Origin of the sequence: gamma proteobacterium SS-5, from assembly GCA_009497875.2 — a bacterium.
GTDB lineage: Bacteria > Pseudomonadota > Gammaproteobacteria > Chromatiales > Chromatiaceae > Magnetovirga > Magnetovirga frankeli.
Genome location: CP032508.2, coordinates 1 through 57,671 on the forward strand (window position 1 = coordinate 1; position 57,671 = coordinate 57,671).

The 57,671-nt window shown below is 59.6% G+C and carries 52 protein-coding genes; 15 read left to right on the forward strand and 37 right to left on the reverse strand.

Going from position 1 to position 57,671, the window contains the following annotated elements:
• Both D5125_05355 and hda read left to right on the forward strand, forming a co-directional pair.
• On the forward strand, positions 1 to 363 hold the full coding sequence (locus D5125_05355) for a DUF2069 domain-containing protein (protein ID QFY88945.1): 363 nt from the start codon (positions 1 to 3) through the stop codon (positions 361 to 363).
• Complete coding sequence (hda, locus tag D5125_05360) at positions 360 to 1,073, forward strand: DnaA regulatory inactivator Hda (protein ID QFY88946.1); 714 nt, start codon at positions 360 to 362, stop codon at positions 1,071 to 1,073. Before D5125_05355 ends, hda begins: the two co-directional genes overlap by 4 nt.
• A gap of 451 nt (positions 1,074 to 1,524) precedes the next feature.
• Here the strand turns inward: hda and D5125_05365 are convergent, their stop codons facing one another.
• Positions 1,525 to 1,830: a putative addiction module antidote protein gene (locus tag D5125_05365; GenBank protein ID QFY88947.2), complete on the reverse strand. Its 306-nt coding sequence runs from the start codon at positions 1,828 to 1,830 to the stop codon at positions 1,525 to 1,527.
• Positions 1,808 to 1,978 (reverse strand): hypothetical protein, encoded by a 171-nt coding sequence (locus D5125_05370; GenBank protein ID QFY88948.1) that lies wholly within the window; start codon positions 1,976 to 1,978, stop codon positions 1,808 to 1,810. Before D5125_05370 ends, D5125_05365 begins: the two co-directional genes overlap by 23 nt.
• A 212-nt stretch (positions 1,979 to 2,190) precedes the next feature.
• Between D5125_05370 and D5125_05375 the strand changes: the two genes are divergently transcribed.
• A complete protein-coding gene (locus D5125_05375; protein QFY88949.1) occupies positions 2,191 to 3,138 on the forward strand; it encodes an IS1595 family transposase in 948 nt (315 codons plus the stop codon).
• Between the two features lie 74 nt (positions 3,139 to 3,212).
• Here the strand turns inward: D5125_05375 and D5125_05380 are convergent, their stop codons facing one another.
• From D5125_05380 to D5125_05520, 28 genes are all read right to left on the reverse strand, one after another.
• Positions 3,213 to 3,554 carry a type II toxin-antitoxin system HicB family antitoxin gene (locus D5125_05380; GenBank protein QFY88950.1) on the reverse strand — a complete coding sequence of 114 codons (342 nt, stop codon included), beginning with the start codon at positions 3,552 to 3,554 and terminating at the stop codon, positions 3,213 to 3,215.
• A complete protein-coding gene (locus tag D5125_05385; protein QFY91063.2) occupies positions 3,551 to 4,606 on the reverse strand; it encodes a hypothetical protein in 1,056 nt (351 codons plus the stop codon). The genes D5125_05380 and D5125_05385 overlap by 4 nt, the downstream gene beginning before the upstream one ends.
• Before the next feature lie 540 nt (positions 4,607 to 5,146).
• Positions 5,147 to 5,380 (reverse strand): toxin-antitoxin system HicB family antitoxin, encoded by a 234-nt coding sequence (locus D5125_05390; GenBank protein QFY88951.1) that lies wholly within the window; start codon positions 5,378 to 5,380, stop codon positions 5,147 to 5,149.
• Positions 5,377 to 5,802: a putative toxin-antitoxin system toxin component, PIN family gene (locus D5125_05395; GenBank protein ID QFY88952.1), complete on the reverse strand. Its 426-nt coding sequence runs from the start codon at positions 5,800 to 5,802 to the stop codon at positions 5,377 to 5,379. The genes D5125_05390 and D5125_05395 overlap by 4 nt, the downstream gene beginning before the upstream one ends.
• A 308-nt stretch (positions 5,803 to 6,110) precedes the next feature.
• The gene (locus D5125_05400; GenBank protein ID QFY88953.1) at positions 6,111 to 6,782 is read right to left on the reverse strand and encodes a DUF3782 domain-containing protein; all 672 of its coding nucleotides are present in this window, start codon (positions 6,780 to 6,782) and stop codon (positions 6,111 to 6,113) included.
• Between the two features lie 102 nt (positions 6,783 to 6,884).
• Positions 6,885 to 7,898: a sulfotransferase gene (locus D5125_05405; protein ID QFY88954.2), complete on the reverse strand. Its 1,014-nt coding sequence runs from the start codon at positions 7,896 to 7,898 to the stop codon at positions 6,885 to 6,887.
• A gap of 359 nt (positions 7,899 to 8,257) precedes the next feature.
• Positions 8,258 to 8,998: a tetratricopeptide repeat protein gene (locus D5125_05415; protein QFY88955.1), complete on the reverse strand. Its 741-nt coding sequence runs from the start codon at positions 8,996 to 8,998 to the stop codon at positions 8,258 to 8,260.
• Positions 8,999 to 9,191: 193 nt separating this feature from the next.
• Positions 9,192 to 10,622, reverse strand: coding sequence for a group II intron reverse transcriptase/maturase (gene ltrA / locus D5125_05420; protein ID QFY91065.1), 1,431 nt, complete (start codon positions 10,620 to 10,622; stop codon positions 9,192 to 9,194).
• A gap of 517 nt (positions 10,623 to 11,139) precedes the next feature.
• The gene (locus D5125_05425; GenBank protein ID QFY88956.1) at positions 11,140 to 11,949 is read right to left on the reverse strand and encodes a hypothetical protein; all 810 of its coding nucleotides are present in this window, start codon (positions 11,947 to 11,949) and stop codon (positions 11,140 to 11,142) included.
• Positions 11,950 to 12,082: 133 nt separating this feature from the next.
• A complete protein-coding gene (locus tag D5125_05430; GenBank protein ID QFY88957.1) occupies positions 12,083 to 12,367 on the reverse strand; it encodes a hypothetical protein in 285 nt (94 codons plus the stop codon).
• Positions 12,368 to 12,418: 51 nt separating this feature from the next.
• Positions 12,419 to 12,595, reverse strand: coding sequence for a hypothetical protein (locus tag D5125_16940; GenBank protein QPB72215.1), 177 nt, complete (start codon positions 12,593 to 12,595; stop codon positions 12,419 to 12,421).
• Positions 12,595 to 12,927 carry a type II toxin-antitoxin system RelE/ParE family toxin gene (locus D5125_05435; GenBank protein QFY88958.1) on the reverse strand — a complete coding sequence of 111 codons (333 nt, stop codon included), beginning with the start codon at positions 12,925 to 12,927 and terminating at the stop codon, positions 12,595 to 12,597. The genes D5125_16940 and D5125_05435 overlap by 1 nt, the downstream gene beginning before the upstream one ends.
• Complete coding sequence (locus D5125_05440; GenBank protein ID QFY88959.1) at positions 12,927 to 13,208, reverse strand: type II toxin-antitoxin system ParD family antitoxin; 282 nt, start codon at positions 13,206 to 13,208, stop codon at positions 12,927 to 12,929. Before D5125_05440 ends, D5125_05435 begins: the two co-directional genes overlap by 1 nt.
• Before the next feature lie 338 nt (positions 13,209 to 13,546).
• The gene (locus D5125_05445; GenBank protein QFY88960.1) at positions 13,547 to 14,971 is read right to left on the reverse strand and encodes an IS1380 family transposase; all 1,425 of its coding nucleotides are present in this window, start codon (positions 14,969 to 14,971) and stop codon (positions 13,547 to 13,549) included.
• A 408-nt stretch (positions 14,972 to 15,379) separates the two neighbouring features.
• Complete coding sequence (locus tag D5125_05450) at positions 15,380 to 16,180, reverse strand: hypothetical protein (protein ID QFY88961.1); 801 nt, start codon at positions 16,178 to 16,180, stop codon at positions 15,380 to 15,382.
• 1,524 nt (positions 16,181 to 17,704) lie between these two features.
• Positions 17,705 to 18,025, reverse strand: a complete 321-nt coding sequence (locus tag D5125_05460) for an XRE family transcriptional regulator (GenBank protein ID QFY88963.1) — start codon at positions 18,023 to 18,025, stop codon at positions 17,705 to 17,707.
• A complete protein-coding gene (locus tag D5125_05465) occupies positions 18,022 to 18,381 on the reverse strand; it encodes a type II toxin-antitoxin system RelE/ParE family toxin (protein ID QFY88964.1) in 360 nt (119 codons plus the stop codon). Before D5125_05465 ends, D5125_05460 begins: the two co-directional genes overlap by 4 nt.
• Positions 18,382 to 18,483: 102 nt before the next feature.
• Positions 18,484 to 18,669 (reverse strand): YgjV family protein, encoded by a 186-nt coding sequence (locus tag D5125_05470; protein ID QFY88965.1) that lies wholly within the window; start codon positions 18,667 to 18,669, stop codon positions 18,484 to 18,486.
• A 690-nt stretch (positions 18,670 to 19,359) separates the two neighbouring features.
• Positions 19,360 to 20,172: a hypothetical protein gene (locus D5125_05475; protein ID QFY88966.1), complete on the reverse strand. Its 813-nt coding sequence runs from the start codon at positions 20,170 to 20,172 to the stop codon at positions 19,360 to 19,362.
• Between the two features lie 40 nt (positions 20,173 to 20,212).
• Entirely contained in the window at positions 20,213 to 21,250 is a 1,038-nt protein-coding gene (locus D5125_05480; protein ID QFY88967.1) for a transposase, read from the reverse strand.
• 310 nt (positions 21,251 to 21,560) lie between these two features.
• A complete protein-coding gene (locus D5125_05485; GenBank protein QFY88968.1) occupies positions 21,561 to 22,373 on the reverse strand; it encodes a hypothetical protein in 813 nt (270 codons plus the stop codon).
• 150 nt (positions 22,374 to 22,523) lie between these two features.
• Entirely contained in the window at positions 22,524 to 22,775 is a 252-nt protein-coding gene (locus D5125_05490; protein QFY88969.1) for a hypothetical protein, read from the reverse strand.
• A 371-nt stretch (positions 22,776 to 23,146) separates the two neighbouring features.
• Complete coding sequence (locus D5125_05495; protein ID QFY88970.1) at positions 23,147 to 23,962, reverse strand: GNAT family N-acetyltransferase; 816 nt, start codon at positions 23,960 to 23,962, stop codon at positions 23,147 to 23,149.
• Between the two features lie 3 nt (positions 23,963 to 23,965).
• The gene (locus D5125_05500; protein QFY88971.2) at positions 23,966 to 26,095 is read right to left on the reverse strand and encodes a sulfotransferase; all 2,130 of its coding nucleotides are present in this window, start codon (positions 26,093 to 26,095) and stop codon (positions 23,966 to 23,968) included.
• Between the two features lie 952 nt (positions 26,096 to 27,047).
• Entirely contained in the window at positions 27,048 to 30,683 is a 3,636-nt protein-coding gene (locus D5125_05505; GenBank protein QFY88972.2) for a hypothetical protein, read from the reverse strand.
• A gap of 925 nt (positions 30,684 to 31,608) precedes the next feature.
• On the reverse strand, positions 31,609 to 32,052 hold the full coding sequence (locus D5125_05510) for a hypothetical protein (protein ID QFY88973.1): 444 nt from the start codon (positions 32,050 to 32,052) through the stop codon (positions 31,609 to 31,611).
• Positions 32,053 to 32,355: 303 nt separating this feature from the next.
• On the reverse strand, positions 32,356 to 32,874 hold the full coding sequence (locus tag D5125_05515; GenBank protein ID QFY88974.1) for a hypothetical protein: 519 nt from the start codon (positions 32,872 to 32,874) through the stop codon (positions 32,356 to 32,358).
• 211 nt (positions 32,875 to 33,085) lie between these two features.
• A complete protein-coding gene (locus tag D5125_05520; GenBank protein QFY88975.1) occupies positions 33,086 to 34,195 on the reverse strand; it encodes a hypothetical protein in 1,110 nt (369 codons plus the stop codon).
• Between the two features lie 210 nt (positions 34,196 to 34,405).
• Between D5125_05520 and D5125_05525 the strand changes: the two genes are divergently transcribed.
• From D5125_05525 to D5125_05565, 9 genes are all read left to right on the forward strand, one after another.
• Positions 34,406 to 36,004: a hypothetical protein gene (locus D5125_05525; GenBank protein ID QFY88976.1), complete on the forward strand. Its 1,599-nt coding sequence runs from the start codon at positions 34,406 to 34,408 to the stop codon at positions 36,002 to 36,004.
• A 278-nt stretch (positions 36,005 to 36,282) separates the two neighbouring features.
• Positions 36,283 to 37,110, forward strand: coding sequence for an ABC transporter permease (locus tag D5125_05530; GenBank protein ID QFY88977.1), 828 nt, complete (start codon positions 36,283 to 36,285; stop codon positions 37,108 to 37,110).
• Positions 37,100 to 38,335 carry an ABC transporter ATP-binding protein gene (locus tag D5125_05535; protein QFY88978.1) on the forward strand — a complete coding sequence of 412 codons (1,236 nt, stop codon included), beginning with the start codon at positions 37,100 to 37,102 and terminating at the stop codon, positions 38,333 to 38,335. Before D5125_05530 ends, D5125_05535 begins: the two co-directional genes overlap by 11 nt.
• A gap of 76 nt (positions 38,336 to 38,411) precedes the next feature.
• Positions 38,412 to 39,329, forward strand: a complete 918-nt coding sequence (locus tag D5125_05540; GenBank protein ID QFY88979.2) for a GNAT family N-acetyltransferase — start codon at positions 38,412 to 38,414, stop codon at positions 39,327 to 39,329.
• A gap of 529 nt (positions 39,330 to 39,858) precedes the next feature.
• Positions 39,859 to 40,734, forward strand: a complete 876-nt coding sequence (locus D5125_05545; GenBank protein ID QFY88980.1) for a hypothetical protein — start codon at positions 39,859 to 39,861, stop codon at positions 40,732 to 40,734.
• A gap of 178 nt (positions 40,735 to 40,912) precedes the next feature.
• A complete protein-coding gene (locus D5125_05550; protein QFY88981.2) occupies positions 40,913 to 42,064 on the forward strand; it encodes a class I SAM-dependent methyltransferase in 1,152 nt (383 codons plus the stop codon).
• Positions 42,065 to 42,101: 37 nt separating this feature from the next.
• A complete protein-coding gene (locus D5125_05555) occupies positions 42,102 to 43,184 on the forward strand; it encodes a glycosyltransferase family 2 protein (protein QFY88982.1) in 1,083 nt (360 codons plus the stop codon).
• 154 nt (positions 43,185 to 43,338) lie between these two features.
• Positions 43,339 to 43,806 carry a sulfotransferase family 2 domain-containing protein gene (locus D5125_05560; GenBank protein ID QFY88983.2) on the forward strand — a complete coding sequence of 156 codons (468 nt, stop codon included), beginning with the start codon at positions 43,339 to 43,341 and terminating at the stop codon, positions 43,804 to 43,806.
• A 112-nt stretch (positions 43,807 to 43,918) separates the two neighbouring features.
• The gene (locus tag D5125_05565) at positions 43,919 to 44,893 is read left to right on the forward strand and encodes a hypothetical protein (GenBank protein QFY88984.2); all 975 of its coding nucleotides are present in this window, start codon (positions 43,919 to 43,921) and stop codon (positions 44,891 to 44,893) included.
• Positions 44,894 to 45,435: 542 nt separating this feature from the next.
• Here the strand turns inward: D5125_05565 and D5125_05570 are convergent.
• Complete coding sequence (locus D5125_05570) at positions 45,436 to 46,302, reverse strand: PIG-L family deacetylase (protein QFY88985.2); 867 nt, start codon at positions 46,300 to 46,302, stop codon at positions 45,436 to 45,438.
• Positions 46,299 to 47,012, reverse strand: coding sequence for a Crp/Fnr family transcriptional regulator (locus tag D5125_05575; GenBank protein QFY88986.1), 714 nt, complete (start codon positions 47,010 to 47,012; stop codon positions 46,299 to 46,301). Before D5125_05575 ends, D5125_05570 begins: the two co-directional genes overlap by 4 nt.
• A gap of 381 nt (positions 47,013 to 47,393) precedes the next feature.
• Between D5125_05575 and D5125_05580 the strand changes: the two genes are divergently transcribed.
• Together D5125_05580 and D5125_05585 are read left to right on the forward strand one after the other, a co-directional pair.
• Positions 47,394 to 48,695: a FecR domain-containing protein gene (locus D5125_05580; GenBank protein ID QFY88987.2), complete on the forward strand. Its 1,302-nt coding sequence runs from the start codon at positions 47,394 to 47,396 to the stop codon at positions 48,693 to 48,695.
• A gap of 7 nt (positions 48,696 to 48,702) precedes the next feature.
• Positions 48,703 to 50,649, forward strand: a complete 1,947-nt coding sequence (locus D5125_05585) for an adenylate/guanylate cyclase domain-containing protein (protein QFY88988.2) — start codon at positions 48,703 to 48,705, stop codon at positions 50,647 to 50,649.
• Here D5125_05585 and D5125_05590 read toward each other — a convergent pair.
• The 3 genes from D5125_05590 to D5125_05600 form a co-directional block, all read right to left on the reverse strand.
• Entirely contained in the window at positions 50,646 to 52,001 is a 1,356-nt protein-coding gene (locus D5125_05590) for a hypothetical protein (GenBank protein QFY88989.1), read from the reverse strand. The two genes, D5125_05585 and D5125_05590, sit on opposite strands and share 4 nt — an antisense overlap.
• Before the next feature lie 175 nt (positions 52,002 to 52,176).
• A complete protein-coding gene (locus D5125_05595; GenBank protein QFY88990.1) occupies positions 52,177 to 53,139 on the reverse strand; it encodes a DUF4214 domain-containing protein in 963 nt (320 codons plus the stop codon).
• A gap of 59 nt (positions 53,140 to 53,198) precedes the next feature.
• On the reverse strand, positions 53,199 to 54,470 hold the full coding sequence (locus D5125_05600; protein ID QFY88991.2) for a hypothetical protein: 1,272 nt from the start codon (positions 54,468 to 54,470) through the stop codon (positions 53,199 to 53,201).
• A gap of 390 nt (positions 54,471 to 54,860) precedes the next feature.
• On the opposite strand from D5125_05600, the gene D5125_05605 reads away from it, so the two are divergent.
• Positions 54,861 to 55,778 (forward strand): glycosyltransferase, encoded by a 918-nt coding sequence (locus D5125_05605; GenBank protein ID QFY88992.1) that lies wholly within the window; start codon positions 54,861 to 54,863, stop codon positions 55,776 to 55,778.
• Here the strand turns inward: D5125_05605 and D5125_05610 are convergent.
• Both D5125_05610 and D5125_05615 read right to left on the reverse strand, forming a co-directional pair.
• The gene (locus D5125_05610) at positions 55,768 to 56,772 is read right to left on the reverse strand and encodes a glycosyltransferase family 2 protein (protein QFY88993.1); all 1,005 of its coding nucleotides are present in this window, start codon (positions 56,770 to 56,772) and stop codon (positions 55,768 to 55,770) included. The genes D5125_05605 and D5125_05610 overlap by 11 nt on opposite strands.
• Positions 56,769 to 57,605: a class I SAM-dependent methyltransferase gene (locus D5125_05615; GenBank protein QFY88994.2), complete on the reverse strand. Its 837-nt coding sequence runs from the start codon at positions 57,603 to 57,605 to the stop codon at positions 56,769 to 56,771. The genes D5125_05610 and D5125_05615 overlap by 4 nt, the downstream gene beginning before the upstream one ends.
• Positions 57,606 to 57,671: the final 66 nt, after the last annotated feature.

A 57,671-nucleotide genomic window follows, 5' to 3' on the forward strand; every position in this document is an offset into this window, starting at 1 on the left:
ATGAGCCGCCGTACCCGCATCAGCAATGTCCTCGCCATCCTCAGCCTGCTGTCGCTGCTGGGGCTGGTGCTGGGCTGGATCATCTGGTTCATCGAGCCGCCGCACTGGCCCCGGCCGCTGTTGATCGTGCTTGCCGCATTGCCCCTGGCCCTGCCCCTGCGCGGCATGCTCTATGGCCGTTACCGCAGCCACCTGCTGGCGGCCTATCTGAGCCTGCTCTATGCCCTGCACGGCGGCTCAGAGCTTTGGGTCAGCGAGCGCCTCTGGCTGCCCCTGCTGGAGGTGGTGCTGTCCCTGTGCCTGTTCTTCTGCTGTGCCCTGTTCGTGCGCTTCACCCGTAACGAAAACCCCGCTATTCGATGAGCCGACAGCCGCCCCTGGCTCTGGCCCTGGAGCCCTCGCCGGGGTTTGACAACTTTCTGGCCGCCGATAACCGGGAGCTGCTGCTACTGCTGCGGCAGCTGGCCGAGCAGCCCCAGCCGGGCATTACCGCCATCTGGGGCCCGCCCGCCAGCGGCAAGAGCCATCTGCTGCAAGCCCTGGCCAACCGTGCCGCCGAGGCTGGCCACGCGGCCCTCTATCTGCCCCTGGACCCGCTGTTGGAGCAGGACCCGGCCGGGCTTGAGCTGTTTGCCGAGCGCGAGCTGATCTGCCTGGATGGGTTGGAGCGGCTGCTGGGCAACCGCCCCTGGCAGGAGGCCCTGTATGGCCTGTATAACGCCGTGCAACAGCAGGGCGGCTGCCTGGTCAGCGCCTCCCGTCGGCCGCCACGGGAGCTGCCCCTGGAGCTGGCCGATCTGCAATCCCGCCTCAGCTGGGGCCCCTGCTATCAGCTCCAACCGCTGGACCATGGCCACAAGGCGCGGCTACTGCAACAGCGGGCCGGGGAGCTTGGCTTGCAGCTGCCGGAGGACGCGGCGCATTACCTGCTCAACCGCCAACAGCGCGACCTGGTCGGCCTGCTGGGGCTGTTGGAGCGGCTGGACCGGGCCTCGCTGGCGGCCCAGCGACGCCTGACAGTGCCCTTCATCCGCCAGCAGTTGGGCCGGGATGCAGCGGTCGAGGATGGGTAAAGGGCCTGGCTAAGACCTTGCGTAATCAGGTATAGGTAAGCCTGTGGGTATGTGCGGCACTACCCCGGATTCCGCTTTGCTCGATCCAGGCCAGAGGTCACCGAGTTAGAGTAGCTGGGAGCCTGTCGGATTTAGGATGCTCCTACTGCGCCGGTGGGAAGAACGGCCCAGAATTGTTTTGAACATTGGCCCCGATTTTTCGTTGCGTAGGGAAACTCAGCGCCTCAAAATCGTGAAAATTTGTTCTCGTTCTCCCACCTTGCTCGCTACGGGCACCTAAACCCGACAGGCTCCTAGGAGAATGATCTACAAGGAAAACTCGCAGATCAATCCCCCCGACACAGACCGGACGTGCGCTACTGAGCATCCGGCTCCTGTAGTTACCTACCCAACCCAGCTGTCCGTTTTCCCCGTCAACCGAGTTCCCACCCAGCGGGGTGATGGGTGTCGATCAGTGTGGCATTGGTTCTGCGGTGAGCCTAACCCCTAGAGCACCACACACACGCTGTATGGTGTCGAACCGGGGGTGGCTACCCGGACGCAATGCCTTGTATAGCGCCTCTCTGGTAATGCCGCTGGAGTTAGCAATCTCTGTCATGCCTCGCGCCCTTGCAATCTGGCCCAAAGCATCAATCAATTCGTTGCTGTCTCCTTCCTCCAGGATTTGACGCAAGTACTCCGCAATATCTGCATCCGTTTTCAAATACTCCGCCACATCAAATTCGGCCAGATCGTCAATGTTGATTTGCATGGTCATTGCCACTCCTTATCGATTCCGCCAATGCAATAGCCTGTTCGATATCCTTGGATTGGGTACTTTTATCACCACCTCCAAGCATAAGAATCACCGTATCGCCAGTCTGTAGGTAATACCTTCGCCAGCCAGGTCCGAAAAATTCTCGCATTTCGTAGATGCCGTGTAACTATTCAAGGGTCATCCCCATGAAGTCAGGCCACCGCCCCTCGTAGAGGAGCCGCAATGCCTGTTCGGAAGATACCCCATTTTTCTGGCAGGTGGACAGATAGCTGCGGATGCGGGCAAAGATTCTCCTGATTACCCACAAAGATCAGCCTCGTTCACACAGGGAGCTATACTTGGTGCAGGAGGTATAACGCCATGAAAAACCGAGTGCAATTCCAGAAAGGCTACAGTCTAGCTGAATTTCTGCGTGACTACGGCACGGAGGAACAGTGTCGCCAGGCCCTGTTTCGATGGCGCTGGCCAGAGGGCTATGTATGTCCCGAGTGTGGTGGCCGGAAGTACTGCACCCTGCCATCCCGGGGTGGACTGTTTCAGTGCAATCATTGCCATCACCAGCATTCATTGACCAGTCGCACGATCTTTGACTCCAGCAAGCTACCGCTGACGACCTGGTTTCTGGCCATGCACCTGCTGACGCAGGCGAAGACGGGGCTGTCCGCCTTGGCACTGCACCGGCAACTGGGCGTCGCCTACAACACTGCTTGGAGCATGAAGCACAAGCTGATGCAGGTGATGAAAGAACGGGATGACGGCTATACCCTATCCGGGACCATCCAGCTGGATGATGTTTACTGGGGTGGAGAGCATCGGGGTGGCAAGGTGGGTCGCGGCTCACCCAACAAGACCCCCTTTGTGGCGGCGGTTTCCACCACTGACGCAGGCCATCCGCTGTACATGAACCTGCAGGTAGTCAAGGGATTCCGCTCTGCCGAGATCCTGAAGTGGTCTCGCAACCAGTTGGCACCCGGCAGCACCGTCTACAGCGATGGTCTGGCCTGCTTTCGCGCCTTCACGGCTGCGGGTTGTCAGCACATCCCGATTGTCACCGGCGGCGGTCCCGATAGCGTAAAGCATGAGGAATTTACCTGGGTCAACACGATGATCGGCAACGTCAAGAATGCCGTCACGGGTGTTTACCATGCTATGCAGCATAAGCACCTGTCACGCTATCTGGCTGAATACTGCTACCGTTTCAACCGACGCTTTGCTCTGGAGACGCTCCTGCCCCGGCTGGGCTGGGCCGCTGCACGAACGCCACCGATGCCGTACCAGCTCCTGAAGATGGCTGAGGTTTATGGGTAATCAGGTGGACTTTTGTTATGGGGGATTAGGGGATGGACAATTTAATTGTGCCTGACCCCTTTGACACCAGCCATCTACACCGCGTGGTGCGTTTCATTCTTCAGGGCGGCAACGATCAGACTATTCAAACTCACGCCGCGCCGGGTTGCTTCAAGTGCAAGTTGGCGGTGCAGGTCACGGCCAACCCGCACGTTGAATGAACCCTTGAATGGTTGTTCCGGCGTGATGTTTTTTTCCTTGCACATCGATAGATAGTCATCCACGCCATCGTGGAAGTCCTGGCGCAACTCTTCTGCGTTGCTGCCTTCGTAGGCAATTAGCGCACGGACAAACTGCACCTTGCCGAAAAAAATTCCATCTTCATCACTATATTCAACTGACCCGGTATAACCCTTGTATTCCACAGTATTCTTCATAGCAAACCCTCCTGCATTAGTACATCCAGCACTTGGTCAATCTGATAAGGTTTCAGTGCGGGCGATGGGTGCGGCTTATGCATTAATACCGGCGCAAAACGCTCATGCTCGAACCTAACCCGCGATCCGCTGCCGCCCTGATTTAGTGCATAACCGAACCCTGCTAACTGGAACCCCAGCACCGCATCATCGGCATAGCGGACGATATACACTTCTCCCCGTGCCCTTCGTTTCCGCCAGGCCTCTACCCAGAGGTCGAGACTGTAGTGCAGGTAGATGTTGGCCAGCAGCGGCGAGAGGACGCCCCCTTGCGGGGTGCCCTGTTCACTGAGCTGCCATTCGCCTTCCTCCATGATGCCTGCCGTGAGCATCTGCTCGATCAGTCTCAGTACGCGGCGGTCCGCCACTCGGTGGGATACAAAGCGCATCAGCCAGTCGTGATCGACCGAGTCGAAAAAGGTGCTGATGTCGGTATCCAGAATCCAGCTGACCTTGCGTTGCGTGATGGCAACGTACAAGGCGTCCAGCGCATGGTGCTGGCTGCGTCCGGGCCGAAACCCGTAGCTGAATCCCTTGAAGTCCACTTCGTAGATCGTTTCCAGTACCCCTACCAGCGCTTGTTGGACTAGCTTGTCCTCTACAGCGGTGATGCCGAGGGGACGCTTGCGTCCGTCGGCTTTGGGTATCCAGACACGCTGCACCGGTTGCGGGCGGTAGCGTCCGCTGTGCAGGCGTGCATGGAGGTCGACCAGTCGCGCTTCTAGCCCTTCGCCATAAGCTTTCCAGCTGAGGCCATCGACGCCACGGGCCGCCTTGCGGTTGAGTGCAAGGTAGGCTTTCCTGAGCCGGTCGATCCCGATGTGGTGCATCAAGTTGTTGAACCGCAGCGTACGATCCCTTTGTGCTGCTGCACGTAGCCGTCCAAGCCCCGCTTCTGCTTGCCCCGAGCTCTGCGTCTCGGTCACAGGTGGCTCTTTCGGCTCTTCTTTCCGCCAAGGCCCTTCGCTCCACGCGCTCCGCGTCGTTGATCCCGTTCTATCCGCTGTTGGCATCGTTGAGTTGTTCGCTCGCTTCTTCACACTCAGGCCTTGTCCGACTCCTCGTTCCGCTCTCCTGGCTGTTCGGCTATTGACCTTTGAGCCAGGAGTGGCTTCTTGCCCCGCGGGCGAGGCCTCCCGGGTTCCGTACGAGAGACATCCACACATGCACCGGGTCTGCGACTCCGGGGAACCTGCCCACCACTCGCGTTTTACGTGGCTTGCAGTTTTGCCTTCCCGACCAGCCAACACGGTCAGCATTCCCAACCTTGATTTCGCAAGCTCAATACCGAGCCTGTGTGTTCCCCTGTCAACGCTTAACCCCTGCCCTCGCGAGCAGACGCCCTAGACTTAGGGTCCCGGCGGTTCGCTACACCTTACCGGGCAGAGGACTTGCACCTCCAATCTCTCGCCAGCTTGTCCCGGCGCACTGGCTGTCCTTTTGTTTCTTTTGTTTTAGCCGATGTCGGCGACGCACCGGCGGTCCAGTCGGTCATATGGTGTTCCTTGGTAAAGTCGGTAGTGGCGGGACGGCGGGTTGCAGAAAGAAACCTGTCAAAGTTTGTCTGCCTCATCCGGAACATCCGGTACGGCATTCAGATATCGCTCGAAATCTTCGCGTCGGCCCAGGGTTGCCTCCTGACGCAAATAGTCCAGGGTCAGCATGGATGCCAGCTTTTCTGCCGCAGCGCTGGCGATGAACTGGTTGACCGAGATTTCATCCCGCGCAGCCAGTTCGCGGATCTTGGCGTGCACCGAATTCGGCAAGCGTACAGTCAGGGCAGTCATGATGAACTCCTCAGCAAGGATAGAAAAGATGCAGGGGTAATTGGGGTAACCCCCAGTTCGCCGACCCGCTGAAAGTCGCGGATATTATGGGTAACCAGATACTGGCTATCCGAAGCCACCGCACACTCCAGCACCATGTCGTCATCCGGGTCGCGCAAAAATGGACGCCACAGGTAATACACATCCTGCAGATGGGCGATGGACGTCAGATAGCGCAGGTAAGCCAAGACATCCTCAACCCGCAGCCCCGGCGGAAGGTGCTCGGGCCGCGTCAGCACGGCCTGCCATTCGGTGTAGAGCGCCACCGACAGGGCAATCTCAAAATGCGGGTTGGGCAGACTGTTGACCAAGGCAAAGCTGGCACCTTGCCGTGATCGGGCAGCGGCAACCAAGACCGATGTGTCTAAAACAATTCTCATGATTACACCAGTATAACCATGCCGTCATCGTCCAGCAAACCTGCACTATTCATCAGCAACCTACCGCGCTGATCCTCGGCGCTTTGATATGCAACGGACTGGCCGCTTGTTTAGTGTCCTTTTGTTGGCTCTAACTGCCTGCAGGCTCTGCGGATACGTAGTGGAGGACCGTAGTAGAGACGAATCAAAAATGCCCAGGGCATCCAGGGACACCTTGAGCTTGGATTGGGGCAATAAAAAACCCGCCGGAGCGGGTCTTGGGGAGATTAGAGGGGATTTCTTAGTGGTGCTTGTGCAGCATCAGCCAAGCCTTACCAAGCCTTTGGATCAAACCCGTCTTCGTTGCGTATCTCTACGGCATCACCGGATTGGGCCAGCACAAACAGGCCCTTGTTGCGGGCGTAATGGCCTACATCATCCGGTAATACCATGGCTGCTACGGCACCAAACAGGATGTGGGCTGAGAACTGGGGGAAACAGGACTTGAACTTGGCCATTCGGGCCAGGTGTTCGTCCACGTCTTCATAGGTCAGGCGGGATTTGCATTCCACCACTACTGCGGTATCTGTGTTTACTACCAGTAGGTCAACCTCCATGATGAACTGGCGATTGTCGTCATAGGCGACAATATTGGGGTGGACTTGATGCACCGGAATCTTGCGATCTTGAAATAAATCCACCACGGCTGGGCGCACCATTTCCTGCACAAACTGACCCAAGCGATTGCCATGCTCGCCTAACTGCTTGGCTAATGCCCTGATTTGTTTGTCTGTTTTACTCATACGCCGGTCGGCTTCCTGCTGGCTCTCCTTCATCAGCCGCTCAGTCTCCCTTATGCGCTGATCGGCTTCTTGCTGGCGTCGGTCGGCCTCTTTCTGGCTTTCCTTCATCAGTCGCTCGGTTTCTTTTTGCGACAGAGCAAGCTCCTGGATCGTGCGCCAGACATCGTCAAAGCTGGGGGCTGGGGTGTTGAGACTGGGCATTCTTTGGTCCTGGACAAGGGGTATCTAAGTCCATTGTAGCGGCTATGGCCGGATTGGCGAAGTCTTTGAACGCCGGTGTGGCCCATGGGCAGAGTGGGTTAGCTAGCGCGACATCTCATCACCCATTGGTGAATACAGCTCCAGCAAGGGCAGCAATGGGCCGATCCACGGCTCGTAGTTACGCCAGCGATCCTTGCTGGTTTTATAGATGGGCTGGCGCACCTGCCAGTTACTGGCGGTACCAACGCGGCGTTCGGTCTGGTGGAAGTTGAGGCAGTTATCGTCCCACTCCAGGCCGATGAAGTCGATCAACCGTCGGCTCCAGGTCTCGGGGTCTTCCACCAGCTCTTCGTAGCGCACCTCCAGCATGGCATCCTCGGGCAAGACCTGGCGCCAGTGTTCCATCAGGCGGTGGTACTGGCGGTAGTAGTGGGCGATATCATCGAGGTCTTTGGCGTAAGTGTGGCCGGTGTTGAAGTTCTGAAAATAGATGGACAGGCAGGTGTCGAGGGGGTTGCGCAGGGTATGGATGAACTTGGCGTTGGGCAATACCGCGTGGATCAGGCCCAGGTTCTGATAATTGCCCGGCATCTTGTCGATGACACGCAAGGCCGTTTGGTCAAATTGATGCAGGGTATCCAGGTAGTGATCCGCCAGGGACTGCACTAAAGCGGGGTCGAGCTGGGCTCGCAACACGGCTTGCTTGTGCCGCTCTGCCAGTGTTGACCAGTCGCTTAGCTCCCCTGCCCCAACCACGTCGGGGTGCGATGCCAGTATTTGCTCAGTGAGCGAGGTTCCGGAGCGGGGCATGCCCACAATCAGCAGGGGACGTTTGGAATCGACACAGCCTGGCCAGCTCTGGTGACAGACAGCGCGAGTGTAGTGCGTTGTCAAAAATGCCAAGATTTTCTCTTGATTGGCCGGATCATAGGCTGGGGTAAATAGCTGCTTGGCCTGATTGGCTTGCTGGTAGTAGTGGAAGGCGTTGGCGTAATCCGCGATGTCTGTATGGTACTTACCCAAGGCGTAGCTGAGTTCTGCACGTTTCTTGACCGGCAGGGGCTGCTGCAAGCAGTGCCTGGCACGCTCCAGCCATTCGTGGTCATCCAGGGTCATTTTGCGCGTTTTAGCAAAGCCTGCCAGGGCTGCGCTGTCATGGGGATTGTGTTGAAGGAGTGTGTGATAAGCGCTTTGGGCGCGATCAAAATCGCCAAAATCCAAGGCAATTTCTGCCTCTGCAGTACGCGCCTCCGATTGATTTGGGGCCTGTACGATCAACTGATCAACCAAGCCTTTGGCCTCATCTAGCCGCCTCATCGCCCGTAAAGCCAAGACCTGTGTGGCCATAGCCAGTGGATGACGCACGCCCTCCTGATAGATCTACTCAAATATCTTCAGGGATTCTTCCGGCTGTAGCGCAGCGTACAAGGCTGTTGCCTTGTTGATACGTGCCCCCAGGTGATTGGGCTGGGATTTTAGGGCTTGATCGGCGTATGCAATGGCTTGGGTGTAGTCACCCGCCTCACTGCTGTTATCCGCCAGGTTGGCCAGGATATCCGCAGAATCCGGTACCCATTGCAGGGCCTGCCGGTAACAGCGCTCGGCCTCGGCAAACCGCCCCAGACGCTTAAGTGCCAGCCCCTGCTGGTTCCAGGCATTGTGACATGGGCTGGCGCACCTTCACAGGCTTGCTGCAACAAGGGCAGCGCCTCCTGATCGCGTCTCAATAAGAGCAATGCCTTCCCCAAGGCGTGGGCACGAGCCGGATTGGGGCCTTGCTGTTCCCAAGCGGTTCGCGCCAGTCGCTCCATCTGGTTGTAGTCCCCGCCCGTTTCCAAGGCGGCCATTTGCGCCGCATCCCTCTGGGCTTGGGCCAATCGGCTGGCCAGGTTATCCACAGTCGGACCTTGCAAGCCCTTCTGCCGACCATCGGTCAGCATTTGTTCCATCTGCGGCAACAGACCCGCATGGAGCAGATACTCCAGGCAACTGAGCCAGTATTGCCCCTCACCGGGCCGGATTTCCAACGCTTGCTTGAGCAATTCACCGGCCTGTCCCCAGTGGCCTTGTTGCATAAGCAGCACACCCAGGTTGTGCAGGACATCAGGCTGGCGGGGATTGGATTTCAGCAGTTTCTGATACGCCCGCTCGGCTTTCTCCAGCCTGCCCGCCTGATGGTGTTGAATTGCCTGCTGGAGTAAGCGGGGAGAGTCCATGTGTTATTGCTAATTGCACTTGGTAAAGTGGCAGTTTATCAGATTTATCAACCTTGAAACAAAGTAAACAAAGTTGGTTCTTCGTCAAACAAAGGTCGCCGTAGGAGACTGATCTACAAGGTAAAGTCGCAGACAAATCCCCCCGGCACAGATCCGGACGTGCGCTACTAACGCATCCGGCTCCTGCGTCAAGTCAGACGCGCAGTCGCTCATTGGGATATGGGTGGACGATACGCAGTGATGGCACCCATTGGTGTACGATTTTCTTCATCTTTTCCCAGTTCAGGCTAACCGCCTTTTGGCTTCTGCGCCGCAGCGCCCTGAACCAGATTTTGATTGCCAATCCTCGTACCGTGCTGAGTACCCCGGAGTTTCCCGGCACGCCGAAGTACAGCGCAAACCCCCGCAGCTTTTGACTGACCATTCGGCCCTGCTCCGCCACCGGTAGGTGACGGTTCTTCAGGAGCCAGTCTTTCAGTCGCTCTACGAAGCCACGCAGTTTCTTTGCCAGGGTCGTGCGCAGGATGGTGAATCCTCCGTCCGAACGCCGTTTGGCGCAGGCGTGCGTAAACCCAAGGAATGCAAAGGTCTCCGGCTTGCCTTGTCCTCGCTGTTTGCGGTTGGCTTCGGCAAATCGTCCGAATTCCACCAGGCGAGTCTTTTCCGGGTGCAGCTGCAAGTTGAACCGACGGAGTCGCTCCGTCAGGTCCTGGCGCAGCCTTTGCGCATCGTCGTGGTACTGGAACCCCAGCACCGCATCATCGGCATAGCGGACGATATACACTTCTCCCCGTGCCCTTCGTTTCCGCCAGGCCTCTACCCAGAGGTCGAGACTGTAGTGCAGGTAGATGTTGGCCAGCAGCGGCGAGAGGACGCCCCCTTGCGGGGTGCCCTGTTCACTGAGCTGCCATTCGCCTTCCTCCATGATGCCTGCCGTGAGCATCTGCTCGATCAGTCTCAGTACGCGGCGGTCCGCCACTCGGTGGGATACAAAGCGCATCAGCCAGTCGTGATCGACCGAGTCGAAAAAGGTGCTGATGTCGGTATCCAGAATCCAGCTGACCTTGCGTTGCGTGATGGCAACGTACAAGGCGTCCAGCGCATGGTGCTGGCTGCGTCCGGGCCGAAACCCGTAGCTGAATCCCTTGAAGTCCACTTCGTAGATCGTTTCCAGTACCCCTACCAGCGCTTGTTGGACTAGCTTGTCCTCTACAGCGGTGATGCCGAGGGGACGCTTGCGTCCGTCGGCTTTGGGTATCCAGACACGCTGCACCGGTTGCGGGCGGTAGCGTCCGCTGTGCAGGCGTGCATGGAGGTCGACCAGTCGCGCTTCTAGCCCTTCGCCATAAGCTTTCCAGCTGAGGCCATCGACGCCACGGGCCGCCTTGCGGTTGAGTGCAAGGTAGGCTTTCCTGAGCCGGTCGATCCCGATGTGGTGCATCAAGTTGTTGAACCGCAGCGTACGATCCCTTTGTGCTGCTGCACGTAGCCGTCCAAGCCCCGCTTCTGCTTGCCCCGAGCTCTGCGTCTCGGTCACAGGTGGCTCTTTCGGCTCTTCTTTCCGCCAAGGCCCTTCGCTCCACGCGCTCCGCGTCGTTGATCCCGTTCTGTCCGCTGTTGGCATCGTTGAGTTGTTCGCTCGCTTCATTACTACTATGGCCTTGTCCGACTCCTCGTTCCGCTCTCCCGGCTGTTCGGCTATTGACCTTTGAGCCAGGAGTGGCTTCTTGCCCCGCGGGCGAGGCCTCCCGGGTTCCGTACGAGAGACATCCACACATGCACCGGGTCTGCGACTCCGGGGAACCTGCCTGCTACTCGCGTCTAGCGTAGCCTGCAGTTTTGCCTTCCCGACCACTCAACACGGTCAGCATTCCCAACCTTGATTTCGCAAGCTCAATACCGAGCCTGTGTGTTCCCCTGTCAACGCTTGACCCCAGTGCTGGCGAGCAGACGCCCTAGACTTAGGGTCCCGGCGGTTCGCTACACCTTACCGGGCAGAGGACTTGCACCTCCAATCTCTCGCCAGCTTGTCCCGGCGCACTGACTGTCCTTTTGTTTTTATTCCAAACAAAACGTCTGTCCTTTTGTTTATGAAAAACCCGCCGGAGCGGGTTCATAGGGAGGGATTGGCGGGGATGTATTTAGTGGTGCTTGGGCGGCATCAGGTCTTGGATTTCATCCTTGCTCAGGCCGGTGATCTTGATGATGCTGTCCAGCGCCATGCCTTCTTTGATGCAGTTGATGGCAATCTGGCGAACCATCTCCATGCCCTCATCCCTACCCCGCTCCATACCTATCTGGTAAGACGGCATTTTCTCAATATCGACTTCACGTAGCATTTCGACCTCCACGGCCTTGAATTTGTCGGTTAGACCTCGGTTTCCGGACAGGTGTTCCATCATCTTGATGTGGTTGCGCAGGGCTCGCTTGTCGCCACCCACCAGCTCGATCAGACGGCGCATGATCTTTCGCAGCACGAGCTTTTCGTCCTTGCCCTTGAAGTCGCAGAGTACTGCAATCACCAAGGCTTCGGGGGTATTTTGGTTGATGAACTGCTCGCAGTCCAGCCGGTGCATGTCGATCAGGCTGTAGCTGTAGCTCCAGCCGCCGTCTTCGATGCAGTCCTGCATGTTGAGGGGGGCTTTGCCGGTGTAGATGACGAATTGGCGGATAGGATTCTTGATCCCGGCCAGGCGCAGGTCGGTGTAATAGCGCAGGTTGCGGTAGGGCATGGTGGGGTCGTTGCTGTCCTGCAGCTCCAGGTGCAGGACAAAGCGCTGGCCATCGGGGGTCTCCACCAGCATGACGATGTCGGCAAAGCGATGCTCTACCCGCTCGGATTCGGTGCGCAGTTCCTTGATGACCTTGAGGTCCAGGCCCAGGATGTGCTTGGCCATGACCCGTACCAGTCGGCGGATCAGTTGCTTGGAGATGATGTCAGTGTGGCCCATCGGGAGAGTGTGGCATGGGTTGGGGGTGGTTGGCTAGAGGGGAGATATTTCCTCAAAACAAAGTCAAAACAAAGTGAGTGTCCTTTTGTTTGCTAATGTAAAAAGCCTCCTTACGTTCGAGGCCTCCGGCATTCTAGTAGGCCTTGGTAATCTCCCGCTTGGTGTCGTCGCTCAGTTTTTCAAAGAGGATATCGAGATGATGTCCTTTGATCTCTGTGGTGCCTTCCATGATCAGGAGGCTTTTCAAGTACAACTCAAGAGCCAAGCCGTAATTGGTCGCAGAAACGAAAGCATCTGTAGCGGAGAGATGGCCTGTTTTTGCCCATTGATCCAGATATTGTTTCCCTACATCGTGAAACTTTCTGGCAGACGCCAAGGCAGTGATGTAGTCGTATTTCTCCGATTTTTGTGCCTTCACGGCCGCCTTCTCCTGTCTCGCTACACCATTAAAAAAAACCTACCTGCCGATTCACCCCACCAGCACCACATTCATCCCGGCCATCCCGACATCCGGCACACCCACGACGGCGATCACCACATCCTCCTCATCCGGCTTGCCAACATGCAGGTAGGCTCGATCACCCAGGGGAATCCAGCCGATGGACTCGGCTTCAATGGCGGCGAGTTTGTCAGAAGCGCACAACATCACGAATCCAGATGCCGCTGCAAATCCATGCTGTCGTGCAGGACGCGCAGTATTTCGATCAAGCAGGCCGTTTCATCGACACGAAACACCAGCTGGTGCCTACCCTTGCGCCCATGGCGAGCCACATGCAGTGTGGCTACGTCATCACCCAACTCAGGGCGCCAGCGCACATCGATCAGCTGCGGCCCTGCGTTCAAGGCCTCCAGCGCATCATTGATAACGTCGGTGTAAGACTCCAGTTGCAACGGCCCAAACTGCTCAAGCGTCCAACCAAGGATGTCTTCAACATCTTGAGCGGCTCGATCGGCCAGACGTACCGTCCAGCCACTCATCAGTGTTTCGCCAGCACACGCTTGCTGATGCCATTGATGTGCGAGCGCAACGACGCAGCATCGTTAAATTCGGTATAACGCCCCGCCTCAATGTCCGCAACGCCCACGGCCACAGCCTCGCGCAGAGCGGCGAGTTTGGCGGCCTGCTCGGCTTCACGCGCCTGGACAAGGCGCAAGCCCTCGCGCAGAACCTCGCTGGCGTTCTGGTAGTGACCGCTGGCCACCATCTGTTCGACGAACCTTGCTTGGCTGTCGGTCAATACAACATTACGAGTAGGCATGGCAATCTCCAAAACTGAGTTTATGGCACATTATGCCAACATCTCTTGAGCAAAGCAAACCCCTCGCTTATCCTCCGCGCAGTTTTGCTCAGGAGCGCTAGCGGCTAGCCCGCATATCTCACCAGCCAGTAATCCAACCTGACTGGATGCGCATTAGGCCCTACTTTTTATATGTGTATTGGTGCATGTACCCTCCAGGTCAATGGAATTCGCTCTTTTCACCGGTTTTGACACCGGACAAGTCCAGTCAATTGGTCATTTGTTGACCAATTCTCGAACAGTAGGCACAGGACACCCTCGGCGTTGCCGATCGGTGGTCTGCCGGAGCGGGTTGTGCGTTATCCCGGGGCGTAGGTTGGTGGTCTCGTTTGCAGGTTATGCAGCACCTGTGCGAAGAGTTCGGCGTAGGGATAGCATTCGGCCAGTGAGACCCAAACCTTGCGCACACTGATACGCACCTGTGCGCCGATCTTCAGCAGGCGGGTGCGGACGGTGCCGCACTGGGCCTTGGCCAGTTCGGTGCCCTGCAGACCGATACGGCGCAGGGCGCATAACATGACATAGGCGAAGGAGCTGAAGTAGAGCCGGTTCTGGTTGGCGCGCATGCCGTGGCTGCTGGTGCGGTCGGCGAACAGATCCAGCTGTTGCTCCTTGATCCGGTTCTCCATGTCGCCACGGGCACAGTAATGATCCTCGTAGAGGCTGCGGGCCTCGTAAGTGTCTTGGGCCAGGCTGGTGACCACATAGCGCGGATTGGCGCCCCCGCGCAGGTGCTCTGCCTTGCCGACCACCCGGCGCGCACGGCTCCAGCTGGCGCGGGTGCGGTAGCTGAAGTCCTTGAACACCCGTGCTGCGGCCTGGGTGGCCTCTGCCTGCTCCTTCGCCTGCGCCATCTCGTGGTGCATCAACGCGTTAAGGCGTTTGTTTTTCGCCAGCCCCAGGAGAAAGTCCACCCCGTTGGCCTCGCACCAGGCCATGATCTCCTCGCGGCAGAAACCGGAGTCGGCACGGATGATGATTTGGGTGGCCGGCCAACGCTGACGAATCTGCGCAACAATGCGCTCCAGTTCCTCCACGCTGCCTGCGCTGGCGTCCTGATTGGCCTCGCGCAGCCGGGCGCAGAGCAGGTGCTCACCGGCGAAGATGTATAGGGGCAGATAGCAGTAGTTCTTGTAGTAGCCATGAAAGAATCGGCCTTCCTGGCTGCCGTGCAGGGGGTCGTCGGTGGCGTCGAGGTCCAGCCAGATCTGCCGGGGTGCTTCGTCATGGGCGTCGAGGTACAGATCCACCAGCAGGTTGTCGATCTTCCCCACCTGGGCGACGATCTTCTTGTAGCGGCTGGAGTGGTCCGCGCTCCAGTGGGTCAACTCCAGACGATTGAGGGTGCTGGAGCTGGCCAGGGGTTTGCCCTTATCGCGGGCCATGGCACGGCCACATCCGGTCGGGTCCTCCTTGTTGACCAGGACCGCCAGCAGGTGGTCCAGGCGCAGTCGGTCGTGGTCATTGAGGTCTTCGTAGCCCAGCGCCAAACCGTAGATACGCTGGCCGAGCAGGTCTTCTACCGTATGCTCGATGGCCTCAGGGTCTCTGAAATCGCGAAAGCACTCGGACAGGCGTCGGATGATACCGGTCTTGCGTTCCACCTCGCGCAACAGCAGACCGCCACCATCGGAGCTGATCTGTCCGCCATCGAACTTGGCCACTACATCACGCCGTCCGAGACCCTGAAATTCCAGTTGGGTTGGGGTACACTCTGTTTCCATAAGGCCGCCTTGCTTTATCTGGTTAATTTGTTGTTTGAAAACATAATTTTACCAGAAAGGTGGCCTTTTTTACAGGGTTTGGTGAGATATGCGGGCTAGCGACTCCACCGGTCGGCAGCAAATGCGCACAATAGATTTTATGTAAAAGTAAGTGGGTGTCCTCTAGTTTGCTCACCCGGACCGACGGCTTAATGGGGCTTGGCATCATGCCGGTGTTGCTCCTAACTGCCTGCAGGCTCTGTGGATACGCAGTAAAAAGCCCATCGGGCTTGAGGTCGGAAAGGAGGACCGTAGGGACGAAGCACAAAAAAACCCAGGGCATCCGGAGACGCCTTGGGCGTGTATGAAACGGGGGCAATAAAAAACCCGCCTAAGCAGGTTCTTGGGGAGGGATTGGCGGGGATGGTTTTAGTGGTGCTTGGGCGGCATCAGGTCTTGGATTTCGTCCTTGCTCAGGCCAGTGATCTTGATGATGCTGTCCAGCGCCATGCCTTGATTGATGCAGTTGATAGCCACTTGGCGGACCCCCTCATCAATGCCTCTATCCATACCTATCTGGTAAGACGGCATTTTCTCAATATCGACTTCACGTAGCATTTCGACCTCCACGGCCTTGAATTTGTCGGTTAGACCCCGGTTTCCGGACAGGTGTTCCATCATCTTGATGTGGTTGCGCAGGGCTCGCTTGTCGCCACCCACCAGCTCGATCAGGCGGCGCATGATCTTTCGCAGCACCAGCTTTTCGTCCTTGCCCTTGAAATCGCAGAGGACCGCAATCACCAGGGCTTCGGGGGTATTTTGGTTGATGAATTGCTCGCAGTCCAGCCGGTGCATGTCGATGAGGCTGTAGCTGTAGCTCCAGCCGCCGTCTTCGATGCAGTCCTGCATGTTGAGGGGGTCTTTGCCGGTGTAGATGACGAATTGGCGGATAGGATTCTTGATCCCGGCCAGGCGCAGGTCGGTGTAATAGCGCAGGTTGCGGTAGGGCATAGTGGGGTCGTTGCTGTCCTGCAGCTCCAGGTGCAGGACAAAGCGCTGGCCATCGGGGGTCTCCACCAGCATGACGATGTCGGCAAAGCGATGCTCTACCCGCTCGGATTCGGTGCGCAGCTCCTTGATGACCTTGAGGTCCAGGCCGAGGATGTGCTTGGCCATGACCCGTACCAGACGGCGGATCAGTTGCTTGGAGATGATGTCGGTATGGCCCATGGGCAGAGTGTGGCATAGGGTTAGGGGGTGGTTGGCTAGAGGGGGAGATATTTCCTACAAAAACAAAAGTGCAAAACAAAGTGCAAAACAAAGGTCGCCGTAGGAGACTGATCTACAAGGAAAACTTGCAGATCAATCCCCCCGGCACAGATCCGGACGTGCGCTACTAACGCATCCGGCTCCTGCGTTGGGTCCACCACGCTGGCCATCTCTGGCTGCATGTAGCCTTTCGAACCCCTCTTCTGCTCAGCTCAGGCTCTGCGTCCTGAACATACAGGCGGTTCTGCCAGCTTCCCCTTCGCCAAGGCCCTTCGCTCCACAAACTCCGCATCGCCAGTGCACGCCTGTCCTTCATGCCACCTTTAAGTTGTTCGCTCGCTTCTTCACACTCAGGCCTTGTCCGACTCCTCGTTCCGCTCTCCCGGCTGTTCGGCTATTGACCTTTGAGCCAGGAGTGGCTTCTTGCCCCGCGGGCGAGGCCTCCCGGGTTCCGTACGAGAGACATCCACACATGCACCGGGTCTGCGACTCCGGGGAACCTGCCTGCTACTTGCGTCTAACGCAGCCTACAGTTTTGCCTTCCCGACCACTCAACACGGTCAGCATTCCCAACCTTGATTTCGGAGCTCAATACCGAGCCTGTGTGTTCCCCTGTCAACGCTTAACCCCTGCCCTCGCGAGCAGACGCCCTAGACTTAGGGTCCCGGCGGTTCGCTACACCTTACCGGGCAGAGGACTTGCACCTCCAATCTCTCGCCAGCTTGTCCCGGCGCACGTCGCCGTAGGAGACTGATCTACAAGGAAAACTTGCAGATCAATCCCCCCGGCACAGATCCGGACGTGCGCTACTAACGCATCCGGCTCCTGTAGGTGTCCACCACGCTGGCCGTCTCTGGCTGCGCCTATCCTGACAGAGGGGGCCTTTCGAACCCCTCTTCTGCTCAGCTCAGGCTCTGCGTCCTGAACATACAGACGGTTCTGCCAGCTTCCCCTTCGCCAAGGCCCTTCGCTCCACAAACTCCGCATCGCCAGTGCACGCTGTACTTGTTGGCACCTTTGAGTTGTTCGCTCGCTTCATTACTACTATGGCCTTGTCCGACTCCTCGTTCCGCTCTCCCGGCCGTTCGGCTATTGACCTTTGAGCCAGGAGTGGCTTCTTGCCCCGCGGGCGAGGCCTCCCGGGTTCCGTACGAGAGACATCCACACATGCACCGGGTCTGCGACTCCGGGGAACCTGCCTGCTACTTGCGTCTAACGCAGCCTACAGTTTTGCCTTCCCGACCACTCAACACGGTCAGCATTCCCAACCTTGATTTCGGAGCTTAATACCGAGCCTGTGTGTTCCCCTGTCAACGCTTAACCCCTGCCCTCGCGAGCAGACGCCCATGACTCGGGGTCCCGGCGGTTCGCTACACCTTACCGGGCAGAGGACTTGCACCTCCAATCTCTTGCCAGCTTGTCCCGGCGCACTGAGTGTCCTTTTGTTTATCTTTTGTTTAGGGGTTACCCAGCACACAGCACAGGTCAGGCAAACACGACTTGGGTATGCCCCTTCGGATGGCTGCGCGGCGCCTTACGCACCACAATCTCCACATCACGCCCGAGTCGGTTGAGGCATTCGATCATCTTTGCTTCGCTAATGCCACGGAACTGACCTCGAAGCAGTCCGGAAAGCTTGGGCTGTGTAATCCCCAAAATCTCGGCAGCCTGTTGCTGTGTCAGGTGGCGGTGACGAATGATGTCGCCGATCTTGCTGGCCAAGCGGGCCTTGACATACATAGCCTCAGCGTCCGGGGTCTGTAAGTCGGCATAGACGTTGCCGCTGCTTTCTTCGATGTCGATCATTTCTGACCTCCTAAGCTGGCCTCAATGGCCTTTAATCGTGACTTGATCAATTCCACATCCGGCTTGGGCGTTGCAATGCTTTGGGTGGATTTCTTCTGGAAGCAATGCACGACATACACTGCCTCGGCATAACGTAGGGTATAGACCGCACGGTAGGTGTCGCCCCTGAAGTCCTCAACCACCTCCAGTACGCCAGCGCCGCCAAAGCCCTTGAGCGGTTTCGCATCAGGATGTTTCTGGCCAACTTGCGCTAAATGCAGCGCGTACCCGAAGGTGTCTTGCACCTCCTCAGGCATGCCCATCAGGTCTTTCTTGCTGGACGCGACCCAGCGCAGAGGTTTGGTTGAAGTCGACATCAGCCCATTATGCCTATATGGGAATAGGAATGCCAGAGCTTGACCGAATCAGCCAGCTCTCGCACACCAGCACCTCGATCATGTTTATCGCTAGCACCTCGGTTATCCCAGCTGCTCCACCTGCCCCAGGCGCTGGATGGTGCGCAGGTTCAGCCCGGCGGCGACCACTTCGGCGAGGAGTGCTGGCCAGGCGTGCCAGAGGATGTCGTTGGCGATCCAGGCGAGACTGGAGGCGAGCAGGGCGATGCGCATGGCGCGGTTGCCCAGGTAGAACTGCGTCCTGAACATACAGGCGGTTCTGCCAGCTTCCCCTTCGCCAAGGCCCTTCGCTCCACAAACTCCGCATCGCCAGTGCACGCCTGTCCTTCATGCCACCTTTAAGTTGTTCGCTCGCTTCTTCACACTCAGGCCTTGTCCGACTCCTCGTTCCGCTCTCCTGGCTGTTCGGCTATTGACCTTTGAGCCAGGAGTGGCTTCTTGCCCCGCGGGCGAGGCCTCCCGGGTTCCGTACGAGAGACATCCACACATGCACCGGGTCTGCGACTCCGGGGAACCTGCCTGCTACTCGCGTCTAGCGTAGCCTGCAGTTTTGCCTTCCCGACCAGTCAACACGGTCAGCATTCCCAACCTTGATTTCGGAGCTCAATACCGAGCCTGTGTGTTCCCCTGTCAACGCTTAACCCCTGCCCTCGCGAGCAGACGCCCATGACTCGGGGTCCCGGCGGTTCGCTACTCCTTACCGGGCAGAGGACTTGCACCTCCAATCTCTCGCCAGCTTGTCCCGGCGCACTGAGTGTCCTTTTGTTTCGCTGTGGATACGTAGTGGAAAGCCCATCGGGCTTGAGGTCGGAGAGGAGGACCGTAGGGACGAAGCACAAAAAACCAAGGGCATCCGGAGACGCCTTGGGCGTGTATGAAACGGGGGCAATAAAAAACCCGCCGAAGCGGGTTCATAGGAAGGGATTGGCGGGGATGTATTTAGTGGTGCTTGGGCAGCATCAGGTCTTGGAGTTCGTCACGACTGAGGTCGGTCATTTCCATGACTTCATCCACAGATAGGCCCTTGGACAGCAGCTTGGTGGCTATCTGACGGTTTCTCTCATCAATACCCTCATCCCTACCCCGCTCCATACCGATCTGGTAAGACGGCATTTTCTCAATATCGACTTCACGTAGCATTTCGACCTCCACGGCCTTGAATTTGTCGGTTAGACCCCGGTTTCCGGACAGGTGTTCCATCATCTTGATGTGGTTGCGCAGGGCTCGCTTGTCGCCACCCACCAGCTCGATCAGACGGCGCATGATCTTTCGCAGCACCAGCTTTTCGTCCTTGCCCTTGAAGTCGCAGAGTACTGCAATCACCAAGGCTTCGGGGGTATTTTGGTTGATGAACTGCTCGCAGTCCAGCCGGTGCATGTCGATCAGGCTGTAGCTGTAGCTCCAGCCGCCGTCTTCGATGCAGTCCTGCATGTTGAGGGGGGCTTTGCCGGTGTAGATGACGAATTGGCGGATAGGATTCTTGATCCCGGCCAGGCGCAGGTCGGTGTAATAGCGCAGGTTGCGGTAGGGCATGGTGGGGTCGTTGCTGTCCTGCAGCTCCAGGTGCAGGACAAAGCGCTGGCCATCGGGGGTCTCCACCAGCATGACGATGTCGGCAAAGCGATGCTCTACCCGCTCGGATTCGGTGCGCAGTTCCTTGATGACCTTGAGGTCCAGGCCCAGGATGTAGTGCGCCATGACACGTACCAGACGGCGGATCAGTTGCTTGGAGATGATGTCGGTGTGGCCCATGGGGAGAGTGTGGCATGGGTTGGGGGTGGCTGGCTAGCGCCTAGGCCGCCTTCTGCTCAAACAGCTTCCTCGCTGTCTGCACCCCGCGCACATAGCGGGTATGCCGCTGGGTGCACAACTCCACCAATTTCTGTGGCTTGCCGACGGCGCTGCCGAATTCCTTAAGGAAGCGGTGGGCATAATTGATGAATTGCTCGGCGTCCATACCGATTCGGTGGAGGATTTTCGGTTGATGCGCGGGGATGGCACCGCGCTTTTTGGGGTGCACGGCTCGGCCTGTCCAATCGACCAGGTCCAGGTAGTCGTCGTAGGCGAAGGGGATGGCCCAGTCGGCTCGCCCTGTGGCGTCGAAGGGCATGAGCGGGGCTTCGGGCAGGATTTCTTCTTCTGCTGTTGCTTCTGTGGGTTGTGGCTTGGGCTTGGGGTTGGCTTGGCCTTCCTGGATGCGCTGCTGGATGGAGGTAAAGTCGGAGGTCTCGGGGGTTTCCGCCATGCCTGCCCGGATCGGGTTGAGATCGACGTAGGCCATGGCGGCGAGCAGGGCCGCTTCGTCCAGCAGGGCTTGGCTTTTGAAGCGGCTTTCCCAGAAGTGGCCTTTGCAGTGGTCTTCGGCATTGGCCTGGAAGGCAATGGATTGATTGAGGTTGCGCATGAACCAGGAGAGATCGGCCAACCGCTGGCGGTAGGTCATGGCGTATTCTTCCACGCGGGCCAGTTCGGCCTGATCCATGCCCTCCCCTGCTTCGGTGGCCAGATAGGCGCGTACCAGCCAGGGGCCTTGGTAGAGCTGAGTCCAGCGCTGCAAGACTTCGCGGGTATCCCATTGTGCTGGGCGCAGGGCATCGATACGCAAGACTATGTGGTAGTGGTTGCTCATGACGGCATAGGCTGCAACGTCAATGGCGAATATATTGGCCAACTGTTTGATACGGCTGGCAATCCAGTCGCGGCGATGGTCATAGCTCTTGCCTGTGCGGTCATCTTCACCGCAGAGGAAGGCCCGACGCACACAGCGGGATACGCAGTGGTACCAGGGCGTGTCGGCCAGGGAGACAAGGCTGGAGCGGGGCTTGGTCATGGGTGGATTCCTCGGCTATGGGAGAAAGCATAGGCCATGTCGGTCGTTATTGCAAACAAAACGACTGTCCTTTTGTTTCAGCTTGTCCCTTGCCGTTTTTCCAATTTATAGCCCCCGGACCGACGGCTTAATGGGGCTTGGCATCATGCCGGTGCTGCTCCTAACTGCCTGCAGGCTCTGTGGATACGTGGTGGAATCGGAGATAGATGGATGAAAAAAAGCCCAGGGCATCCGGAGACACCTTGGGCTTAGGGAGTGCAATAAAAAACCCGCCGGAGCGGGTCTTGGGGAGGGATTGGTGGGGATGGTTTTAGTGGTGCTTGGGCGGCATCAGGTCTTGGATTTCATCCTTGCTCAGGCCGGTGATCTTGATGATGCTATCCAGCGTCATGCCTTGATTGATGCAGTTGATAGCCACTTGGCGGACCCCCTCATCAATGCCCTCATCCCTACCCCGCTCCATACCGATCTGGTAAGACGGCATTTTCTCAATATCGACTTCACGTAGCATTTCGACCTCCACGGCCTTGAATTTATCGGTTAGACCCCGGTTTCCGGACAGGTGTTCCATCATCTTGATGTGGTTACGCAGGGCTCGCTTGTCGCCACCCACCAGCTCGATCAGGCGGCGCATGATCTTTCGCAGCACCAGCTTTTCGTCCTTGCCCTTGAAGTCGCAGAGTACCGCAATCACCAGGGCTTCGGGGGTATTTTGGTTGATGAATTGCTCGCAGTCCAGCCGGTGCATGTCGATGAGGCTGTAGCTGTAGCTCCAGCCGCCGTCTTCGATGCAGTCCTGCATGTTGAGGGGGTCTTTGCCGGTGTAGATGACGAATTGGCGGATAGGATTCTTGATCCCGGCCAGGCGCAGGTCGGTGTAATAGCGCAGGTTGCGGTAGGGCATAGTGGGGTCGTTGCTGTCCTGCAGCTCCAGGTGCAGGACAAAGCGCTGGCCATCGGGGGTCTCCACCAGCATGACGATGTCGGCAAAGCGATGCTCTACCCGCTCGGATTCGGTGCGCAGCTCCTTGATGACCTTCAGCTCCAACCCCAGGATGTAGTGCGCCATGACACGTACCAGACGGCGGATCAGTTGCTTGGAGATGATGTCGGTGTGGCCCATGGAGAGAGTGTGGCATGGGTTGGGGGTGGCTGGCTAGAGGGGAGAAATTTCCTCAAAACAAAGTGAGTGTCCTTTTGTTGCCGGCTAACAAACAAAACGACTGTCCTTTTGTTTGTTAGCTATGGGAGAAAGCATAGGCCATGTCGGTCGTTATTGCAAACAAAACCAAACAAAACGACTGTCCTTTTGTTCGGGACTGTCCTGCAGCTCCAGGTGCAGGACAAAGCGCTGGCCATCGGGGGTCTCCACCAGCATGACGATGTCGGCAAAGCGATGCTCTACCCGCTCGGATTCGGTGCGCAGCTCCTTGATGACCTTCAGCTCCAACCCCAGGATGTAGTGCGCCATGACACGTACCAGACGGCGGATCAGTTGCTTGGAGATGATGTCGGTGTGGCCCATGGAGAGAGTGTGGCATGGGTTGGGGGTGGCTGGCTAGAGGGGAGAAATTTCCTCAAAACAAAGTGAGTGTCCTTTTGTTGCCAAGTGGGTGTCCTTTAGTTTCGGAATTTTGCAAACAAAGTGAGTGTCCTTTTGTTTTCTTTTGTTTGGTTTCGAGATCAAGGAATGTTCCAGCGTTGATAGTACCAACCAGAACAAACAAAGTGACTGTCCTTTTGTTGTTAAGTGTCCTTGGCTAGGGGAAAGAGCATAGGCCATGAAATGGAATTTTGCAAACAAAGTGAGTGTCCTTTTGTTTGAGAGGGGAAAGAGCATAGGCCATGAGGTGGAATTTTGCAAACAAAGTGAGTGTCGGCCCTGTTGTTTGTTGGTCAGCCCGTCACATCGCGTCCGAGCAATCTTCGTGACAATCTTGCCAAGCGGGAATTACCGCGAAAATCCGACTCCAGCATGGCGCTATCGCAGCAATCGATCCAATTTCCATCCAGAGGATGGAGAACATGGCTCCGGCGCACCCCTTCCTCGACAAAGCCAAGGGACAAACAGGTGTCTTGCGACAATCGGTTATCCTTCATCACCACAACGCTCAACTTATGGCAGCCCAAGCGATTGAACACGAGGTCGAAAATCAGCAGCGAGGTAGTGATCGCAATCCCGGCACCGCGATCCTCCGGCGATAGGATGCCCATCAGATACTCCGCCCTGCGATGGCCGGCGACGATATTCGTCAGGTTCGCCAGGCCCACCGGCTCGAAAATGGGCTGTGAGGATCCTGGGATAGTAGCGCGTTTTTCGATAATCCAATCCGTGGATCGTGAATTCACCAGGGAAAAGGATGCATTGGCCAAGGCCTTGGCGATCTGCTCCCGGGACGGGGGAGTTGCGAGCCTTGCGGGGTTATACAGCCGCATAAAAGCCTGATCGGTAAAGCAGCCAAACACATAATCCGCGTCCGAAGCATTCGGGGGTCTCAGGCGCACGTTCTTCGCCTGCACGGTATCCTGCCAAGCCGGATTCAGCAAAAACGCCCAATCCCGCAAGACCCGGGAGCCGGGTACCTTCTCCAGCCCCTGCTGCAAGGCTAAACGCGCCGAGGCGAGATCCCTCTTGGCGATGGCCGCGTTAAGGGCCCGCACGACGTAGGCCTCGAACTGCGCGACTGACATGGAAAGCGTCTGCTGCGTCATGCGTCACCCATTGGCTTGCACCCAACTCAGGTCATACCATTCCGCCAGGGGCAACAAGGGGCCGAGATGTTGCTCATAGTTGCGCCAACGCTCCTTGCTGCTCTTGTAAATGGGTTGACGCGCCTGCCAATTACTCGCGGTACCCACCTTGCGCTTGGTCTTGTGAAACTCCAGGCAGCGATCGTCCCAATCCAGGCCGATGAAATCGATGATCCTGCGGCTCCACCCCTCTTGATCCTCGATCAGCGCCTCATAGGGCACATCCAAGAAAACCTCCTGGGGCAGCAGCTGACGCCAATGCGCTATCAAACGGTGATACTGTCGCCAATAATGGGCCAGATCCTCCAGGTCATTGGCGTAGGTATGCTGCAAATTAAAGTTCTGAAAATAGATCGACAGACAGGTGTCGATGGGGTTGCGCATCGCATGAAGTATGCGTGCCTGAGGAAATACTCTATGGATCATGCCCAGGGCCAGAAAATTCCCCGGCATCTTATCCACCACGCGCAGCGCCTGCGCATGATGCCGGTCGAGATTCTCCAGGCAACCCGACACCAACGCGCCGACCGCAGCGTCCGTATAGCGGTTATGCACATAGGCCAGCTTATGGGCCTTCATCTGATCATTCCAAAAACGCAGCTCGCCCGCGCCAAAGACCTCCGGATGCGAAGAAAGCACCTGCTCCATCAACGAGGTGCCGGAACGCGGCATACCCACGATAAACAGCGGCCGCGCGCTCTCGCTGGCCCCCGGCAGGGCCATGATGGGTGCTTGGTAGTGCTGGATCAAATAGCCGACAAGCCGCTCCTGGTTATCCCGGTCATAGCGCGGCGTCAATTGTTTCTTGCAGCTATTGGCCTGATGCAGATGCTCAAAGGCGCGGTCATAGTCCGCCACATCATCGAAAAACTTCGCCACCGCGTACAACAGGGTAGCCCGGCTGCGCAGTGACAATGAGCCCTTGCTCAAGGCCAAGGCCGCATCCCGCCACGCGCTGTCCTCTGGCGTCATCTTGCGCACCCGCGCCAGCAAAGCGGTCGCCTCCACCGAGCCGGGATTGATCTGCAAGGCGCGCTCCAGCATCTCCCGCGCCTGGGCGAACTCCCCCCGGTCCAGCACCATATCCGCCAGGGCCACCAGCGCATCGCACTGGTGCGGATCCAGTTCCAAGGCCCGCCGAAAGCTGGCGTCGGCGGCGGCGGGGTTCTCCCACTGCTTATACAGATTACCCAGATACAGATGGGCCTCTGCCAGGTTCGGACGATGGCGCACCGCCTGCTGGTAATGATCCAGCGCGCCCGGGAAATCTTCTTGCTCCTCCAACAGTTTACCCATCACCAAATGGGCGTTGGCGTGGGCCGGATCCAGCCTGAGCGCGTTCTGCACATGCACGCGCGCCTCATCCAGGCGGCCATCGTCATGGCACGCCTGGGCCAGATTGGTCAGGGCGTCGGGATAATCGGGCTGCAGCTTCAGCGCGGTGCGGAAGGCCTGTATAGACTCGTCCCTGGCGCACAAATACTTGAGGGCGGAGCCCAAATTGTTATGGGCCGCAGCAAAATCCGGCACCAGGTCCAGCGCCTTGCGGTACTGGGCCACGGCCTCGTTCGCCTGCCCCTGCCGGCCCAGGGCAATACCCAGATTGTTAAGGTTCTCGGCATCCAACGGCAGCAATTGGGCGGCCTTTTGCAGCAAGGGCAGGGCCACCGCATCGTCGCCCTGGGCCAGCGCGACGCCACCCAACATCTTGTAGGCAAAGCCGTGCTCGGGGCATTCGCGCATCAACGCCTCGGCCAAGGGTTTGGCGCGGGCATAATCCCCCTGATTCACCGCCTGCCGCAACGGCTGCAGCCTGGTCTCGTCCGGAATGGCGGCTATGCGCGCTTCCAGCTCCTGTAGTCGCGCGCCGGCCAAGCCATGGGCCTTGCCCTGCTGCAGAATCTTGCGGGCGCTGTCCCACAGGCCGGCGCTGATCAGTACCTCGATATAGCCCAGCCAATACTGCCCCTGGCCGGGCGCGCTTTCCAGCGCCTGCTTGTAATGGCGAAAGGCCTCGGCGGGCCGCTCCTGCCGCCACAGCGCCAAACCGAGCCCCTGATGGGCAGCGGCGTTGTTCGGATCGAGCGTGAGCACACGCCGGCACAGGGTCTCGGCTTGGACGAAGTCCTGCCGCTGCGCGCACGCAACGGCCTGGCGCAATGTGTTTTGAATGCCCCGGTCCGCCGTTGTGCGCGTTGGCGGAAGCGCCGTTTTTTTCTGTCTCTTTTTCGGCTTGGGCATGGAGTCTTGGGGCTCGTTGAACGCGGATTCGCAGGGGTATTTTGACCGAAATGGCGCTGATTGTCCTCCCTTTTACCCGCACACCTTCTGAATAAACAGGTCGCCCTTATGGGCGACATTAGGCCGGGCCGACAGGGAAGCTAGCGCCGATCTGGCCCATCCTCGGGAACCCGATACGTCTTGCCACAGGACGGGCAGTTATACAGGCCGGGCTCGCGCGTGGGTCTGACCTGGCGCGGCTGTTTATCTTCCTGAAAGCACCGCACGCAGTATAAGCGCCCCTCATGCGCCAACAGAGAATCCCCTCGCAAAAGGGGAAAAATAAAATGCTCGTCCATTGTCCGCTCCCCCTGTTGCCCTCATGCCCTGGTTTGCATGGCTGGTTATCAGGAAATTTCCGCTCAAGCCCCTTTGACTGCCCCTGAGCAGGGTCAGACCACGCCAACCGGCAACCCCTGTCGGCCTGAAGGCCAACCTACCCCACAGAGATCAGGGCAAAATCCCTTTCATCTGGCCTGGCGTTGTAGGTCGCCCTTCAGGGCGACTGCCGAGCGGACGCTGGAATACTGGCTCGGGCTTATGGCGCTTATAGCTCTCAAAGAAAGGACTGTCCTTATGTTTTATGTTTTTTCGTTTTGTTTTTTCATCTAATACAACAGCCAGCATACCACTGTGACAAATTGCCTACCATCAGTTGCCGCGCCTTGGACATAAAAAAACCCCGCCTCCTTGTGAGAAGCGGGGTTTGAAGGGGTTACCCCTTGTGGGGGTTAGGGCGTATCGAAAAACGCAGCCCTCTTAGGCATTAGGCGAAATCAGCGCCCGTCAGGGTACCGGTCATGCCGACCACCATGATGGCTTCGTCGCCTGCGTTAACGCTGTCACTACCATCCGAGTCGATAACCACATAGGTGCCGGCCATCGCGCCACCGCTTACCGTAACCACGACAAAGTCGTTGTCAGTAGCGGCGTCCGTGGTGAAGGCAAGGCCCGAGACCGCGGTGTTGACATCGGCCACGAAGTTGGCTTCGGTGGTGCTGGCCAAGGTGACGATGAAGGCATCGTTAAGAGGACCAGCTACCGAGGTGGTGATGGTATCCAAACCTGCGCCTGCCTCGAAGTTCTCGATGGTGACGATATTGCCGATGTTGGTCACGGTGGATACCGCATTGATATCGACATTGTCGGCAACACCGTTGGCCGCGCCCAGGGTGACCGTGGTGCTTGGTGCAACCAGAGAGGTTACCGCCGAGAAATCCACGCTAGCTCCCGTGGTGTCGCCACTAACATCCACCGTGAGGTTGGTCAAACCCCCATCGAAAGCAGCCGCAGCAAAGACCACATCATCATCATTGGTGATGGTCACCGTGGCCGGCACATTGGCGGAGAGATTCACCCCCGCCATGGCTGTACCGCTGTTGTTGACGGTCAGCGAGGTGGTGGTGGCGCCGACAACGATGGCGCTAGCGCCGCCGCCAAACTGGGCGCTGAGGTCTTCGGTCGCAGCACCGTTCAGGGTGATGGTCTCGACATCGGCGACCAGTTGGCCCAGGTTGTGGCCCGTAGTGACCGCATTCACCGTCAGGGAGTCGGTCTTGCCGCCGCCGCTGATGGTGCCGGTGGTGCTGAAGCCATTGATGTTGGCGCCGATGGTGACGAAGCTATCGGTCTTGCCGCCGCCGCTGATGTTCAGGCCAGTCGCAGCGAACATGCCGTCATCGGTGATGTAGACGCTGTTGACTTCGTCGTCCAGGTTGATGGCGTTGAGGTTGGTGACATTGGCGAAGGGCTGACCCGCGCTGCTGTCGATCATCAGCGTGGTGACGGCGCCGTTGAAGTTCATGTCGTTGTTGGTGGTGGCGCCCGTGCCGATGATGGTGTCAAAGGCCTGCAGGGTGGTTTGGGACACTTCCACGTCACGACCCAGCACGTTCAGGTCGATGCCGTCCACACCGGTGGTGGTGTCGAGGACCACGACATTGGGATCCACCTTGGCGCCCGACTGGCGGGTGACGTCGGCGAAATTGCCATCTGCCCCATTGGCCACCAGAACGCCCGTGAGGCGCACAGCAGCGGCCGTCAGGGCGCCGGTGTTGCCGGTAAAGGTGACGATGACGCCCGCGTTTTCCAGGCTGGTGATGTCGATGGTGCGGGTGGTGAAGCCCGCAGCACGGCCGGTATCGGTGGCGTTCAGCAGGTCGCTGACATCGATCTCGACGGTATCGCCGGCGGACAGCGCGGACTGGTTGGCCGCGTTGGTGGTGCCGATCTGGAAAATGGTGTCGTTGATGCCGGTGTTGCCGCTGTTGGACGACTCGGTGTTGTTGTTGACGAAGGTCTGGGTCAGCGTGATGTCGTAGACGGCCGTCGCAGAGTTCTTGGTCAGGATCATGCCTTCGAAGTTGGAGACGTTGGACAGGTCCTGACTGTCAATCACCACGTTTTCACCGTTGGTGGTGAGGGTCAGGGTGTCGTACCGATCAGCACCGGCTGGGATAATCTGATCTTCGCGTGAACCGCCATCCAGGGTCTTGAGGATGTTGAAGCTGGCATCGTCCAGGATGATGCGGTCGGAGCCGGAGCCGCCCATGAAATTGACCGCCTGATTGGAGGACAGCATGGTCATGTCGATGGTGTGGGTGGACGCATCTTCCAGGTTATTGGTCGGACCGTCGGTCGGGTTGGCGGCGTTGTCAGCGCTGGACTGAATGATCTTGTCGGTGCGGATGGCGATGCTGTTGGCGGTGTCGGCATTGGCGACGAAATCGCTGGACAGAGTCAGGTTGGTTGCATTGCCGCGCAGATCCAGGGTGCCGATGCTGGTCTTGTTACGCAGTTCGGTTTCGGAGATGTTGTAGGTTCCGATGCCGTTCAGACCGAGCTGGATGGTGTCGTCGCCTTCGCCACCGTCGATGCTGTCGCCTTCGCCGAAGGTGCTGTTGCCCTGATTGTTGATGAAGGCGAAGGTGTCATCGCCTGCGCCGCCATCGGCGTTGATGTTGCCCAGTTCGAATTCGACATAGTCGTTGGCCGAACCACCGGTGACGGTGACGTTGGTGGCGGAGCCGTCGTTCTTGGCGACGAAACGGACGTTGGCCGAGGCGGTCATGCCTGAGGCATCTACTTCCGTCACGCGAGAACCCACGGAAAGCAGGTTGGATTCGGTGGCATTGTTGGTGGAGTCAGCGGTCAAACCCATGTCGTTATTGACAGCGCGGTCGGTGCGACCAAGGAATGCAGCGCGCGCACCCGTGGTGTCGGTGACCACGCCTGCGGCTTTGCCAATTTCCTGGGAGCCCAGCAGAACCACCTTGGTCAAACTACCAGCCGAAATAATATCCGCACCTACAGCATTGGATCCGGTATCCGCATTACCGCTGTTGTTCAGGGTGTTGGTGGTGGTGCCCTGAGACTGAGAGGTAATGGTGACGGTTTCTACGCCGCCGCCAATGTTCATGATGCCGTCGCCGGCGTTCATGGCGTTGACGTCGTCCAGGATGACGCTCAGGTTGGTGGTGCCGGTGACCGTGGCTTCACGGAAGGTAGCGGCGATGGTGCCAGCACGAGAACCGGCTTCGTTGTCCCACTTCAGGGCGGGAGCCACGCCGCCTTCGGCGCTGGGGGTGATGTTATTGACGGTCAGCTGCTCACCGTTGTTGATCTGGTCGTAAACAACGGTTTCAACGCCGGTGACTTCATAGGCACCCAGGTTGACGTTGTAGTCGAAGGCGCGAACAGCGGCATCGTTGGAGCCGATCTGCAGGGTTTCAACGTTTTCGATGGTGGCGCCACCATCATAGTCCGAGCGCAGCAGCACGGTCATGAGGTCGTTACCGGCTCCACCGTCGATTTCATCTGCTGCGGTGAGCGTGTTTTGTGCAGCTACGGCATCGTCAACCACACCGAAGATGGTGTCAGATCCGGATCCGCCTTTGATGACATCAGGGGTCGGTTGCAGGGTGAAGTTTTGACCACGATCGCTGCCGGTGGTGCCGACGATGTCTTGCAGGGTGTTGATGTCGGTGGCGTCGCCTTCGTAAGCATCGGCAGCCGCGACGGCGGCGTCAAAGCGGGCGGCGGAGGCACCGAACACGGAATGGGTGCTTTCGATGCTGTCCAGGGCTTCGATCAGATCGACAGCGACGGCACCACGGCTGAGGCCGTTGTTGGTCATGTAGGTGACGACCGAGGTGGCCAGGGCGGCCTGGTCGGCGTCGTCCAGCTCGGGGAACATGCTGGCCACGAGCTTGGCGGCGAAGGTGTCGTTGTCGTAGAGGTCGCCGCCCAGGGGGGCCTGCGGGTTGATGTCGGTCTTGGTGAGCAGGGCTGCGGCCGCTGCGTCGGTACCATTGGCGGTGACGTAGTCTTCAACGACGGTCTTGTAGCCGCCGACTGCCATGCCCATGATGCCGTAAACGAGTTGGTTGGTAGTAAGTGCCATGTGTTAACTCTCCGTTAGAGTGTGAAGGAAGCATTGAAAGCCAGTAGTGGTTTGACCTTTCCTTGCCCAGGTGGCCAATTAACCAGGTTGCAAGACTACGCTGGGTTGGGCTGCATCCCTGTGACTGGCATCACACAGGGGGGTTTTTGTTGCCCCTTGCGCACACCAGTTGCCCGACGTGACTCGGCCATTCCACTTGCAGTTGCGGATGATACGGGGGTTTGTGACCGGGTTTCAAGCTTTTATTTGGTGTTTTTGAGATTTGTGGTGTTTTTGGGACAGGTGACCCATGCCAACCTCCCCCTGACAGCCACCCCCCTCCCAGCCCGTCCCCCCGGGTGGGGGGTAGGGGTTTTATGGCACCCCCCTCCCTGCCTTCTCCCGGTGGGGGAGGGGTTTGGCCGATTGGGATGGTTGTGTGGGGTTGCTGGGCCAGCCTGCTCCTGCCGGTGGTCTTGTCTTCGCGGGCAAGCCCGCTCCTACCGGTGGGGGCGGCCTTGGGTGGGTGGGGTTGGGGGTTGCTTTTTTGGCGGCTACCCCCTCCCGGCCTTCTCCCGGTGGGGGGAGGGGTTGATTGCCCTCCCTGGCGGCGGTCTTGTCTTCGCGGGCAAGCCCGCTCCTGCCGGTGGTCTTGTCTTCGCGGGCAAGCCCGCTCCTACCGGTGGGGGCGGCCTTGGGTGGGTGGGGTTGGGGGTTGCTTTTTTGGCGGCTACCCCCTCCCGGCCTCCCCCCGGTGGGGGGAGGGGTTTGGCCGATTGGGATGGGTGTGTGGGGTTGCTGGGCCAGCCTGCTCCTGCCGGTGGTCTTGTCTTCGCGGGCAAGCCCGCTCCTACCGGTGGGGGCGGCCTTGGGCGGATGGGGTTGGGGGTTGCTTTTTTGGCGGCTACCCCCCTCCCGGCCTTCTCCCGGTGGGGGGAGGTGTGGGTCAGGGCCAGAGTTTGAGGGCGGCGATGACCAGGCCGCTGGCGCTGAGGGTGAGGCCTAGGCTCCAGAGCATGAAGCGGTCGAGGCGCTTGTTGAGGTCGAGAAAGCGTTGGTCCATTTGCTGTTGTACGGCTTCGAAGCGTTTGTCCATGGCTTCGAAGCGCTTTTCCACGGCTTCGAAGCGTTTGTCCATTTGTTTTTGCATGTCTTCGAAGCGTTTGTCCATGGCTTCGAAGCGTTTGTCCATGGCTTCGAAGCGCTTTTCCATGGCGTCGAAGCCTTGTTTCATCAGCTCGCGCTGGTGCTTGAGTTCTTCTTCGACACGCAGCATGCGTTCGCGTAGTTCGATTTCATAGACTACGGGGGGCTTGCCGAGGGAGACCTCGGCCAGCCATTCGCCTATGTGGGTTTTGATGTAGTCGATGTCTTCTGCAGCCAGGCTCATGGGTGTGGTCCGGGTTGGGGTGTTGGGTGAAGTTTAGCGGGGTTGGGGGTGGGGTGCCAGGGGTTGGGGGGCTTGCGCCTTGCCAGCCGCTCCCCCCTCCCAACCTCCCCCCGGTGGGGGGAGGGGTTTGGCCGATTGGGATGGGTGTGTGGGGTTGCTGGGCCAGCCTGCTCCTGGCGGCGGTCTTGTCTTCGCGGGCAAGCCCGCTCCTACCGGTGGGGCGGCCTTGGGTGGGTGGGTTTGGGGTTGCTTTTTTGGCGGCTACCCCCCTCCCGGCCTTCTCCCGGTGGGGGGAGGTGTGGGTCAGGGCCAGAGTTTGAGGGCGGCGATGACCAGGCCGCTGGCGCTGAGGGTGAGGCCTAGGCTCCAGAGCATGAAGCGGTCGAGGCGCTTGTTGAGGTCGAGAAAGCGTTGGTCCATTTGCTGTTGTACGGCTTCGAAGCGTTTGTCCATGGCTTCGAAGCGCTTTTCCACGGCTTCGAAGCGTTTGTCCATGGCTTCGAAGCGTTTGTCCATTTGTGATTGCATGTCTTCAAAGCGTTTGTCCATGGCTTCGAAGCGTTTGTCCATTTGTGATTGCATGTCTTCAAAGCGTTTGTCCATGGCTTCGAAGCGCTTTTCCATGGCGTCGAAGCGCTTTTCCATGGCGTCGAAGCCTTGTTTCATCAGCTCGCGCTGGTGCTTGAGTTCTTCTTCGACACGCAGCATGCGTTCGCGTAGTTCGATTTCATAGACTACGGGGGGCTTGCCGAGGGAGACCTCGGCCAGCCATTCGCCTATGTGGGTTTTGATGTAGTCGATGTCTTCTGCAGCCAGGCTCATGGGTGTGGTCCGGGTTGGGGTGTTGGGTGAAGTTTAGCGGGGTTGGGGGTGGGGTGCCAGGGGTTGGGGGGCTTGCGCCTTGCCAGCCGCTCCCCCCTCCCAGCCTCCCCCCGGTGGGGGAGGGGTTGATTGCCCTCCCTGGCGGCGGTCTTGTCTTCGCGGGCAAGCCCGCTCCTACCGGTGGGGGGGGGAGGTGGTAGGTCGGGGTGGGTCAGATGAATTCCATGCCGCTGGTTTGCAGGCCGGTGAGGTCGATCTGCTGGAGGTTGTGATCCAGACCGGCGACCGTGGTGAGAAATTGTGCTTGGCTGGTGCCGGCTATGTAGTCCGTCAGGCTGTTCAGGGTGGCCTGGTCGGCCTCGTAACCCAGTAGATTTCTGAAGGCCATGGCGGCAACGGCCTGGTTACTGCTGCCGCCGGCGAGATTTGCCACCAGGCCTTTTTCTACAGCAAGATCGAACAGGTCGGACATATCGTTGCCCTGATCGAACAGGTTGAGGATGGTGCCGCGGGTGGCCTGGTCCGCGACCAGGCTCGGGGCCAGGACGTTGATGAAGGCCAGGGCCTGGGCCGGGTTTTCATCTGAACCCAGGTCAAAGGCCAGTTTTTTGTCGTCAAAATGCAGGCGTTCGATGCTGTTCAGGGTGTCGGTGCCATCGGCACCTCCGCTAACGGTCAGTTCGCTGGATTGCCAGTCAAGGCTGTAGTCAGAGCTGTTGCCGGTGAATAGCGCGGTGTCTATGCCCGCGCCCCCATCAATGGTGTCATTACCCGCGCCCCCGGTGAAGATGTTGTTTTCGGCATTGCCCATGAGTTCGTTGTCCAGCTCATTGCCCGTGGCGTATTTGGCGGCCTTGGTCAGGGTGAGGTTTTCGACGTAGGTGCTCAGGGCGTAGTCGATGCTGGCGAAGACCTTGTCGATGGTGCTGCCGATGTCCAGGCTGACGACGACCCGTGCCTGGGTGCTGTCGGGGGGGTTGTTGTCCTGCTCTACCACCTGGTCGCCGCTGTTATCGACATAGTAGGTGTCGGCCCCTGCCCCGCCTTCCATGGTGTCCGCGCCGGTGCCGCCATCCAGGGTGTCGTCGCCATCGCCGCCGGATAGGCTGTCGTTCCCGGCCTCGCCGAGCAGGATGTCGTTGCCGGAGCCGCCGGAGAGGGTGTCGTTGCCGCCGCCACCGTAGATGGTGTCGTTTTTGTCGGTGCCGATCAGGGTGTTGGCGCTGGCGGTGCCGGTGACCAATGATGGGTCGCCACCCCCACTGTCGCTGCCACTAGTGGACGTGGTTGATTCAGAAAGCCAGTAGGTAAATAGGGTCATGCTACGCTCCTCATTTGGAATAATGGCCAGTATTCAGGCCCTGTTGTGACTGGTGGAGATGCCGGTTGATGGTTTGCCCGGCTATCTTGAAAAGAATCTGCGCTTATGCTAGCAGCTGGAGTATCCTTGGACAAGTCAATACATGGGGGCTAGTGGCCTTAGTAGTGAGGATAGAAGTTTCCAAGGCTGTGCAAAGCGAGGTGATTGCCAATGTATGTGTCCGAGCTGAGTCAAGTGATCTATTCCGGCGCGAATTGGATCGATGCGCTGGTCAGTGGGGATGGGAGCCGCTCTGATCTCAATCCCTTGCAGGTTTCCCGCAGCACCAATACGGTCTATTACAGCTTTACCATCGGCTCGGATGCCGGACAAGAGCGGGGCATAGGCTCCGGCAGCACCAGCCCCTTCAATGCCTATCAGCAGAGCGCGGCGCGGGAGCTGATGGCCCATGCGGCTCAAGTCACTGGCATCAATTTTGTCGAAACCGCTTCTGCCGATGCCGAGATACTGTTTGGCTACTGCGATATCAATGGGGCCTCTACCTCCGGCATCACCAGCCTGGCGGATGGCTGGCGCTATGACGGCAGCGGCCGGATTACCGAGTACGATGCCAGCCGCATGGTGTTTCTGGACAGCGAGGAGTGGGGCTCTTACAACCTCAACCCCACGGCAGGGGGGCAGGGCTATGAGACCCTGCTGCACGAGATCGGCCATGCCCTGGGGTTGGAGCACCCCTTTGAAGACCCGGTGCGCCTGCCCAGCGCGGTGGACAATACCGATTATACGGTGATGTCCTACACCGATGGCGGCGGCTACAAGACGGGTTTTCAGCCCTATGATCTGTCCGCCCTGGTGTTTCTTTACGGCCTGGATGGCCTGGGCGGCGGTTACGGGGTGGATGCCGATGCCCTCTACTATTACGGCACGGCGGCCAATGAGGCCTTCAGCGCCGGTGCCCAGAGCGCGGCCTGGTACGGTGGCGGTGGTGATGACAGCCTGAGCCTTGGCGGCAGTTTCGAGGACTATGCCTGGCGGGATGTTTCCGGGGATCTGGTGGCCGAGGCGGGGGCCGTGCGTCATGTCATCAGCAGCAGCATCGAGCGCATCGAGTTCAGCGGGGGGGCTGACTACAGCTTCGGCCAGCTGAGCGGCCTGGTCAGCGGCAGTGGCACCTCGTCCGGCGGCGGCCAGGTATTCCAGGGCCAGCCGGGGCAGGACGATGTGTTCAGCGCCAGCGCGGGGGACGATACCCTGATCGGCTCCAGCGGGCTGGATCGCATCGAGTTTCCCGCCAGCCGGGGCGAGTTCAGCCTGACGGCCCTGGGTGATGGCCTGTTCAGCATCCAGGATCGGCAATCCCGCTACGGTACCGACCGGCTGGATGGCATCGAGCGCATCCATTTCTCCGATGCCAGGCTGGCCCTGGACCTGCAACCTGGGCAGGCGGCCGCTCAGGCCTTGCAGTTTATCGGCGTGCTGGCCCCGGGGTTGATCGCCGCGCCCTCCGTGGTGGGGGATATTCTGGATTTCTTCGATCAGGGCTATAGTCAAAAAACACTCTTCCAGGTGGCGCTGGATATAGACTTGGTGGCCAGTCTGGCTGGAGGGGACACTGACACTCATATCGCCTATCTGGCCTATGTCAATCTGCTCAAGAGCGAGCCGGATCAGGCCAGCCTGAGTAGCCTGACCGGCCTGGTCGGGGTTTACGGTCAGGCGGGTTTTCTGGCCGCCGTGGCGGAGTTGGATCAGAATAATCAGCAGATTGGCCTGACCGGGTTGCAGGCGACTGGGGTTGAGTATCTGTAGTTGAAACCAGGGCGCCGCAATCCCTACCTGTAGGAGCGGCCTTGGCCGCGATTGTGGCTCTTCGAACGGCGGGCGTGGCCCGCCCTATGGATAGGCCTTGGCCGCGATTGTGGCTCTTCGAACGGCGGGCGCGGCCCGCCCTATGGATAGGTCTTGGCCGCGATTGTGGTGCTTCGAACGGCGGGCGCGGCCCGCCCTATGGATAGGCCTTGGCCGCTCCTACCGGCAAACCAATTGGTGATGTCGTTGCGGTCTGATCGCGCTATTATGGCGGCCCCATGAACGCGCCTGTCTCATCCCTGCCCGGCCCCCTGGCCCCCTTTGTCTCGGTCATCCGCCATCGCCATCTGGCCTGGCAGATCGGTCGGCGGGGGCTGTTGTCCCGTTATCGCGGGGCCTTTCTCGGGCTGTTCTGGTCCCTGCTCAACCCCTTGGCCATGCTGCTGCTCTATACCTTTTTCTTTGGCCTGATCCTCAAGGTGCGCTGGTCCGGGGGCGAGCCGGGCACCCTGGGCTTTGCCCTGTCCCTGTTTGCCGGCCTGAGCCTGTTTGGCCTGTTTTCCGAGCCCTTCAGCCGGGCGCCGGGGCTGATCCTGGAAAACACCAACTTCGTCAAGCGCGTGGTCTTTCCCCTGGATATTCTCGCCTGGTCAACGGTGTTCCAGGCGCTGGCCCATTTTCTGGTCAGTCTGGCCATTCTGCTGACCGTTCAGGCCCTGTTCGGCGGCGGCATCGGCTGGGCCGTGCTGCTGCTGCCCCTGCTGCTGCTGCCGTTTTGCCTGTTTCTGCTGGGGCTGACCTGGTTTCTGGCCAGCCTGGGTACCTATGTGCGCGATATTGGCCAGCTGGTTGGCATGTTGCAGACCGCGCTGCTGTTTCTCAGCCCGGTGTTTTATCCGCTCAGTGATCTGTCGCCGCGTATGCAGCAATGGTTGGTGCTCAACCCCCTGGCCTTTCCCATCGAGACCTTCCGCAACCTGATACTCAAGGGCCAGGTGCCTGAGCCTGGCGCCCTGGCCCTGTACTGGCTGTTTGGCCTGGTCTGCGCCTGGCTGGGTTTCGTCTGGTTCGAAAAGACCCGCAAGGGGTTCGCCGATGTCCTCTGAGCCGGTTCAGATCCGGGTCAGTGATCTGGGCAAGGCCTATCAGATCTATGCCCGGCCGCAGGATCGGCTGAAACAGTTTCTCGCCCGTGGCCGCCGCCGTTATTTTCGTGAGTTCTGGGCCTTGCAGGGCATCGACCTGGAGGTGCGCAAGGGCGAGGTGATCGGCATCATCGGCCGTAACGGGGCCGGCAAATCCACCCTGCTGCAATTGCTGTGCGGCACCCTCAACCCGACCCAGGGTGAGATTGAGGTGCAGGGCCGCATCGCCGCCCTGCTGGAGCTGGGCGCGGGCTTCAACCCCGAGTTCAGCGGGCGCGAGAACGTCTTTCTCAATGCCGCCATCATGGGCCTGTCGCAGCAGGAGATCGAGCGGCGCTACCCGGCCATTGCCGAGTTCGCCGGCATCGGTGATTTCATCGACCAGCCGGTGAAGACCTACTCCAGCGGCATGTTCGTGCGCCTGGCCTTTGCCGTGGCCACCTCGGTGGACCCGGATATCCTGATCATCGACGAGGCCCTGTCGGTGGGCGACGGCGCCTTCGCCCGCAAGTCTTTTGACCGCATCATGCAGCTGAAGGAGAAGGGGGCCACTATTTTGTTCTGCTCTCACTCCATGTATCAGATCGATGCCCTGTGCGACCGGGCCCTCTGGTTGGAGCAGGGGCGACAGCAGATGCTGGATAAGACACAACGGGTGACCGTTGCATACAACGATTTCCTCAGTCAGGGCGAACCCCGTTCGAGCGGGGAGAAGGACGCTGACGCCGAAGAGGGGAGGGTGTTGTCCAAGACGGCTGCGGGGACGGCACGAATCCGTCGCATCGAGGGTTTTTGCAATGGTAACAAGGGCAAGCGCTTAGAGGTGGAGTCTGGTCTGGATAGCGTGGGATTCTCCATGGACTTTGCATCGGACCCGGCATTGCCCTGCCCTACGGTTGCATTTGCCATAACCAATCGCGCCGGGGTGGGCATCACCAGCGTGATTCTCCTCGGCGCTGAACAGGAGAACCTGCGTGAGGCGGATGGCACGGGACATGCCGTGGTTTATTTCCCGAACCTGCCCCTGCTCAAGGGGAGTTACTCCGTAACCGCCTATCTTGCCTGTGAACGTGGCCTGCATGTCTATGAGGCGGCACCCCATTGCCTGAGTCTGGAAGTCAGGCAGCAGGATGTGACCCAGGGTGTAGTTGCCTTACCCCATTACTGGGAACACGGCAGGGCCTGATATGGAGAGGGGCGAGTGCCGCATTGGGGGTAGGACCTATGTACTGAAAGCGGTGGGACCAGAAGACAGGGATGCTGTGATTGGGCTGTTCCACCGGGTCTTTGCCGAGACCCCACCAGCGGGCTGGTGGCAGTGGAAATACAGCCCGGAAGGGCTGGGTGGCAGGGCCATGGGTTTGTGGGATGAGGACGGCAACCTACTGGCCCATAACGGGGGGATCCCCCGGACGCTGCTTTGGCGTGACAGGGAGGTGTCGGCGATTCAGATTGGCGACCTCATGGTGGCACCCCAGGCCAGGGGCCTGTTCACCCGTCATGGTGCCTTCTTTCAGGTATCGCGTTTTTTCTTCAAGCACTGGGTGGGTGCGGATAAACCCTATGCGGTTTGCTTTGGCTTTACCCACGAACGCGCCATGCGGTTGGGTGTTACGCTTGGGCTTTATCAGCAGGTGGGTACGCTTGACCGCCTTGTCCTTCCGGCCAGATCAGGGCAGAGGTCATGGGTCTGGAAGATCAGGCAGATCAGGCCCTCCACCGCCGATTTTGATACCCTGGCAAACCGGGCATGGCAGGCCATGCGGGGGCAGAACCGGAAAGGTATTTTAGGGGTGCGTGATGCACGGCATATCCGGTCGCGCTACGCGGCAAGACCGGCCGTGGATTACAGCTATTTTCAGATCAGCAGGCGCTGGCCCGGCCCGTCGGCCATTGCCGTTGTGCGCAACGAGGGGGACAGCCTCAAGTGGCTGGACTTTGTCGGGCCTTTGGACTTGCTGAGAACAACCCAGAATGCCATGCAGCGGCTGGCCTATGCTGCCGGACTTGCCCAGGTTGAGTTCGTGGCAAGCCCGGAGGCACTGGCCGGGCTTTGCTCTGCTGGGCTTCTGCACAGGGAGAAGGTGTCTGCAACGGCCCTGATTACCGCCTCGGCTTGTCCGGATGAGTCTCTGGCCGGCAGCGCCTGGTGGATGGCGGGGGATACGGATTTTCTCTAGGGGCCTGTCGGGTTTAGGTGCCCGTAGCGAGCAAGGTGGGAGAACGAGAACAAATTTTCACGATTTTGAGGCGCATAGTGGGCCTACGCAACGAAAAATCGGGGAAATTTGGGCCGTTCTTCCCACCGGCGCAGTAGGAGCATCCTAAATCCGACAGGCTCCTAGGGGCCTGTCGGATTCAGGGTGCCTCTGCAACACGACAAACAATTGAGTGGGATTCTGGCCGAAGAAATCCCCCCTGCCCCCCTTTGTACGTACGTACGTACGTACGTACGTACGTACGTACGTACGTACGTACGTACGTAACGTAACCGTACCCGTACCCGGTACCGGTACCGGTTAACGGGTAACGGTACGTACCGTACCGTACCGTAGGAAGGTAGGTAGGTAGGGGGATTGAGGCTGAAGAAATCCCCCCTACCCCCCTTTGTAAAGGGGGGAATTAGAAATCCCCCTACCCCCCTTTGTAAAGGGGGGGGAATTAGATGCTCTGTCCTCAGAGATGAGAGTGGGCGAGTAGTTACGAAATATGAAGACTACAGATCTGAACAGGTACAGGCGCTTTCTTGCCTTCCACAGAAGTGCGGCCGGGCTGCTGGATTATGCGCCGCCGCTCACCCCCCTGATGACCGGGCTGGGTGCCTGGCTTCATCCCGCCAAAAAAGCAAACAGACTCCCCCCTGAATGGGCGCATCGCTGGTGGCATTACTTGAGGGTTTCCTCTTACGCTACCGCGTTGATCTATCGCATTCGGGAGATTTCCCGCCTGACCGACATCACCTGGCATGACCCCGATGCCACGCTTGACGCAATAAGGCAGAAAGGGGGGCTGATTCTTACCTATCACCACTCGTTTGCCTACCATCTGCCGGCCCTGGTTGGCAGCCAGGGCATACCACTGAATATTCTGGCGCGGTCCCCGAGTGATAACCCGCTGTATGAAGAATATGCAGCTGGATGGTTTGCGGATATTGAGGCATTTCTGAACGGTGGCAAATGGATATTTCTCAGCAGAGATGGCCACAACCCTCTGCATCGGGTAGTGCGTGATCTCAAGGCAGGCATGGCCCTGGTGTCCTTGCACGACTTTCCCAATTACTATGCGCGGGCAAAGACATTTCGGGCAACGATCCAAGGCAGGGATATTGATGCCCCGGTAGGGATGCTGGATGTGGCGCAAAGGCATGGCCTGCCGGTGTCTGTGGGTTATGTGAGGTGGTCTGGCCGACGCAGGCTGGACGTATTCCTGAGTTCACTGAACGCGAACGGTCAGGAACCCGTGCCGGTTGATGTCATATTGACCAGGTATTTCAGGCTGCTGGACGGTATTATTGAAACCGAACCGGAATTCTGGGAGGGTTGGGCTGGTCTGGAACACGCCATTGAGCCTGAAAAGGGCATTTAGCCACAGAGTTCGCTTGTTCCACCCCGATCAGCCAAATCGGCCTGGCGGCTGGTATCGCGGGCAAGCCCGCTGCCACCGGCAAACCCGCTCTCACCTGTAGGAGCGGCCTTGGCCGCGAAGGGGCGAGGGAATAAGAGGCCTGAGCAGTTAGCTATCAACCCAGGATGAAATGCCAGCAATGACCGATCTGATCTATTTCCATCATCCGCAGATGGAAGGCACGGCGGAGCTTCGTCGAGGTCTCTCGCAACTACGCAGAAGTCTCCATTTTGATCGCTGTTGGGCGGGTACGGAAAGACAAGGCCCGCCTTCTCCCAAGCAGATCCTGCAGCAGTCGGCGGCCAGACAATTTCTGGTGATCCTCAACCCGGCGCTGATAATCTCCGATCAGATGCAGCAATATCTGGAGCGCAGCATACCCCCTGGGGGTTGTATCCTGCCCAGCGACCAGAGAGGATTTGCCCCCGGTGTTGTGTTGGACTATGTCAATCGCAGTGGTCTTGAGGATTTTGTCAAACGCCTGCAGGGGCAATCCGAGACGGTCCCCCATGATGGGCGTCCCGCCTGGATTTACCTGATAGAGCGCGCCGCCATTGAGGCCATGGCTGAAGATCAGGCAGGGGCGCAATGGTCCGACCTGCCCGACCTGCTGGGCGGGCGTAGTCTCATCTGTCAACATGCCTATGTTCACTCATACTCCGACTATTACCAGGGCAGGCGTGAAGAAATGCTGGCCTATCTGCCCAAGGACGTGCATCACCTGCTGGATGTGGGCGGGGGTCAGGGCGGGTTTGCCGCAGCCTTTATGCAACAGCGTCAAGGCAAGGCCAGTCTGGTTGAGATGAATGAAGACGCATCCGGCATTGCCAGACAGAAGGGCATAGATGTCATCCATCAACCCTTTGCGTCACTACAACCCGGGGTTGACTACGACTGCATCTCCTTTCTTGATGTCCTGGAGCATATGCCGGACCCCGATCAGGTACTGGGCAAGGCCCATGGGCTTTTGCGGCCCGGGGGATATCTATTGCTCTCCGTGCCCAATATCGGGCATTGGTCCGTGGTCCTGGACCTCCTGCACGGGCGCTTCGAATACCTGCCGGTGGGGATTCTCTGTGAAACCCATATTCGCTTTTTTACCCGTATCGAGTTGACTGCATTACTGGATGAAACCGGTTTCAGTATTGAGATCTGGCATAACCAGCACAGTCCGTTTTCTGATACCTTTCAGGCTTATTTCAATGCCTGCAAAACCAGTGGGTTGCAGCTTGATGAAGAGAATTTGCAGGCCCTGGTTTTCCATATACTCTGTAAAAAGGCAATAGTCTGAGCAGTGAGTTTCTTGGCGCGGCTGGGCTTGTGGAATCATGATATCCGTCATCATTGTCAACTATCATTGCGCCGATCTGAGTATCCGCGCCATGGCATCGGTACAGGCCCAGGCAGTCCCCCATGAAATTCTGCTGGTGGACAACAGCGTCAGCCCGTCAGAGGCAGACAGGCTGGCTGCCAATTTACCGCCACAAACCCGGCTTATTGTCAGCCCCAGCAATCTGGGTTTTGGTCGTGCCTGTAACCAGGCCTATGCCAGGGCCAGGGGTGATATGATCCTTTTGCTCAATCCGGACGCCCTGCTGCATCCCGGCTGCCTTGAGCAGCTCTGTAAACCACTGTTGGCGGATAGGCGTATTGGTGCCGTAGGGCCCAGAATATTCTGGGATTCCGCCAGGCACTACCTGTTGCCCCCCAGCATTCACCCCGGCCCGGAACAACTGCTCTGGCATAGCATGAACTGCCGCTACGCCGGGCTGCGCGAGTATTACAGTCAGCGCTTTCGCGCCCAGGCCATCAGGCTTTGGCAAAGACAAGACCCCTGCAGGGTTGATGCCCTGTCTGGTGGGCTGGCCCTGCTCAGTCGCAAGGCCCTGGAACATGCCGGTGGCCTGTTCGATGAAGGTTTTTTCATGTATTTCGAAGACTCCGATCTGTTCTGGCGCCTGCGCCAGGCCGGTTATCGCCTGGCGTACGCGCCCAGGGCCGAGGCCAGCCACAGCTATGAACATCATCCCGCTAAACACAGGCTCATGGTTGAGGCGGCCCCCTACTATTATGCCAAGCATTTTGCCCATGCCCCTCGCGCCCGCCTGGCCAACTGGATTGCCCGGCGGAATCAGTCTGTGGGAAACATAGAACTCCCCGGCACCCAGGCATTGGGGGTGCAACGGGGGCCCTTGTGTCTGCCCGTACCCGAGCAATGGCAGCAAGGCTGGCTGCTTGAGATCAGCCCCTCTCCCTGGCTGGTGCCGGCAATTGGTCAGTTTGGCCAGGGTCCGCAGGCCAGTATTGCCGCAGATTGCTGGCCACTGCTTCATTCGGGTCACTATTATTCACGCCTTGGCGCTCCCCTGGGCAAGACAGGCCAGATGCCGGTCTGGCAATGGAGCAAATAGCCCGGGCGGGGTGGCCGTCTCGCCCCATGATCGTTAGGGTAAAAAAAACATGCTGATACTTCCAAATTCATGCTTCCTGCATGTTCCCAAGACAGGGGGCTCATGGGCTGCCAAGGCAATAGTGGCCTCTGGAATCCAATGCGAGGACTTCAGATTGAATGGCGATCCACACCTGGGCCTGAGTCAATGCCCTGATCCGGCAAGATTTAAATTTGCCTTTGTACGCCATCCACTGAATTGGTACCAGTCCTATTGGCAATTCAAGATGACCTATGGCTGGGATGAAAGAAACCCCTTTGATCTGGGCTGCCGGTCTGACAACTTCTTGCAGTTCATTGAGAACATGCTGGCCGGATATCCGGGGTTTTACAGCAAGGGTCTTATCGCCTTTGTCGGCAAGGGGAGCAGTGAAATCGACTTTATTGGAAGGTATGAGAACCTGGTCGAAGACCTGATTTCGGCCTTGAGGATGGCGGGAGAGGGGTTTGATGAGTCAATTATCAGACAAATGCCCCCCTTCAATGTGAGCAACAAGTCCAGGTTTCCCGCCGAATACAGGGCTGAGCTGAGGCAGAGGGTGACAGAGACGGAGCAGGAGACCATGGAAAGATTTGGTTACTGAGCAGGCACCGAGGCCAGGGCAGTGGATGGGGTATTTGGCATGATACATGCTACGCATGAGGCAAGGGGTGCTGCGGCACCCATTAGCCCAATCAGATACAAGGGAGCCACCCATGTCAACCGATGCCCTCAGCATGCAAACCCTCCAGGATGTCAGCCAGCAGCTGTCCAATCTGCGTGGAACCCTGGATCAGCTGGGAACCCAGCTGGAATCCCAGTTCGCCCAGCTGTTCAAGCAAACCCAGGGCGCGGAGCCCCAAGCCCGTTCGGCCCAGGCCGTCCCGGCCCCATCTGGCCCGGTATTGACCAGCGAGGCCCCACCCAGCCCGGCCCAGGACAGCTCCAGCCAATTGCTGGACATGCTCAACCAGATCAACGCCGGCAGCCCGGCACAGGCGGCAACTGGAACGGCAAGCGAGGGGCAAGGCCTTGCCCTTGAGCAGCGAGCGAGCAACCCCCAAGCCTTGGTCAATCAGGAGGCCGTGGCCGCGGCCAAGGCCGACAGCGGTCGTTACTCCAATGGCCTGACGCTCTACCAGCAAGACCCGCAAAGCCATGCCTGGCAGCGGGAAAACATCCATGACGATGAACTGAGAAAACAGCTCAATGAACTGCCCCTGAGCCGTGACAGCCTGCTCAATATACTCAGCCAGGACGACCCCTACCGGGCCATAGCCGATATCCACCAGGGCATGGGCACCTATACCAGCCTGGACGCCCATGGCGATGAGGGTGCCAAGCTCCTGACGGTGCGCGATAGCCAGGGCAATGCCCTCAGGGCGTTGGACATAGGCACGCCGGAGACCTGGAACAGCCAGACCGCCATGAGGGTACAGGATACGCTGGCCCAGTACGGGGTCAGGCAGGACCCCGGCCTGGATTGGACCGACCCCCAGGGCCTGTTCAGCAAGCTCGATCAGACCCCGCCAGCAGGCCAGTTCAATGAATCACCGGCGGTGCAACTGGCCAAATACGGCTTTCGTACCGACCCGCTGAACGGTCAGGTGGTGGGTGGTGGCAGCACCTCGGCCATCGAATACTACACAGCCACGGGCAGAATGCCGCCTCCTGAGGAGGTCTGGAAGTAGGAGCGGCCTTGGCCGCGAAGGGGCGCTTAATAAAGGGTGAAGTTTGAAGGGTGAAGTTTGAAGGAATGGGCCCTTCGGGCGGTTTTTGGCATCGCGGGCAAGCCCGCTCCCACCGGCAAACCAATGCCCACCAGCGGCATAGGGCGGGCCGCGCCCGCCGCCAAGCCACAGCAATGAAGCCTGCCCTGGTGGTTGCACGGCGGCCACGGGCCGCCCTATTCGATTGACTGAGGTTTGTGGATTATCAGGAAAAAGTTTGAAGGAATGCGCATCGCGGGCAAGCCCGCTCCCACCAGCAAACCAATACCCACCAGCGACATAGGGCGGGCCGCGCCCGCCGCCAAGCCACGGCAATGAAGCCTGCCCCTGGTGGTTGCACGGCGGCCACGGGCCGCCCTATTCGATTGGCTGAGGTTTGTGGGTTATCAGGAAAAAGTTTGAAGGAATGCGCATCGCGGGCAAGCCCGCTCCCACCGGCAAACCCATTCCCACCAGCAAGCCCGCCCCCACCGGCAAGGTTGTTTCAGGTTACCAAAGCCAAACTAGCCGCCGCTGTTTGCCCGTCTTTTCAGCCAACGCAGGGGCGCGCTCCAGCGCCAGCTGCGTGAGGCCTGTATCGCTGCCAGGGCGGTTTCTGCCTGTTGCCGGGCTTGCTGCGCCTGGGCCAGGGCTTGATTGGCCTGGTGCAGCGCCAGGCTGAGGCGGTCGGGCCTGGCCTGGGTGAAAAATGCCCGCGCCTCATCCCCTGTCAGCAATACATAGGCCTCTGCTGCCGCAAAGCCATGCAGGGTGAAAGTGCGGAAACGATTCAGACAGCCGATGACCTCGGCGTAGTTGTTCAATGGCTCTTGACTGACGAAACAGGCCATGGCCTGCTGCTTGCGGGCCAGGGTCTCGGCATTCAGGCCCACCAGGGCATTGGGTTGCAGGGGGTTGCCGACTTCGTAGAGGCCCAGGCGACAGCCGGGGGCCAGTAGATCGAGCCGGGCCAGCAGGGTCTCGGCCAGCGCCCTGTGGTCCGGGTGCATCTCCCAGGGGGATGGGGCCAGGATCAGGTCCGGCCGCCACTGGGTCAGGTGTTGCTCCAGACGCGCCGCCAATGCGGTCTGGTTTTGGCTTAATCGGCCATCCGGCAGTCGCCAGAACTGGGGTGGCGGATAGCCCAGCAGGGCTGCCGCTGCTGTGGATTCCCCTTCGCGCTGTCGCACTATGTCGGTCAGTTCTGAGCCACAGGCATCGCCGCTGGTCACCACGCAGACCCGGATCTGCGCCCCCGCTGCCGCCAGCAGGGCCAGGCTGCCTGCGCAGCCGAATACCTCGTCATCGGCATGGGGGGCGAGTAGGGTTACGCGCCTTCCGGGGAGGCAGGCCAAGGCCTGGTAAGGGACAAACCAGGGTTCGATACTCAAGGTGCTTCCTCCCCTTCGGCCAGTTTTTTCAGCTGGCCGAGGTTTAGGATCAGCAGGCGACTGCTGCCGTCGCGCTTGACGATCTGCCGCGCTTGCAGGGTCTGAAATACCCGGGTTACCGTCTCCCGGCTGAGATTGAGCATGATGGCCAGTTCCTGGTGGGTGGGCGGGTTGTCCAGGGTCAGGGGCCTTTGCTTGGCATCGCCCAGTTCCCGGCTGAGCAGCCAGAGCTGGGCGCAGACCCGTTGCGGGATGCTGCTCAGGGCGAGCAGATTGCGCTGCTCGGTAAGGGTGCGCACCCGCTCGGCCAGGCGTTGACAGAAGGCCTGCATCAGCGCCGGGGCCTCGTGCATCACCTGACGCAGGGCCGGCATGGGCAGGTTGACCACCAGGGAGGGGGCCAGGGTGATGACGAATTCCGGCTGCTGCTTGCCGTCAAACAGCCCCAACTCACCGCAGAAGCCGCCGGGGCTGACAAAATACAGCCCTACCTCGCGCCCATCCAGGGTGAAATCGACCCCTTGCAGGCGTCCTTCGAACAGGAAACAGACGCCGGGGGCCAGTTGACCGGCCTCCAGAACCACCTCGCGCCGCCGATAACGACGCAGCCCCGCCTGGGATGCCAGGAGATTCAGGGCAGGCTCGGGCAGGCCGCTCAACAGGGAAAAGCGGCGCAACAGATCGGCGGTGGGCTTTAACTCGCTAGCCATGGCGGCATTCTACCCATAGCCGGGGCCAAAGCGGCATAATATGCCAGGGGTGTGACAGCCATCACCCGTAAATCCTGGAACTGGAGTAGCATTGACAGTCCAGTGACTCCCTGGGAGCCTGATGGCCTTGGCAGTCACCGGGGGCATTACCCATTTGTTCCAGCCCAAGCTGGTCATTTTTCACCGCATCGATAAGGTAGGCTCAGAGCGGGCTTGCCCGCGATTTCTGCGCCCTTCGCGGCCAAGGCCGCTCCTACAGCCTTGGGCTGGCCGGTGGGAGCGGGCTTGCCCGCGATTCCAGCCGCTTGCTGATCGATGTGGGATAGGTGGGTAATGCTCCTATTACCTGAACCGGCTAAATACAACCTGAGAGATCCTGTCATGCAGCAGTACCCGACACAGATCATTGCACTCATTCTACTTAGCCTCAGTGCTACTGGCCTCTGGGCGGACCCCCCCCACGCGGTGGGGGAGGTCAGCCTGGTCATCGGCGAGGCCAGTCGGCAGCCAGCCCAGGGCAAGGCACTGCCCCTGAATACCGGCGACCCCATTCGGGTAGGCGACCGGTTGCGCACCGCCGCCAATGGCCACCTGCACATCCGCTTCATCGATCAGGCCCTGGTCAGCCTGCGCCCCAACAGCCGCCTGCTGGTGGAGCGCTACCAATTCGATGCCGCCAGACCACAGGATTCCACGGTCAAGTTCAGCATGGACAAGGGTACGGTGCGCGCCGTATCCGGCCAGGCTGCCGAGGCCGCCCGGCAGCGCTTTCGCCTGAATACCCCCATCGCCGCCATCGGCGTGCGCGGCACCGATTTCGTGGTTCAGGCCAGTGCACGGCAGGTCCGCGCCCTGGTCACCCAGGGGGCCATAGTCATGGCACCCTTCTCCGCGGCCTGTAGTCCAAACGCCCTGACCTCCTGCGATGGGGTCCAGCTCAAGGCCGACAGCCAGCAGATGCTGGAATACAGCCGCCGCCACAACCAACCGCAACTGCGCCCGGTGGAGGATGCCGAGCTGCGGCAACTGCTGCAGGACGAGGACCAGGTCAAGGAGGGACAGCAAGACAGGGGTGCCAGCGACACGGCCAATGCCGATCTGAAAAACGAAAGCCTGGCCAAGGACATCATCCAGGAGACCGCTCTGAGCCAGCCGCCGGCGCAAAACCCCAGCGCGGAACAACTACAACAGCGCAAGCTGGTGTGGGGCCGCTGGGGCGGTGGCGCTACGCCGGAACAGCCCCTGGCGCTCAGTTACAAAGAGGCCCGCGAGGGGCGCAGGATAGTCACCGGTGATACCCGCTACGGCCTCTACCGGCAGGAGGCCGAGGGCGAGACCCTGGACGCCCAGCTGGGTCGGGTCAACTTCCGTCTGGAGGCGGCCCAGGCCAATCTGAGCCAGGGGCGTGAACCCCTGCAGCCAGTGAGGGTGGAATCCGGACGCCTTGGGGTGGATTTTACCAACCGCGTGTTCGACACCCAGCTGAACATGAACTCCGCCTCCACCGGTCCCATCAGCCTGCAGGCCAATGGGCAGGTCGATGCCCAGGGGCGTTTCAGCGCCCAGAGCGCGGAGCAGGGCCTTAAGGGTGCCGTGAGTCTGGATGGCTCGGAGGCGGCCTATCTGTTCGATAAGCAGGTCCCTCAAGGCATGGTCAGCGGCCTTACCCTCTGGGGGCGTTGAGAAGGACATGAATTCGGTCGGTCTGGATCCCCTTGCCTATAGCCTGCGCATTGGCCCCGGTCTATCGCGCCTGGTCCTGCTGCTGGCGTTGGCCCTGTCGATGGGCCTGCTCTGGCTGCTGGCCGGCGCTGGCCTGCGCCAGCTGGAGGAACGGCTCGGTGCCCAGGTCTGGAGTCTGCTGCCGGAGCAGGAGCTGGAGCAGCGCATCAACATCATTGCCATCGACGAAAAGAGCCTGGCCGAGATAGGCCCCTGGCCCTGGCCGCGGCAGACCCTGGCCCGGCTGGCGGATAAACTCAGCCAGGCCGGGGTCAGTCAGCAGATCTATGACATCGTCTTTCCCGAGCGGCGCCCCGGCGATGGCCAGTTGGTCCGCTCCCTGCGCCAGGGCAATGCCCTGATTGCCCAGATCCCCCTGCTCAACTCGGCCGAGCCCCTGCGCGCCGGCAGCATGACCCATCCCCTGTCCGGGACGCGCTGCCACCCGGCCCTGCCGATCAGCGCCAATTATCTGGCCAGTCACCAGAGCCTGGGCGAGTTGCCCAAGGGCCACATCGCCGCCCCGGTGGATGCCGATGGCCGGGTCAGCCGTCAGCCGCCACTGGTCTGCGTCGAGGGCCAGGTCTATCCTTCCCTGGCCCTGGCCGCCGTGCTGCAGGCGGCCGGTATAGAGCGCACCGGCATCCGACTGGAGGCCGAACCCGGCCTGCTCGCCCCAAGCTGGACCCTGAGCCTGGAGGCCTATCCCGGCCTGAAGATCCCCCTGGATGCCGAGGCCAATCTGCGCGTGCCCTATCAGCAGGCCCCGGCCGCCTTTCAATACATCCCCGCCGCTGATGTGCTGCACGATCGTATCGATCCGGCCCTGTTGCGCGGCAGCTGGGCCCTGGTTGGGGTCACCGCCTTTGGCCTGGGGGATCTGGTGGTTACCCCACACGGCTCGCGCACCCCTGGGGTGGAGCTGCAGGCCCGCCTCATGGCTGGCCTGCTGGATGCCCGCCTGCCCTATAGCCCCCGCCTGGCACCCCTGTATCAACTGCTGCTGGGACTGTGCTATGCCGGCCTGCTCTGGGGCCTGGCCGCCCGCCGTGGCCGTCTTGCCGCTTGGGGCCTGCCCCTGGCCGCGCTGTTGCTGCCCCTGACCGCCCTGCTGCTGCACTGGCAGGCCCTGCTCAGCGCCCAGCTCTGGCTGGGCTGGCTCGCCCCGGCCGGCTTTGGCCTGCTCGCCGCCACTGCCCTGGGCCTGCTGGAGCACGGCTATACCCGCACCGAGCGCCAGCGCCTGTTTACCAATCTGAGCAGCTACCTACCGGCCGAGGTGGCGCGCGATATCGCCTACAACCAGCCCAGCGGCAGCCTGGAGGCCGAGCGCCGACAGATGACCCTGCTGTGCGCCGATCTGCGTAATTTTGCCGCCTATGGTGAATCCCGCCCGCCGGAGGAGTCCGCCGCCCTGCTGCACGGCTTCTTCATCCGCGCTGCGGAGATCATCGAGGCCCAGGGTGGCGGCATTCAGGAATACCGGGGAGACGCCCTGCTCGCCTGTTGGCCAGGGGCCGAGGCAGAAGCCGCCGAGGCTGCGCTGGATGCGGCCCGGCAACTACAGGATATGGTGCAGGGGCTGTTTGTTGGCGCTCCGCCGCCGGGGCTGGAGCCCCTGGCCCTGGGGGTTGGTATTGAACAGGGCCCGGTGCTGGTGGGCTCCCTCGGCCCGGCCCATCGCCGCGCCCACAGCATGCTTGGCGATACCCTGACCATAGTGCTGCGCATCGAGAAACTCACCGCCGACCTGGCCCAACCTATCCTGCTTGGCGAGAGCGCCGCTGCCAGCCTGCAATACCAAGGCCTGCAATCCCAGGGCAGCTATCTGCTCGACGGCCTGCGCACGCCGCACCAACTCTACGCCCCTGCGCAGCAGGAGGCCACTGGCCAGCACCTTCGATTGGTTTCCTAGGCCACGAAATTGGCCGCATCAAAGCCCACCAGGCCCAGGTTGTTGATGCCCGCCAAGGTGGCCACCTGAGTGATCTCTTCGCTGGCAATCACCCCGGTATCGGTCTGGTTGGTCAAATACCAGACACTGGCGTCACCCACGATGTCAGCAGAAATGATGACCGCCTTGGCCGCGCCCAGAGGGGCGGCAAAGGTCTTGGCCGCGCCGAACAGACCGGCAATGGCGGTGGCGCTGTCCAGTCCGTTGCCGGAGACCACCAGCACATCGCCATTGTTCCAGGTTTGCGCCGCCGTACTGGTGGCATCCTGGGTGGCCAGGTTGCCTGTATTGGCCGCGTTGAGAAAGGCATTGAAATCCAGGGTGTCACCACCACTGCCGATATTGAAATTGCTGATACTGTCCAGGCCGTTGGTGCTGGCGCTGTATTCAAAGATCAGGCTGTCGGTACCTGCGTTCAGAGTAATCTGGTCATTCCCGCCCTTAAGTCTGATGCTGTCTCCCTGGGCCGAGGCAAAATAGATTTCACCGGCGCTGCTGCCCTGGATGCTGACGGATACCGTTTTCTGATCACGGGCATCCAGGTAATACAGGTTGGCCAGGTTGCCAGCGGTCAGGGCCTTGGCCGTTCCATCCACCATCAGGCTGTCCTTCTCCAGATCCACGACAATACTCTCCGTGGCGCTCAGGCTCAAAGCCAGCTGGCCATTGATCTCCTCGATGGGCTCGACCGGCTCGACCACTTCAGGTTCGTTGACAACGCCGAACAGATCGCTCAAAGCCCCCTGCTTCGCCGCCAGGGTATCCATCTCGGTGAACTCGGGCACCACGCCGTTCAGGCTGGCCGACACCAGCCCCAAGGCGACGGCCAGGCTCTTGGGCGGCAGGCTGCCGATATCAAGCAGGACCTGGCTGATGCTCATCTCTTCATTGGCCAACTGTTCGAGATAGGTATCCAGCAGGACCGAGGGGATCTCTCCCCCCCAGAGGCGGGCGTAGATTGCCTTGAAGGCATCCAGCCCTGATACACCAGCATAGGTTTGAGCGAACTCATTGGATACCAGAAAGGCCTCAACCACCTGCTCAGTGCTGGCACCCTGATCCAGAATCCGGCCCCAGAACAGCATCTCATCCTGCGCCATTAGTCGCCCATAAATACCGTAGAACAGGTTGGCCACGGGCAGATTGCGCTGCATGAAGACATCCTGAGAGGCCCCCAACAAGGTGAGCGTCACCCCGGTATAGAGCTGTTGATCCAACTGATCCGCCCAATAGCTGGACTCATCCTCGCTTGGCGCGCGAAACAGGGTGGCCTTGTAGACCTTATCCACGATCTCGGTGTTGCTGAATGCCATAAAATAACCTCAATAGTAACCACTCGATCCCTCTCAATCTTTAAGGGAGAGAGACTCAAATTCCCCCCTTTAGCTAAAGGGGGACCAGGGGGGATTCCTTCAATCCCCTTCAATCCTCCTTTTGCAAAGGGGGAGGCCAACTCTCTACCCGGCAAGGCCTCCGACGGCCAGGCAATTACACGAAAAACCACACCCCAGAGCCGGTCAACTCCGCCACCTCGGCCTGCACCAGGTCCAGCTGGGCGGCACCCAGGAGCAGATCCCCGCGCACCATTCCGGCCTCAAGCTGATCTACCCAATAGGCGTTGTCCGCAGTACTGGCCGGTTGGCCCAGTACATTCTGATAAAGCAGATCCACATAGGCGGAATCCGATAACTCGCCGTAGGTGGTGGTCATCAGGTCACCCGCCAGCAGATCCCCGGCCACCTGATTCAGGCTTGCACCCCGGTCCGCCGCCAGCACCGAGGCACCCAGTGCCTGCAACTCCTCCAGCGAGGTCAGTGTCCTGCCCAGCGCCGTGTAATACAGCCCGAACACGGCCCCTGGGTTGGCGTCTGTGTCCATCGCCAATACGGCATTATTGCTGAACAGGATGCGCTCTACATTGACCAGGGTATCCACATCCGGGCTGTTTACCGGGCTGGCCTGCAGCATTCCGTTGAAGGCCAGCAGGTTGTAGTCGCTGGATACGCCGCTAAGCCATACATAATCCGTGCCTGTTCCGCCATCGATGAAGTCACTGCCCGCGCCGCCAACCAGTACATCCGAGCCCGCGTAGCCATAGAGCCAATCGTTCTCGGCGCTGCCATAGAGGGTGTCGTTGCCGGAAAACAGCCCCTGCATGGCCTGGGGATCGGCATAATTGGCCAGCAGGTCGGTCAGATTGGCCTGAAACTCCGTCAGGCTGTACACCGGGGTGCCGGTGCCGTCGAAAAAGCCGATGGAGCTGACCTGCCCCTGATAGCTGCGATCCGCCGCCTGGCTGAAGTCACCCCCCAGCACCAGTTGCTGGCCCAGGGCACTGAAGCTGAGGGTCTGCGCCTCGGCATCGAACACCGGCGTGGCCGCCAGGTAATTCAGGGCAAATATCGCATCGTTATTCTGCGCCACGGATTCGGCGCTTGACCAAACTGCCATAATCTAAGCCACTCCAAAAAATCAGAAAAATCCAGACGGGGCTTTGTGCACCTGTCGTTTCACCAGATCACGCCCAGTTCAATCTGGGTCGAGTCTGTATCAAACAGCGGCAGATTGCTCTGCTGGCGGTAATGCCCCAGGCTCAGCACCCAACTACGCTGCTTATCCAGTGGCCGCACGAACTGCAATGTCAGCTCAGCGCGGTCCAGCCTGCGCCGCGCCCCGGCGCTCAACAGCGGGCTGTAACCCGACTCATCCTGGCTGCGGCCGACAGAACCCTGCAGCAGCAGGCTACCGCCCAGCAGGGGTCGGTGCCACTGCGCCTCCAGCGCCCAACCGGTACGATCCCCCCCAGGGCGCTGCCCATCCTCCGCCCGATTGCTTAGCCCGTCCAGGCGAAGCTCAAGACGCTGTTTGCCCCAGCGGCACTGGCCGCCCAGGCCCAGGCGCAGCTCGGTGCCATCGAGCACCTCATCCTCGGCAAACAACTGCCGCTCCAGATTTGCCGCCAACAGTGGCTGACACAGGCCCGGCCGATCCCACAGCAGGCGCGTATTCAGCCCCGCCTGAGAATACAAGGGGGAACCCCCATAATTGAGATGGCTCAGGTACAGGCCCCAATCCCACAGCCCAAAATCCAGGGCCCGCTGCTGCTGAAACGAGCCCTGCAACTGCCACTGATTGCTTGCCCCGTGTTCACTCAAGCGCCCGCTCAGGCCCAGGCGCAGGCTATCCAGCCGCCGTTCCCGCTGCTCCTGCCAGAACCCCAACCCCTGCAGGCGTACAAAGGCCCCGCTTACCGGCCGATTGTCCCCAATCAACCAGAGCTCCGCCGGCCCATCCGGCAGGGTCAGGGTGAGGCGATCCAGGTCCGCGCCGCTGTTCAGATTGCTATCAAAACCGCTGAACGCCCCCAGCTGCACCCCCTTGCGGCGGACTATCCTGGGTCGCCACAGCTGTTCCCGCCGCGCCAGCACCTCGGCCACCCCCGGCGGCAGGTCGGAGCGCCCTTGCAACTGCCGATTCAGGGCCCGGGCACCGGCCAGATCGCCACTGTGGTAGAGTGCCTCGGCATAGTCCATCAGCGCCCCGCCCTGGTCCGGCAGCAGCATCAGCGACCGCTCCAGGGCCAGCAAGGCCTGGCTGATCCGCCCCAGATGCAGCTCGGCCGCCCCCAGCAGGGCGTAATACTCGGGCCGGTCCAGACAGGGCCCCTGCAGCCTCAGCAAGCGGTCACGCAAGCTCAGCCAGCCCGCCCTGTCCGCAGGCGCGGAAACCGCCAGCAAATCGGGACAAGCCGCCTGTACCGGCGCGGCCAGTACCAGCAGCATTAGACCCGAAATCCACAGGCGGCCAAAGGGTTGCGCTAAGAACTTGAATAAGAACATGAAACCAGCCCTGGCCTCAACTAGAAATGACGGCCACAGAGTCTATCATCCCAGCACCCCTCTGTCCCCAATCCGTTGCCTGGGAGCAGGCACGACCGGCCTGCACTGGTCTGGTGCCAACCCCAGATTCCGCCGCGCTGCATCCGGGCTACACTCGGTTGGCCAGCCTTCATGCTTCCACACTAACTCCATCCCGGCTAAACTCCATTCGTAACGACCCGCCCCACTCTCCCTATGAGGCCCTGGAGAGGGCGAGCTGGCGCGGCCTGAACCATCCCCTCACCCTAAGTTTCTCCTAGGGGGAGAGGGAACAAGTGGCCTGAGCAGATAAACTTGAACTCCATTATCGTCGCCATGGCCGTGCATAACGGCATTCGCTGGCTGCCCGAACAGGCGGCCTCCATTCTGCGGCAAAAATCCGTACAGGTACGCTTGCTGATCAGCGTGGATGCATCCAGCGATGGCAGCGAGGCCTGGTGCCGGGATCTGGCCGCACGGGATGGGCGGGTCCGGCTGCTGCCCACGGGCCAGACATTCGGCTCGGCCAGCGCCAATTTTTTTCACCTGCTGACGCAGATCGAGAATCCAGACCGGCTAGCCGTTGCCCTGGCGGATCAGGATGATATCTGGCATGAAGGCAAGCTGATCCGAGCCCTGGAGATCATGGAGGCCGGTGGCTATGCCGGTTATTCGAGCAATGTGGTCGCCTTTTGGCCCGATGGCCGCCGTTCGCTGATAGACAAGGCGCAGCCTCAGCGCGGGCTGGATTACCTGTTTGAATCCGCGGGGCCTGGTTGTACCTATGTACTGTCTGCTGGCCTGGTGGAGCAAATACAACAGCTAATGCGCGCCAGGCCGCAATTGATGAAACAAATCAAACACCATGATTGGTTTATCTATGCCTTGGCGCGCAGTTTAAACCTACCCTGGTTCATTGACCCCCTGCCCCAGGTGCATTACCGGCAGCATGGGGCCAACGAGCTTGGCGTCAATCGGGGTTTGCGGCCCCTGATATTCCGCGCGCGCGCCATCTTTGGTGGTTCGGCCTGGCGGCAGGTGGCCCTGTTGCTGGAGATACTGTTTGATTCCAATAAAAATGCCCCTATCCAGCCCCCTCGATCCAGTGCCGATTTTCTGCGCCTGGGCCTGAGGGCAGGGCAATGTCGGCGCAGACGGCTGGACCGGCTCTGGTTCTTTTGCTCCTGTCTGCTGCTGGCCTTGTTGCGGCTGGGGCCACGCCCTACCTCTTGAGATAGGGGGTAAGCAGACCCTTGCTCATGCTGCGATACAGCTGCCAACAGCTGATCTTGCGACTCGACTGTATGGCCCTTCTTTGCCCCCTGCGTTCAAAGATCCCTTTCAGGCCGTGCCACTTTGCCTTGAGCAGCACTGCCCCCTGACCAGTAAGCCCATAACGGATGATGGCAATCAGGTTCATCAGCAGGTGTTGTGGCAGAAATACCCAGAGCATCAGTGACGGCATGTTCTTGAAATAGGTCCAGATCAGGTTTCTGTGGCCGTGGTAGAGGCTGAATTCACTACGCCGCCCGGTTATGGCGGAACCCTGATGGAGTGCGCGCGAGTCAGGCACAAACAGGCATCTGTAGCCAAGCAGCCTGAGACGAAAGGCGATATCCACATCTTCGAAATAACAGAAGTAGGACTCATCGAACCCTCCTACCTGTTGCAGGATGTCGCGCCTGTACAGGGCCGCCGCTGCGCAAGGGGCAAACACCTCCTCTGGCTTCAAGCATTGCGGGTTAAACAGGCGTCCGTGGTCACGCCGCCAGGCAAGACCACTGACATGATAGTTATCCCCTGTGCCATCCAGCCTGTTGGGTTCGCTGGCATCAAGCAGCAGGCTGGCAAAGAACTGAAATTCGGGGTGTTCCTGCCGCGCCAGCATGAGTTCCTGCAGCCAGTCGGGTTGGGGATAGGCGTCTGGGTTGAGACAGGCCACCCAGTCTGCCCTGGCCTGTTGAATGGCACGGTTGTTGGCTGCGGCAAAGCCGAGATTGGTTTCGGATCTGATCAGCCGGAGTTGCAATGGCCAGGCCTCGGCCCCTGCAAGGGAGGCATCCTGGCTGGCGTTGTCCACCAACAGGATTTCGAATGATTTATAGCTCTGCCGGGTCAGGCATTCGAGACAGCGTGCCAGCAGGGTGCCACTGTTGTAGTTGACTATGACTATAGAGACCATGGGGCGGCATGGCACCCTTTCCTGACTGCTTTGTGCCGGAGTCATGTCAGACGCATTTCCTGCATCATGTCTTTGGCCAGATGCATACGATTGGGTTCCGCCGTCGCCCCTTTGCTTAGGCTGATAAAGAACTCGCAACCCTGGGTATCAAAGCGGCAGGCCTCTGTCAGTTCCGTCAGGCCCATCCGGTTCAGATCGTGCAGTACAAGGCGGAAGCTTGCCGGGGTGAAGCGCCATTGATGCACGTCCTGATATTCGCTTGTCTGCTGCGCCTGGTGCCAGGCGGCCACGGCCTGTTCAAAGCCGTGGACATATTCCAGATTGCCCATGATGCCCTGTGCCCAGGCAATCTGGCCATCGCTCTTGACGGCATTGGCCAGGTGTTCGAAAACCACTCCCGGGCTGTGCCGCCTGCGTTGTTGCAGGTAGGCATCAAGCACCTCGCCGGTACTGCTGGGCCAGCGGAAGTAATCGAAACAGTAGCGCTTGTCGGGGATGACCAGAGACAAGATGCCATCAGCCCTGAGCAGCCGGGTACATTGTTGCAGGAATGCCACGAGATCCGGCGTGTGCTCTATGACATGAGAGGCAATAATATAGTCATAACACTGCTGCTGGCCGATCAGTTCGTCCAGCGGTTGCCCCTGCCAGATATAATCAACCGCCTCGATTCTTTCGATATCGACAGCGTGCCCTTTGTACTTCTGCCTGAGTTCCTCGGCGCTGGCATGGTCCAGGATATCGACATCGAATCCCTGGCTCTTGGGCGCAATGGGGTTGTGGCTGGGGCCTATCTCCAGGCCCCTGCCGCTGCGCCTGATTCGATGCAGGGCCTTGTCGATACGGCTGAGCGGCGCTTCATTCAGGGGTTTGCTCAACCTGTTCAACCCAGCCATAGAGCCACGCAGAAACCCTTGTCCGCGCAACAGCCTGCCCAGGCCCGC

What these genes read in the sequence shown, in the direction of transcription:
- D5125_05510 (QFY88973.1), bottom strand. Translation starts at nt 32,052, where the DNA reads ATGAGCCTGGCTGCAGAAGACATCGACTACATCAAAACCCACATAGGC.
- D5125_05600 (QFY88991.2), bottom strand. Translation starts at nt 54,470, where the DNA reads ATGCTGCTGGTACTGGCCGCGCCGGTACAGGCGGCTTGTCCCGATTTG.
- D5125_05370 (QFY88948.1), bottom strand. Translation starts at nt 1,978, where the DNA reads ATGCGAGAATTTTTCGGACCTGGCTGGCGAAGGTATTACCTACAGACT.
- ltrA (QFY91065.1), bottom strand. Translation starts at nt 10,622, where the DNA reads ATGCCAACAGCGGACAGAACGGGATCAACGACGCGGAGCGCGTGGAGC.
- D5125_05475 (QFY88966.1), bottom strand. Translation starts at nt 20,172, where the DNA reads ATGGGCCACACCGACATCATCTCCAAGCAACTGATCCGCCGTCTGGTA.
- D5125_05515 (QFY88974.1), bottom strand. Translation starts at nt 32,874, where the DNA reads ATGAGCCTGGCTGCAGAAGACATCGACTACATCAAAACCCACATAGGC.
- D5125_05385 (QFY91063.2), bottom strand. Translation starts at nt 4,606, where the DNA reads ATGCCAACAGCGGATAGAACGGGATCAACGACGCGGAGCGCGTGGAGC.
- D5125_05425 (QFY88956.1), bottom strand. Translation starts at nt 11,949, where the DNA reads ATGGGCCACACTGACATCATCTCCAAGCAACTGATCCGCCGACTGGTA.
- D5125_05525 (QFY88976.1), top strand. Translation starts at nt 34,406, where the DNA reads ATGTATGTGTCCGAGCTGAGTCAAGTGATCTATTCCGGCGCGAATTGG.
- D5125_05380 (QFY88950.1), bottom strand. Translation starts at nt 3,554, where the DNA reads ATGAAGAATACTGTGGAATACAAGGGTTATACCGGGTCAGTTGAATAT.
- D5125_05365 (QFY88947.2), bottom strand. Translation starts at nt 1,830, where the DNA reads ATGACCATGCAAATCAACATTGACGATCTGGCCGAATTTGATGTGGCG.
- D5125_05445 (QFY88960.1), bottom strand. Translation starts at nt 14,971, where the DNA reads ATGGAAACAGAGTGTACCCCAACCCAACTGGAATTTCAGGGTCTCGGA.
- D5125_05460 (QFY88963.1), bottom strand. Translation starts at nt 18,025, where the DNA reads ATGATCGACATCGAAGAAAGCAGCGGCAACGTCTATGCCGACTTACAG.
- D5125_05490 (QFY88969.1), bottom strand. Translation starts at nt 22,775, where the DNA reads ATGGGCCACACCGACATCATCTCCAAGCAACTGATCCGCCGTCTGGTA.
- D5125_05580 (QFY88987.2), top strand. Translation starts at nt 47,394, where the DNA reads ATGCAGCAGTACCCGACACAGATCATTGCACTCATTCTACTTAGCCTC.
- D5125_05435 (QFY88958.1), bottom strand. Translation starts at nt 12,927, where the DNA reads ATGAGTGGCTGGACGGTACGTCTGGCCGATCGAGCCGCTCAAGATGTT.
- D5125_05390 (QFY88951.1), bottom strand. Translation starts at nt 5,380, where the DNA reads ATGACTGCCCTGACTGTACGCTTGCCGAATTCGGTGCACGCCAAGATC.
- D5125_05530 (QFY88977.1), top strand. Translation starts at nt 36,283, where the DNA reads ATGAACGCGCCTGTCTCATCCCTGCCCGGCCCCCTGGCCCCCTTTGTC.
- D5125_05495 (QFY88970.1), bottom strand. Translation starts at nt 23,962, where the DNA reads ATGACGCAGCAGACGCTTTCCATGTCAGTCGCGCAGTTCGAGGCCTAC.
- D5125_05565 (QFY88984.2), top strand. Translation starts at nt 43,919, where the DNA reads ATGTCAACCGATGCCCTCAGCATGCAAACCCTCCAGGATGTCAGCCAG.
- D5125_05480 (QFY88967.1), bottom strand. Translation starts at nt 21,250, where the DNA reads ATGACCAAGCCCCGCTCCAGCCTTGTCTCCCTGGCCGACACGCCCTGG.
- D5125_05575 (QFY88986.1), bottom strand. Translation starts at nt 47,012, where the DNA reads ATGGCTAGCGAGTTAAAGCCCACCGCCGATCTGTTGCGCCGCTTTTCC.
- D5125_05535 (QFY88978.1), top strand. Translation starts at nt 37,100, where the DNA reads ATGTCCTCTGAGCCGGTTCAGATCCGGGTCAGTGATCTGGGCAAGGCC.
- D5125_05520 (QFY88975.1), bottom strand. Translation starts at nt 34,195, where the DNA reads ATGACCCTATTTACCTACTGGCTTTCTGAATCAACCACGTCCACTAGT.
- D5125_05375 (QFY88949.1), top strand. Translation starts at nt 2,191, where the DNA reads ATGAAAAACCGAGTGCAATTCCAGAAAGGCTACAGTCTAGCTGAATTT.
- D5125_05555 (QFY88982.1), top strand. Translation starts at nt 42,102, where the DNA reads ATGATATCCGTCATCATTGTCAACTATCATTGCGCCGATCTGAGTATC.
- D5125_05595 (QFY88990.1), bottom strand. Translation starts at nt 53,139, where the DNA reads ATGGCAGTTTGGTCAAGCGCCGAATCCGTGGCGCAGAATAACGATGCG.
- D5125_05485 (QFY88968.1), bottom strand. Translation starts at nt 22,373, where the DNA reads ATGGGCCACACCGACATCATCTCCAAGCAACTGATCCGCCGTCTGGTA.
- D5125_05550 (QFY88981.2), top strand. Translation starts at nt 40,913, where the DNA reads ATGACCGATCTGATCTATTTCCATCATCCGCAGATGGAAGGCACGGCG.
- D5125_05505 (QFY88972.2), bottom strand. Translation starts at nt 30,683, where the DNA reads ATGGCACTTACTACCAACCAACTCGTTTACGGCATCATGGGCATGGCA.
- D5125_05405 (QFY88954.2), bottom strand. Translation starts at nt 7,898, where the DNA reads ATGACCCTGGATGACCACGAATGGCTGGAGCGTGCCAGGCACTGCTTG.
- D5125_05355 (QFY88945.1), top strand. Translation starts at nt 1, where the DNA reads ATGAGCCGCCGTACCCGCATCAGCAATGTCCTCGCCATCCTCAGCCTG.
- D5125_05465 (QFY88964.1), bottom strand. Translation starts at nt 18,381, where the DNA reads ATGTCGACTTCAACCAAACCTCTGCGCTGGGTCGCGTCCAGCAAGAAA.
- D5125_05400 (QFY88953.1), bottom strand. Translation starts at nt 6,782, where the DNA reads ATGCCCAGTCTCAACACCCCAGCCCCCAGCTTTGACGATGTCTGGCGC.
- D5125_05470 (QFY88965.1), bottom strand. Translation starts at nt 18,669, where the DNA reads ATGTTCAGGACGCAGTTCTACCTGGGCAACCGCGCCATGCGCATCGCC.
- D5125_05545 (QFY88980.1), top strand. Translation starts at nt 39,859, where the DNA reads ATGAAGACTACAGATCTGAACAGGTACAGGCGCTTTCTTGCCTTCCAC.
- D5125_05415 (QFY88955.1), bottom strand. Translation starts at nt 8,998, where the DNA reads ATGGACTCTCCCCGCTTACTCCAGCAGGCAATTCAACACCATCAGGCG.
- D5125_05610 (QFY88993.1), bottom strand. Translation starts at nt 56,772, where the DNA reads ATGACTCCGGCACAAAGCAGTCAGGAAAGGGTGCCATGCCGCCCCATG.
- D5125_05440 (QFY88959.1), bottom strand. Translation starts at nt 13,208, where the DNA reads ATGCCTACTCGTAATGTTGTATTGACCGACAGCCAAGCAAGGTTCGTC.
- D5125_05450 (QFY88961.1), bottom strand. Translation starts at nt 16,180, where the DNA reads ATGGGCCATACCGACATCATCTCCAAGCAACTGATCCGCCGTCTGGTA.
- D5125_05585 (QFY88988.2), top strand. Translation starts at nt 48,703, where the DNA reads ATGAATTCGGTCGGTCTGGATCCCCTTGCCTATAGCCTGCGCATTGGC.
- D5125_05590 (QFY88989.1), bottom strand. Translation starts at nt 52,001, where the DNA reads ATGGCATTCAGCAACACCGAGATCGTGGATAAGGTCTACAAGGCCACC.
- hda (QFY88946.1), top strand. Translation starts at nt 360, where the DNA reads ATGAGCCGACAGCCGCCCCTGGCTCTGGCCCTGGAGCCCTCGCCGGGG.
- D5125_16940 (QPB72215.1), bottom strand. Translation starts at nt 12,595, where the DNA reads ATGTTGTGCGCTTCTGACAAACTCGCCGCCATTGAAGCCGAGTCCATC.